The 45135-nt window shown below is 69.5% G+C and carries 42 protein-coding genes (1 of these 42 cut by a window edge); 20 read left to right on the top strand and 22 right to left on the bottom strand.

The window, feature by feature from the left end; all coding sequences use genetic code 11:
• The 3 genes from ABIE65_RS03785 to ABIE65_RS03795 all read right to left on the bottom strand — a co-directional run.
• Positions 1–252, bottom strand: partial view of a histidine phosphatase family protein gene (locus tag ABIE65_RS03785; protein ID WP_354075606.1) — the 5' portion only. It extends 345 nt beyond the left edge of the window; the window shows 252 of its 597 coding nt (coding positions 1–252); its start codon is at positions 250–252; its stop codon lies beyond the left edge, outside the window.
• A 29-nt stretch (positions 253–281) separates the two neighbouring features.
• Complete coding sequence (gene parA / locus ABIE65_RS03790; protein WP_354075607.1) at positions 282–911, bottom strand: ParA family partition ATPase; 630 nt, start codon at positions 909–911, stop codon at positions 282–284.
• A 69-nt stretch (positions 912–980) separates the two neighbouring features.
• Entirely contained in the window at positions 981–1685 is a 705-nt protein-coding gene (locus ABIE65_RS03795; protein ID WP_354075608.1) for an ArsR/SmtB family transcription factor, read from the bottom strand.
• 126 nt (positions 1686–1811) lie between these two features.
• Between ABIE65_RS03795 and ABIE65_RS03800 the strand changes: the two genes are divergently transcribed.
• The 6 genes from ABIE65_RS03800 (at position 1812) to ligD (ending at position 11771) form a co-directional block, all read left to right on the top strand.
• The gene (locus ABIE65_RS03800; RefSeq protein ID WP_354075610.1) at positions 1812–3095 is read left to right on the top strand and encodes an MFS transporter; all 1284 of its coding nucleotides are present in this window, start codon (positions 1812–1814) and stop codon (positions 3093–3095) included.
• Between the two features lie 64 nt (positions 3096–3159).
• Entirely contained in the window at positions 3160–3762 is a 603-nt protein-coding gene (locus tag ABIE65_RS03805; RefSeq protein ID WP_354075611.1) for a YfbR-like 5'-deoxynucleotidase, read from the top strand.
• Between the two features lie 286 nt (positions 3763–4048).
• Entirely contained in the window at positions 4049–7102 is a 3054-nt protein-coding gene (locus ABIE65_RS03810; RefSeq protein WP_354075612.1) for a calcium-binding protein, read from the top strand.
• Positions 7103–7232: 130 nt separating this feature from the next.
• Positions 7233–8120 carry an SDR family oxidoreductase gene (locus ABIE65_RS03815; protein ID WP_354075708.1) on the top strand — a complete coding sequence of 296 codons (888 nt, stop codon included), beginning with the start codon at positions 7233–7235 and terminating at the stop codon, positions 8118–8120.
• Positions 8121–8188: 68 nt separating this feature from the next.
• Positions 8189–9139: a non-homologous end joining protein Ku gene (gene ku, locus ABIE65_RS03820; protein ID WP_354075613.1), complete on the top strand. Its 951-nt coding sequence runs from the start codon at positions 8189–8191 to the stop codon at positions 9137–9139.
• 13 nt (positions 9140–9152) lie between these two features.
• Complete coding sequence (ligD, locus tag ABIE65_RS03825; RefSeq protein WP_354075614.1) at positions 9153–11771, top strand: DNA ligase D; 2619 nt, start codon at positions 9153–9155, stop codon at positions 11769–11771.
• A 58-nt stretch (positions 11772–11829) separates the two neighbouring features.
• Here ligD and ABIE65_RS03830 read toward each other — a convergent pair whose 3' ends face one another.
• Positions 11830–12087 (bottom strand): YMGG-like glycine zipper-containing protein, encoded by a 258-nt coding sequence (locus ABIE65_RS03830; RefSeq protein WP_354075615.1) that lies wholly within the window; start codon positions 12085–12087, stop codon positions 11830–11832.
• Between the two features lie 194 nt (positions 12088–12281).
• On the opposite strand from ABIE65_RS03830, the gene ABIE65_RS03835 reads away from it, so the two are divergent.
• Positions 12282–12599 (top strand): hypothetical protein, encoded by a 318-nt coding sequence (locus ABIE65_RS03835; RefSeq protein WP_354075616.1) that lies wholly within the window; start codon positions 12282–12284, stop codon positions 12597–12599.
• Between the two features lie 3 nt (positions 12600–12602).
• Here the strand turns inward: ABIE65_RS03835 and ABIE65_RS03840 are convergent, their stop codons facing one another.
• The 3 genes from ABIE65_RS03840 to ABIE65_RS03850 all read right to left on the bottom strand — a co-directional run bounded on the left by ABIE65_RS03840 (position 12603) and on the right by ABIE65_RS03850 (position 14227).
• On the bottom strand, positions 12603–13409 hold the full coding sequence (locus ABIE65_RS03840; protein ID WP_354075617.1) for a hypothetical protein: 807 nt from the start codon (positions 13407–13409) through the stop codon (positions 12603–12605).
• 89 nt (positions 13410–13498) lie between these two features.
• Positions 13499–13684: a hypothetical protein gene (locus tag ABIE65_RS03845; protein WP_354075619.1), complete on the bottom strand. Its 186-nt coding sequence runs from the start codon at positions 13682–13684 to the stop codon at positions 13499–13501.
• Positions 13685–13759: 75 nt separating this feature from the next.
• Positions 13760–14227: a DUF1178 family protein gene (locus ABIE65_RS03850; protein WP_354075620.1), complete on the bottom strand. Its 468-nt coding sequence runs from the start codon at positions 14225–14227 to the stop codon at positions 13760–13762.
• Positions 14228–14292: 65 nt separating this feature from the next.
• Here ABIE65_RS03850 and ABIE65_RS03855 point away from each other — a divergent pair, with 65 nt between their 5' ends.
• On the top strand, positions 14293–14877 hold the full coding sequence (locus ABIE65_RS03855; protein ID WP_354075621.1) for a class I SAM-dependent methyltransferase: 585 nt from the start codon (positions 14293–14295) through the stop codon (positions 14875–14877).
• Here ABIE65_RS03855 and ABIE65_RS03860 read toward each other — a convergent pair.
• Positions 14874–17345, bottom strand: a complete 2472-nt coding sequence (locus tag ABIE65_RS03860) for a GcvT family protein (RefSeq protein WP_354075623.1) — start codon at positions 17343–17345, stop codon at positions 14874–14876. The genes ABIE65_RS03855 and ABIE65_RS03860 overlap by 4 nt on opposite strands.
• A gap of 183 nt (positions 17346–17528) precedes the next feature.
• Between ABIE65_RS03860 and ABIE65_RS03865 the strand changes: the two genes are divergently transcribed.
• On the top strand, positions 17529–19271 hold the full coding sequence (locus ABIE65_RS03865; protein WP_354075624.1) for a gamma-glutamyltransferase family protein: 1743 nt from the start codon (positions 17529–17531) through the stop codon (positions 19269–19271).
• 11 nt (positions 19272–19282) lie between these two features.
• Here the strand turns inward: ABIE65_RS03865 and ABIE65_RS03870 are convergent, their stop codons facing one another.
• From ABIE65_RS03870 to ABIE65_RS03890, 5 genes are all read right to left on the bottom strand, one after another.
• Positions 19283–19654 carry a HepT-like ribonuclease domain-containing protein gene (locus ABIE65_RS03870; protein WP_354075625.1) on the bottom strand — a complete coding sequence of 124 codons (372 nt, stop codon included), beginning with the start codon at positions 19652–19654 and terminating at the stop codon, positions 19283–19285.
• Positions 19644–19952 carry a nucleotidyltransferase family protein gene (locus ABIE65_RS03875; protein ID WP_354075627.1) on the bottom strand — a complete coding sequence of 103 codons (309 nt, stop codon included), beginning with the start codon at positions 19950–19952 and terminating at the stop codon, positions 19644–19646. The genes ABIE65_RS03870 and ABIE65_RS03875 overlap by 11 nt, the downstream gene beginning before the upstream one ends.
• A gap of 90 nt (positions 19953–20042) precedes the next feature.
• Complete coding sequence (locus ABIE65_RS03880) at positions 20043–21215, bottom strand: iron-containing alcohol dehydrogenase (RefSeq protein WP_354075628.1); 1173 nt, start codon at positions 21213–21215, stop codon at positions 20043–20045.
• A 38-nt stretch (positions 21216–21253) separates the two neighbouring features.
• Positions 21254–22447, bottom strand: a complete 1194-nt coding sequence (locus ABIE65_RS03885) for an MFS transporter (protein ID WP_354075630.1) — start codon at positions 22445–22447, stop codon at positions 21254–21256.
• 116 nt (positions 22448–22563) lie between these two features.
• A complete protein-coding gene (locus tag ABIE65_RS03890) occupies positions 22564–22995 on the bottom strand; it encodes a CBS domain-containing protein (protein WP_354075632.1) in 432 nt (143 codons plus the stop codon).
• A 133-nt stretch (positions 22996–23128) separates the two neighbouring features.
• On the opposite strand from ABIE65_RS03890, the gene ABIE65_RS03895 reads away from it, so the two are divergent.
• Positions 23129–25741: a helicase-related protein gene (locus tag ABIE65_RS03895; RefSeq protein ID WP_354075634.1), complete on the top strand. Its 2613-nt coding sequence runs from the start codon at positions 23129–23131 to the stop codon at positions 25739–25741.
• 9 nt (positions 25742–25750) lie between these two features.
• Here the strand turns inward: ABIE65_RS03895 and ABIE65_RS03900 are convergent, their stop codons facing one another.
• The 5 genes from ABIE65_RS03900 to ABIE65_RS03920 form a co-directional block, all read right to left on the bottom strand.
• Positions 25751–27100: an ABC1 kinase family protein gene (locus ABIE65_RS03900; protein WP_354075636.1), complete on the bottom strand. Its 1350-nt coding sequence runs from the start codon at positions 27098–27100 to the stop codon at positions 25751–25753.
• Between the two features lie 67 nt (positions 27101–27167).
• On the bottom strand, positions 27168–28097 hold the full coding sequence (locus tag ABIE65_RS03905; protein WP_354075638.1) for a class I fructose-bisphosphate aldolase: 930 nt from the start codon (positions 28095–28097) through the stop codon (positions 27168–27170).
• A 112-nt stretch (positions 28098–28209) separates the two neighbouring features.
• Positions 28210–28809, bottom strand: a complete 600-nt coding sequence (gene thpR / locus ABIE65_RS03910) for an RNA 2',3'-cyclic phosphodiesterase (RefSeq protein WP_354075640.1) — start codon at positions 28807–28809, stop codon at positions 28210–28212.
• Positions 28810–28832: 23 nt separating this feature from the next.
• Entirely contained in the window at positions 28833–29963 is a 1131-nt protein-coding gene (locus ABIE65_RS03915; RefSeq protein ID WP_354075642.1) for an FIST signal transduction protein, read from the bottom strand.
• A 64-nt stretch (positions 29964–30027) separates the two neighbouring features.
• The gene (locus tag ABIE65_RS03920) at positions 30028–30756 is read right to left on the bottom strand and encodes an arylesterase (RefSeq protein ID WP_354075644.1); all 729 of its coding nucleotides are present in this window, start codon (positions 30754–30756) and stop codon (positions 30028–30030) included.
• Here ABIE65_RS03920 and ABIE65_RS03925 point away from each other — a divergent pair.
• The 4 genes from ABIE65_RS03925 to infC all read left to right on the top strand — a co-directional run bounded on the left by ABIE65_RS03925 (position 30755) and on the right by infC (position 36683).
• Complete coding sequence (locus tag ABIE65_RS03925; RefSeq protein ID WP_354075646.1) at positions 30755–31513, top strand: ABC transporter ATP-binding protein; 759 nt, start codon at positions 30755–30757, stop codon at positions 31511–31513. The genes ABIE65_RS03920 and ABIE65_RS03925 overlap by 2 nt on opposite strands.
• A gap of 6 nt (positions 31514–31519) precedes the next feature.
• The gene (locus tag ABIE65_RS03930) at positions 31520–34045 is read left to right on the top strand and encodes an ABC transporter permease (protein WP_354075648.1); all 2526 of its coding nucleotides are present in this window, start codon (positions 31520–31522) and stop codon (positions 34043–34045) included.
• Positions 34046–34132: 87 nt separating this feature from the next.
• Complete coding sequence (gene thrS, locus ABIE65_RS03935) at positions 34133–36082, top strand: threonine--tRNA ligase (RefSeq protein ID WP_354075650.1); 1950 nt, start codon at positions 34133–34135, stop codon at positions 36080–36082.
• A gap of 112 nt (positions 36083–36194) precedes the next feature.
• Positions 36195–36683 carry a translation initiation factor IF-3 gene (gene infC / locus ABIE65_RS03940; protein WP_354075652.1) on the top strand — a complete coding sequence of 163 codons (489 nt, stop codon included), beginning with the start codon at positions 36195–36197 and terminating at the stop codon, positions 36681–36683.
• Between the two features lie 109 nt (positions 36684–36792).
• Here the strand turns inward: infC and ABIE65_RS03945 are convergent, their stop codons facing one another.
• Positions 36793–37215: a BLUF domain-containing protein gene (locus tag ABIE65_RS03945; RefSeq protein WP_354075654.1), complete on the bottom strand. Its 423-nt coding sequence runs from the start codon at positions 37213–37215 to the stop codon at positions 36793–36795.
• 169 nt (positions 37216–37384) lie between these two features.
• Here ABIE65_RS03945 and ABIE65_RS03950 point away from each other — a divergent pair, with 169 nt between their 5' ends.
• From ABIE65_RS03950 to ABIE65_RS03975, 6 genes are all read left to right on the top strand, one after another.
• Positions 37385–38086 carry a ribonuclease activity regulator RraA gene (locus tag ABIE65_RS03950; RefSeq protein ID WP_354075656.1) on the top strand — a complete coding sequence of 234 codons (702 nt, stop codon included), beginning with the start codon at positions 37385–37387 and terminating at the stop codon, positions 38084–38086.
• Positions 38087–38216: 130 nt separating this feature from the next.
• Positions 38217–39272, top strand: a complete 1056-nt coding sequence (locus tag ABIE65_RS03955; protein ID WP_354075658.1) for a TRAP transporter substrate-binding protein — start codon at positions 38217–38219, stop codon at positions 39270–39272.
• Positions 39273–39301: 29 nt separating this feature from the next.
• Positions 39302–39835 carry a TRAP transporter small permease subunit gene (locus ABIE65_RS03960; protein WP_354075660.1) on the top strand — a complete coding sequence of 178 codons (534 nt, stop codon included), beginning with the start codon at positions 39302–39304 and terminating at the stop codon, positions 39833–39835.
• A complete protein-coding gene (locus ABIE65_RS03965; protein WP_354075662.1) occupies positions 39832–41205 on the top strand; it encodes a TRAP transporter large permease in 1374 nt (457 codons plus the stop codon). Before ABIE65_RS03960 ends, ABIE65_RS03965 begins: the two co-directional genes overlap by 4 nt.
• A 79-nt stretch (positions 41206–41284) precedes the next feature.
• Positions 41285–41995, top strand: coding sequence for an RraA family protein (locus tag ABIE65_RS03970; protein ID WP_354075664.1), 711 nt, complete (start codon positions 41285–41287; stop codon positions 41993–41995).
• A gap of 95 nt (positions 41996–42090) precedes the next feature.
• Positions 42091–42810: an RraA family protein gene (locus tag ABIE65_RS03975; protein WP_354075666.1), complete on the top strand. Its 720-nt coding sequence runs from the start codon at positions 42091–42093 to the stop codon at positions 42808–42810.
• On the opposite strand, the gene ABIE65_RS03980 is transcribed toward ABIE65_RS03975, so the two are convergent.
• The 3 genes from ABIE65_RS03980 to bufB are packed head-to-tail and all read right to left on the bottom strand — an operon-like array spanning position 42801 to position 44978.
• Entirely contained in the window at positions 42801–43307 is a 507-nt protein-coding gene (locus tag ABIE65_RS03980) for a DoxX family protein (RefSeq protein WP_354075668.1), read from the bottom strand. The two genes, ABIE65_RS03975 and ABIE65_RS03980, sit on opposite strands and share 10 nt — an antisense overlap.
• Positions 43304–44092, bottom strand: coding sequence for an HvfC/BufC family peptide modification chaperone (locus ABIE65_RS03985; protein WP_354075670.1), 789 nt, complete (start codon positions 44090–44092; stop codon positions 43304–43306). Before ABIE65_RS03985 ends, ABIE65_RS03980 begins: the two co-directional genes overlap by 4 nt.
• Positions 44076–44978 carry an MNIO family bufferin maturase gene (gene bufB, locus ABIE65_RS03990; protein WP_354075672.1) on the bottom strand — a complete coding sequence of 301 codons (903 nt, stop codon included), beginning with the start codon at positions 44976–44978 and terminating at the stop codon, positions 44076–44078. The genes ABIE65_RS03985 and bufB overlap by 17 nt, the downstream gene beginning before the upstream one ends.
• Between the last annotated feature and the right edge of the window lie 157 nt (positions 44979–45135).

The following is a 45135-nucleotide window of genomic DNA, read 5'->3' on the forward strand; positions in this document are numbered from 1 at the left end:
CTCGCCCGTCTCCTGAGCGCGCCGCATGTCGCTGCAGAAGATGTGGCGGAACGCCACCCCCTTCAGTTTCTCGCCGGCCGCCTCGGCCTGGGCGCGGCCGGTCTCGTTCAGCTCGATGTCCGGTCCCTGGATGATCCGGCTGAAATTGCCCGCCGTCTGCCCGTGGCGGCAGAACAGGAACCGGTCGATCTTCGGTTCGATCGGCGGGATGGCGGCGAGTGTAAAGGCTTCGCCTTCGGCTTCCGACGTCATGGGTGGTCCGTCCTCCTCGTCTCGTTGATCTAGAGTCGCGACAATATTTCTTCCGCCAATGCTGCGATCTCGCGGGCCGCGGCACCCCGCGGCTCGGTCTCGGCCGCCGCCCGCCCCTCCGCCAGTGCCGAGGCTAGCACCACCCTGTTGCCGATCCGCGTCGCCGCGATGGGCGCCCCCAGTTCGAAGATGCGGGCGTGCATCGTCTCGGTCAGCTTCGCGCGCGGCGGCACCCGGTTCATGACCAGCAGGGCCGCGGTCCCCTCGGCGGCAGCCAGTTCCAGAGTCTGTTTCGTGGCCCAGACGTCCATCGGACTGGGCTGCACGGGAACGACGACGATCCGCCCGGCGCGGATGGCGATCCGCGCCTCCGTCTCGTCGTGCGGTGGGCTGTCGATCAGCACGATGTCGTAGCGCTTGGCCAGCGCGTCCGCCTCGTTGCGGACCCGGTAGCCCGGCACGCTGCCGACCGACAGCACGTTGGCGAGGCCCTGCTCGGCGCGGATCTCGTTCCAGAGGGTGAGCGAGCGCTGTGGATCGATGTCGATGGCGGCCACGCTGCGGCCGGCCATGGACCACGCCACCGCCAGATTGGCGGCCAGCGTCGTCTTGCCCGATCCGCCCTTGCGCTGGGCGACGGTCACTATCCTGCCTGGCACATCGATCTCCCTTCGGCGGGCGCAGGATAGCGGTGCTGCAAGGTCGAAGCCACCGCACAACGCACCCGCTCAGCCCGCGCGCCGCGCCCCCTCCTCGGGTCCGAGGAACGCACGGAACGCGGCGAGGCCGTCGGGCGTGAAGGTGACGGCCCGGCTGTCGGGCTCACGCCGCGCCCAGCCGCGCGCGAGAATCGTCTGTGCCAGTGCAGCACCCAGGCTTCCCGCGAGGTGATGCCGCCGCTCGCTCCAGTCGAGACAGGCACGGCACACCGGCCGCGGCCTCGCCTCCAGAGCACCGATGTCGATGCCTTCCGCCGCGAACCGGGCGCGTCCCGCCGCCGTCACCCCCACCCCGTCCGCCGTCGCGGCGATCAGGCCCTGTGCCGCCAGCGCCTCGTAGAGCAGCGTCCCCATCTCGCCGGCGAGGTGGTCGTAGCAGATGCGGGCGCGCCGCAGCGCGGGGTCCTTTGGGCCGGGGCGGGTGCGAGTCCGGCCCAGGTTCGCCGCCAGCCCCATGATCGCCTCGACCGCCTCCGCCACCTCCGGCCCGGCGATCCGGAAATAGCGGTGCCGGCCCTGGATCTCGACGACCAGCAGCCGCGCCTCGACCAGCCGCGACAGATGGCTGCTCGCCGTCTGCGGCATCACGCCCGCCTCGCGCGCCAGTTCGCCCGCCGTCAGCGCCCGCCCCGCCATCAGCGCCGCCAGCATGTTCGCCCGCGCGGGGTCGCCCAGCAGCGTCGCCAGCGCCGCGATGTCCGGTCCTTCCTTCATGGCCGCCACCATAGCAGGTCGCCGACGGCGACGCTTCGGGGCGCATCGAAACGACCGGCCCGGCAGCTTCCATAGGGTCGACGCCACGCCGGCCGCTGGGGCCGATGCGAAGCGGGAGGCTCCTCGATGACCATGCGCGATCACCCTCTCCCCTTCTTCGGCTGGCGCGTCGTCGCCGCCGCCTTCGTCATGGCGACGTTCGGCTGGGGCGTCGGCTTCTACGGCCCGCCAATCTTCCTGCACGCGGTGCACGCCGAGCGGGGCTGGTCGCTGCCGACCGTCTCGGCCGCCGTCACCGTGCATTTCCTGGTCGGTGCCGCCGTGGTCGCAGGCCTGCCGGCACTCCATAAGCGCTTCGGGCTGTCCCGGGTGACCGCGGCCGGAGCGGTCGCGCTGGCCTCCGGCGTGCTCGGCTGGTCGCTCGCCCGGGAGCCCTGGCAGCTCTTCCTCGCGACCCTCTTCAGCGGCGGCGGCTGGGTGACGATGGGTGCCGCCGCGGTCAACGCGACCGTGGCACCCTGGTTCGTGGCCGACCGCCCGAAGGCGCTCTCCGCCGCCTACAACGGCGCCAGCGTCGGCGGCATCCTGTTCGCGCCGCTCTGGGTCGCGGGCATCGCGGCGCTGGGCTTCCAGCTCGCGGCGGCGCTGATCGGGATCGCCATGGTCGCGGTGATCGGCATCCTCGCCGCCCGCGTCTTCGCGATCCAGCCCGCCGACCTGGGGCAGTTTCCGGACGGCCGCCCCCCCGGCACCGAGGCCGCCAAGGCCGGCGCCGGCGCCCTACACCGGATCGCGGCGCCGCTCCCGCTGCGACCGTGGCGCGACAGGCGCTTCCTGACGCTCTCCGGCGGCATGGCATTCGGCCTCTTCGCCCAGATCGGGCTGCTCGCCCACCTGTTCTCGCTGATCGTGCCGGCCCTCGGCGTGCAGGGCGCCGGACTCGCCATGAGTCTCGCCACCGGTACGGCCATCGCCGGGCGCACGGCGTTCGGCTGGCTCATGCCGGCCGGGGCGGACCGCCGCCGCGTCGCCGCCGCGAGCTACCTCGTCCAGCTTGTCGGCTCCGTCCTGCTGCTCGTGGCGGGCATGCAGGACCCGATGATCGTCCTGGCCGGGATCGTCCTGTTCGGGTTCGGCATCGGCAACGCCACCTCGCTGCCGCCGCTGATCGCGCAGGTGGAATTCGCCAGGGACGACGTCGCCCGCGTGGTGGCACTGATCGTCGCCGTCGGCCAGGCCGGCTACGCCTTCGCACCGGCCGCCTTCGGGGCGCTGCGTGCGCTCTCCGAGCCGGCCGGCGGCGACACCGCCGTCTTCGCCGCGACCGCCGCGATCCAGGCGCTCGCCATCGCCGTCTTTCTCGCCGGCCGCCGCCGCAAGCCTGTCCGACTTTCCGCGCAAACGCCTTGAACCCGCCGCCGTCACGGACTCCAATGCCGCCCGAACACCACCCGACCCGAGACGCGGACCAGCCTTGGCCTCCAGCAGCACATCACCCGACAAGCCGCCGCGCGCCTGGCAGCGCATGCTTTCCGGCCGGCGGCTCGACATCCTCGACCCCTCGCCGCTCGACGTGGAGATCGAGGACGTGGCGCTCGGCCTGTCGCGCGTCGCGCGCTGGAACGGCCAGACGGTGGGCGACCACGCCTTCACCGTGGCGCAGCACTCCATCCTCGTGCTCGACCTGCTCGAGGCGGCGAACCGCGACGCGCCGCGCAAGCTGCGCCTGGCGACCCTGCTGCACGACGCCAGCGAATATGTGACCTCCGACCTGATCACCCCGTTCAAGGCGGCGCTGGGCCCCGGCTACAAGGGCGTGGAGCACGGGGTCGGACGGGCCGTCAATCTGCGCTTCGGCCTGCCGGGCGACCTGCCCGACGCCTGGGCGGCCGAGATCAAGCGCGCCGACAAGACCGCCGCCTTCCTGGAGGCCGTCGAGGTCGCGGGCTTCGCCCCCGCCGAGGCACGCAAGGTCCTCGCCTATCGCCGCCGCGCGCCCGACATGCGCCTGGAGGCGTGGCCGGCCGAGCGGGCGCGCGCCGCCTACCTGGACCGCTTCCGCACCCTTGCTCTCTGAGAGTGCATCACGACGCGCGACGCTGGCGGCCGAGCATATCGGCGGCGTCAGCGATTGGGTGAACCGCACATTCCCAGGCTCAGGCCGGCCACGACTGCGCCAGATATCGCCAGATATACTGTAGTTATACATATCCCGTTATGTTAAGCGGTGACGCTGGCTCTACGGGCCGCCGAAAATGCTGACGGTTTCTTGCACGATGCCCGGCCACGACGAGGCATTTATCATTCGTTAACATTCTTCAGCTACCCGTGGCGCCGAAAGGGGGGGGGATTAGTACCACCGGATGAAGGGGCGAACCGTGGCGGGAAAAAAAATCGAACTCACGGACAAGACGGATTACGCCAAAGGAACTGCAGACGCCGACGTATTCACCACCTGGATGAGCAAGCTGAGTTCGAAGGACAAGGTGGTTGCCGGCGAGGGTGTCGACACATTCAAGATCATCAACGGCAAATTCACCTTGAAGACGGCGGATCTGCCGCTATTCACCGGCATCGATGCGATTGATGTGACCGCGGGTTCGCAGTCCAAGCTGACGATTGATCAAAAGTTCGTCGACCAGTCCGACAAAGGAACGATCACGATCAAGCATGGGGGGATCGCGTTTCTCGACACCTCGGGTGTCGGCGACGCATCGGACGTGATCGTTCAGGGCGGCAACGGCGTCACCCTCGCCAACGGCGTGGACAACCTCGTCACCATCGGGAGCGGCGGCGGGAAGGTCTACGGGGGGTCCGGCGACGACGTCATCGTCGGGGGCAGCGGCGCGGATCTCCTCGTCGGTGGCGGCGGGGCGGACGTGCTGACCGGTGGCCGCGGCGGTGACACGATGCGCGGCGGCAGCGACGCCGATCTCTTCGTCGTTGAAGCCGGCGCGAAGTCACTGTTGATCGAGGACTTCAGCACCGACAGCGCCATCGAGAAGGTCGACCTGACGGCGCTCGGTCTCGGCGGTTTCAAGGACCTCAAGATCAAGAGTTACAGCGGCGGCACGAACGTCGACGCGGGCGGCGTCCAGATCCAACTCGCCGGCGTGGACAGCAAGGCGCTCGACGCGAGCGACTTCATCTTCTCGCAAGCGGACAAGAACACCAGCCATTTCCGGTTCGAGGCCGGTGCGTCCGCAGCCGAGATTCAGGCTTCCTTGCGTCATGCGCCCGCTGGGGCGGTGATCGAACTTGGCGCCGGCGAGTTTCACTTCGACAGTACCCTTTATATCGACCGGCCGGACATCGAACTCCGGGGCGCCGGCTCCTCGCAGACCAAGATCATCTTCGATCTGGCCGGCGGCAGCGAAAAGAACGGGATCGTCGTAGGCGACCAGGTTCATCTCAAGGCCTATAACGCCGTCGCCTTCACGGCGAATGCCAAAGCCGGTGCGACAGCGATCTCGGTAAAGGACGCGAGCAAGTTCAAGGCCGGAGACTTCGTCTACTACAGCCAAGCCAACGATCAGGAATTCTTTTCCAAGGAAGGGTATACGAAGGTCAGTTGGAAGGGGACCGATCCGTTGCGGGAAGGGCTCGCACAGGTCGAAAAGGTTTCCGGTAGCACGCTTACGCTCGACCGACCGCTGAACTTCGACCTGGCCTCCGGCAAGGCCACCGTGACGCCCTTCGACATGCTCGAAGGCATCAAGATTCACGGCTTGGAAATCGGGTTCGACCTCGGCGCTGCCGATCCCTACAACTTTTCGAACACGAAGATGCCGTTCGAAAGCGCAGGTGCGCTGAAGATCCAGAACACCTTCGGAGCGAGCGTCTCCGACATCAGCGTCGTCGACGCGCCGAGCAACGCCATCTGGTTCAGTCGCGCCCTCGACCTGAAGGCCGACCAGCTCCGCACCGAAGGCGCCCACAACAAAGGTGGCGAAGGCAACGGTTACGGCGTGATTCTCGACGAGGTCTCGGACAGCTCGATCAGCAACATAACCGCTCTGGAGATGCGGCACAGCGTGCTGTTCGGTGCCTGGAACTCGGAATTCGGCAATGACATCCATGTCAAGCTGACCGATCGCGACATCAATTTCCATGGCGGTCCCGACGCCGGGAACACAGTGGTCGTCGACAAGTCGATTGCCAACTACACCGACAAGAACTGGACGATCGTCAGCCAGGGCGGCGAGCTCATCCATCCGCCCACCGATCTTGACAAGAATGCAGTCTTCTTCCGTGAAGCCGTAGCCGGTGATCTGAACGACTGGATGCGCGGCCACGACGGTGGGTCACGGCTTTCCGGCGGCGACGGCAACGACACGATCACGGGTGGGAAGGGCCGCGACGTGATCGCCGGCGATGCCGGCGACGACAGGCTGGAAGGTGGCGCCGGGGCCGACCGTTTCGTGTTCGAAACCGGCGATGGCATGGACACGATCTACGGCTTCAACCGGGCCGAAGGCGACGTTCTCGAACTGCGCAACTTCGCCATCGACAATCTGGCGGATGCCGGCTTCAGGACGAGCGGATCCGATCTGATCCTCGATCTGGGCAGTTCGAATGGGATCGTTCTCAAAGGTATGGCGAAAACCGCCGTCAAGGACGTGCCGGTCGCGTTCACGACGGAGGGCGACACGGGGGTGACTCTAAAGTCGTCGATCAGCGCGAAGATCCTGATGGGGTCGCATGCCGACGACCTGTTCAACGTCTATATCAGCAATATCAACTCTTCTTCGAAGATCATTGGCGGCGACGGGACGGATACCATCAAGTTTCTGAGCGGCTCTTTCACCTTCGATAGCCGCAAGTTCGGCGGCATCGAAGGCATCGACGTCATCGACCTCTCTGGAACGTCCAAGCCCAAGCTTTTCATAGACACGAAGCTCGTCGACGCCTCCGACAGCGACCAGCTGTTGCTGCGCGTCGGTTCCAAGGGGATCGAGAGTCTCGAAACCGCCGACCTGCCCAGCAAGATGAAAGTGGTGATCGACGGATCGGGCCAGGTGAAGCTCGCGGCCGCTGGTGCCGAGGTCGAACTGTCCGACAGCGGCAAGCACTATGTGACCGGCAACAAGGGCAACGACTTCGTCCGATCCGGAAAAGGGAGCGATCGCATCGAACTCGGTGCCGGGAAGGATACGATCATCGCCGGTGGCGGCAACGACACCCTGGCCGGCGGTTCCGGTGCGGACAAGTTCGTCTTCGGGCCCGGCAGCGGAGACAATGTGATCAAGGACTGGAGTTCGGAGGACCTGCTGGTTTTCGAGGACTTCAAGGCTGGATCCACCGTGCATCAGAAGGTGGTTTCCGAAGGCCTCCTGCTGACGCTCCCCGACGATTCCTCCGTGCTGCTGTCCGGGATCAAGTCGAAGGTTGCGAGTTCCGACATCGACTGGGCGTAGTTCCGCTCCACCGGTACCCGACCGCGCCTCCCGCGGTCGGGTACCGCCTGCTGCGGAGACATCCCCGGCGGAGCCGCTATCGAACGCTCGGTGAGGAACCTGAGGCCGGTGCGGCCGCTTCCTCGTGCGCATGTCCCGTTGCACGGCGAGGCGAAGGGTGACCGACCGACCGCAGAGCGTTCCGCCACAGGAACAACCCCGTCAACCCGGCCGCGAGGCACCGATGACGCCGCGGCCGCAGGACGAGATGCGCGCGTACAAGTCCGGCGGCAGGCTCGCCCGCAGGCGCGCCCTCGTCACCGGCGGCGACAGCGGGATCGGCCGGGCCGTCGCCATCGGCTTCGCGAAGGAGGGCGCCGACGTCGCCGTGGCCTATCTGGACGAGCACGACGATGCCGCCCGCACCAAGCGGCTGGTCGAGGCGGAGGGCCAGCGCTGCATCCTGCTGCCCGGCGACCTCTCGGACGAAGCGTTCTGCTCCTCCATGGTCGCCGAGGCGGCACGCGACCTCGGCGGACTGGACATCCTCGTCAACAACATCGCGGTCCAGTATCCGCAGGACGACCTGTCGGCAATCTCCGGCGAACAGCTGCGCCGCACCTTCGCCGTGAACGTCTTCTCGATGTTCTACGTCACGCGCGCGGCACTGCTGCATCTCGACCGCGGCGACGCCATCGTGAACACCACCTCCGTCACCGCCTATCGCGGCAGCGGCCACCTGATCGACTATGCGTCGACCAAGGCCGCCATCGTCGGCTTCACCCGTTCCATGGCGGCGAACCTCGCCGACAAGGGCATCCGCGTGAATGCCGTGGCACCGGGGCCCGTCTGGACGCCGCTGATCCCGAGTTCCTTCGATGCCGGCCACGTCGGCGAATTCGGGCAGAGCGCCCCCCTCGGCCGCCCGGGGCAGCCGGACGAGATCGCGCCCAGCTACGTCTTCCTCGCAAGCGAGGACGCCGCCTACATGACCGGGCAGGTGCTCCACCCGAACGGCGGTACCATCATCGGCGGCTGAATGGCGACTGAATCGGGTGCCGTCGCCGTGCCGAAGGAACGCGAATCCGGATCGGACGTTAGAGGCGCATGGCTCCGCGCGCATATTGGACCGGGCATCTCCGGCTCTCCCTGGTGTCTCTGCCGGTCCGCCTCTATACGGCGACCAGCGGCGCCCATCGCATCGCCCTGCACCAGATTCACCGGGAGACCGGCGAGCGGGTGCGCCAGCAGCTGATCGTGCCGGATCACGGCCCGGTCGAGCGCAGCGACATCGCGAAGGGCTACGAGTACGAGCGCGGCCGCTACGTCATGCTCGAGCCGGAGGAAATCGAGGACCTGAAGGTCGAGTCGAAGAAGACGATCGAGGTCGTCCAGTTCGTCGACACCGACGAGATCGACCCGATCTACTACGAGAAGCCCTATTTCGTGACACCCGACGGCGACCTCGCCAACGAGGCTTTCGTCGTGGTGCGCGATGCGCTGCGCGCCGCCAGGAAGGTGGGTCTCGGTCAGATCGTCATCGCCGGCCGCGAGAACATTGCCGCCATCCGCCCCTGCGGGCGGGGACTGCTGATGGAGACGCTGCGCTACGCCGACGAGGTGCGCGATTCCGACCTGTACTTCCAGGACATCAAGGACCTGAAAGCCGACGAGGAACAGCTCGACCTCGCCAAGGAACTGATCCGTCGCAAGTCCTCGCCTTTCGACCCGGATCGTTTCGAAGACCATTACCAGGCGGCCTTGAAGGAACTGGTGAAGGCCAAGATCGAGAAGCGCCCGGCCGACGAACCGGAGGATGCCCCGCGCCGCACCGGCAATGTCGTCAACCTGATGGACGCCCTGAAGCGCAGCCTGAAGACCGACGACAAGGAGCCGGCGGAGAAACCGAAAGCGGCGGCCGGCGCGAAGAAGAAGGGCGAGGACGAGCCGACCAAGGCAAAGGCGACCGCGAAAAAGCCGGCGAAGACCGCGTCGTCGAAATCGGCGCCGAAGAAGACCGAGGCGAAACCCGCGCCGCGCAAGCGCAAGACCGCCTGAGGCGAGTCCGGCGATGGCACGCAAGCCGGCGGAATCGTCCGACCTCGCGGAATATCGCCGCAAGCGCGACTTCGAGAAGACCCGCGAACCGTCAGGCGCGAAGGCCGCGGCCGCCGCGGGAAACAGTTTCGTCGTCCAGAAGCACGCCGCCCGCCGCCTGCACTACGATTTCCGCCTCGAGCTGGACGGCGTGCTGAAGAGCTGGGCGGTGACCAAGGGACCCAGCCTCGATCCTGCCGACCGGCGCCTCGCGGTCCATACGGAGGACCATCCCCTCGACTACGGCACGTTCGAGGGCGTCATCCCGCAGGGCCAGTATGGCGGCGGCACGGTGATGCTCTGGGACCGCGGCACCTGGAAGCCCCTCGGCGATCCGCACAAGGACTATCAGGCGGGCAAGCTGAAGTTCGAGCTCCACGGGACGCGCATGAAGGGCGCCTGGATGCTGGTCCGGATGGGCGGCAAGGCGGGCCGGGAGAAGCGCGACAACTGGCTGCTGATCAAGGAGCGCGACGACGAGGCGAGACCCGGTGCGGGGGCGTCGCTGATCGACGAGGCCATGACCAGCGTCGCATCCGACCGGACAATGGAGGCGATCGCCGCCGACGTCGACCGCGTCTGGCATTCCGACCGCGCAGCCGACGACCAGCCGGACGCGGCGCCCCGCAAGGCGGCCGCCGAGATCGAGGGCGCCCGGCCGGCGAAGCTGCCGAAGGCGCCGAAGCCGCAGCTCGCCACCCTGGTCGACCGCGCGCCCGGCGGTGCCGGCTGGATCCACGAGATCAAGTTCGACGGCTACCGGGCGCTGGCGATCGTCCATGACGGCAAGGCCAAGATGCTCACCCGCTCCGGCCTCGACTGGACGCAAAAGTTCAAGCCGCTCGCCGCGGCGCTGGCTGCCCTCCCCGCAAAGGATGCCGTGATCGACGGCGAGGTGGTCGTCCTGGACGATCAGGGGGTCTCCAGCTTCCGCCTGCTCCAGGAGGCGCTGAGCGAGGGTGCCGCCGACCGCATGGGCTTCCAGGCCTTCGACCTGCTGCACCTCGACGGCCGCGACCTGACCCCGGTGCCCCTGGTCGAGCGGAAGGCCGCGCTTCGCAGCCTGTTCGCCGCCCTGCCCGAGGGCTCTCCCCTCGCCTACAGCGACCATTGGGACGGCAGCGGCGACCGCTTCTTCCAGCAGGCCTGCAGCATGGAACTGGAGGGCATCGTCTCGAAGCGCGCCGACGCGCCCTACCGGCCCGGCCGCGGCCGCGACTGGGTGAAGAGCAAATGCTCGTCCCGCCAGGAGATGGTGATCGGCGGCTTCACCCCCTCCGAGGCGCGTCCCGGCGCCGTGGCAAGCCTGCTCGTCGGCTATTGGGAGGGCGACCGGCTGGTCTATGCCGGGAAGGTCGGGACCGGGATGACCGACGCCCTCGCCACCGACCTGCGCAAGCGGCTGGAGAATCTCACCCGCAAGACGATGCCGTTCGCCGACGTGCCGAAGGTGGCGGCGAAGGGCGCGCGCTGGGCGGAGCCCAAGCTGGTCTGCGAGGTCGAGTTCCGCACCTGGACCGGCAGCGGCGTCATGCGCCACGCCTCGTTCCAGGGGCTGCGCGAGGACAAGGAGGCCAGGACCGTGGTGCGCGAACAGGCAGCTCCGACGCCTTCGTCGAGACCGGCGAAAGCGTCGACGAAGGCCCCTTCCAAGGCGAAAGCCGCCGACGGCCCGAAATCGGCCGGGGACGACGGGCCCGATCTGGAGCATCTCGGCGTGCGACTCACCAGTCCCGACAAGGTGCTCTACAAGGACACGGGCCTGACCAAGCGCGACCTCGCCGAATATTATCTCGCGGTCGCGGACTACATGCTGCCGCACGTCGCGGGCCGGCCGCTCAGCCTCGTGCGCTGCCCCGAGGGCAGCGACAGCGAATGCTTCTACCAGCGCCACCCCACCCGCGGACTTTCCGAGCACATCCATGCCGTGGAGGTGCGGGAGAAGGGCAAGACCGTGGAAAGCCTGGCGATCGAGGACGTGAAGGGTCTGGTCGCCCTGGTGCAGATGGGTGCGCTGGAGATCCACCCCTGGGGCTCGCGCATCGACGACCCCGAGAAGCCCGACCGGCTGATCCTCGACCTCGACCCCGATACCGAGATCCCGTTCAGCCGCGTGGTCGAGGCGGCGCACGCTATGCGCGGCTTCCTTCGGGACCTCGGCCTAGAGAGCTTCGTGAAGACGACGGGCGGCAAGGGCCTGCATCTCTACGTGCCGATCCAGCGCCGGCACGACTGGGCCGAGGCCAAGGCCTTCACCAAGGCGATCGCATCGGCCGTCAGCCGCGCCGCTCCCGACGAATACACCGACAACATGGCCAAGACGCGCCGCACCGGGCGCATCTACGTCGACTATCTGCGCAACGACCGGGGCGCCACCGCCGTCGCCGCCTGGTCCACCCGCTCCCGTCCCGGCGCCACCGTCTCGATGCCGCTCGACTGGTCCGAACTGACCGCCGACCTGGACCCGAAGCGGTTCGCCGTGGCGACGATCGGGGAGCGCCTAAAGGTCCTGAAGGCGGACCCCTGGCAGGAGATGGCGAACATCCGGCAATCCATCACCGCCAAGGCGAAGCGGGACATCGGCATGAAGTGATCCGGACGAAGAAAAGGCCCGCCGCCTTTCGGCGACGGGCCCGCTGTGCGCGCTTCGATCAATCCCAGACCGGCTTGCCCAGATCGACGTCGTCCTCGTCCGTCAGTGCGCCGGTTGCCGCGCCGGCGGCGCCGCCCAGCGCGGCGCCGGTCCCGACGCCCATGCCCGTCACGGCTCCGGTCGCCGCGCCGACACCCGCGCCGATACCGCCGCCGGAGAGGGCGCGATCGCCGGTCGAAGAACCGCAGGCAGCCAATCCGACGCCGAGTGCAGCCATAATAGCGATAGTACTGATCTTGTTCATCACGAAGTTCATGACGACGCTCCTTAAGTCGTTGGTACGCTGGCGGCGAACATGTATTCGGCGCGGTCCGCCATCCGGCGCGTCATGTGTTGGGTTTTCCAACAGTTGGTCCCAACGATGGTTCCCCGGCGCCGCCCGATAAAAATGCTGGCGCCGAAACCTTCGGGTTCCGAAATCTGTATCTTCAATCAGATCAGGCGCGTGCGATGCAGCAGCCGGAAAACGGCCGTTCCGACATTCAGAAGATCGAAGCGAAACTGCCGCAGCCGCTGGCCCGCTTCATGCGCAGGATGCGCCAGCCCGGGGCGCGCTGGATCCGCCTTCCGGTGGCGGTCCTCCTCATCGTCGGCGGCGTGCTCGGCTTCCTGCCGATCCTCGGCTTCTGGATGCTGCCGCTCGGCCTGCTCCTGCTGGCCGAGGACTATCCGCCGGCACAGCGGTGGATACGGTCGATGATGGTCGGCACGCGCCGGCTGTGGCTCCGCCAGAAACGGCGCTTCACCGGTGCGCGCGACTCGTCATAGGCGCTACGGCTCCAGCAGCAGGCGGCCGGCGTGCGGCGCCAGGCGCGCGTTCGAGTGGCCGATGTCCGGCACCGTCGCCAGCCGCCAGTCGAACGGCGCCCCCAGTGCCGCGGCCGTCTCGCGCGCATGGCGGAAATAGTAGCGTCCGCGCGCCAGCCGGTGCGGCCCCTGGCGCATCGCTTCGGGCGACTTCAGCAGCTGGCCGTGGTCTGGATCGTCGTCCCGCTCGCCGAGCAGGATGGTAAGCCGCCGCGCGAAGGCGGATCGCAGATCGGCCTCCACCGCCATGTCGCCCAGCCCGTAGGGAAACCGCTCGTCCGGCCACGGCATCGTGTAGCAGCCGGCATTGGCGGCGACGGCCGCGCCGATGCGCGCCTCAGGCATGAACGTGACCATCCGGTGCACGAACTGTCCCCCGGCCGAGTGGCCGTAGAGCAGGTAGGCGTCGGTTGCGAGGCCGAGGGAAGCCCGCGCTTCGTCGAACAGTCTCTCGATCGCATGATACGTCCAGACCGGCCGCGGCAGCGCGCGCCGCTCGGCGTCGCGCATGCCGCCCACCTCGAACTCCCGCGGCGTCGGATAGGACTCCCGCGAGAAGTGCGGCGCCAGCAGCAGGGCGCCCAGGGCGCGGGCGGTCTCGATCCACGCGTCGCGGTAGGTGCGGGCATTGCGCGCCACGCCGTGAACCACCACGAAGACCGGCGCATCCACCGAGAGGCCGGGCGGTCGATAGCTGAAAACGTCCAGCGGGATCGGCCCGCCACTGCGCTCGACGGCGATCGTGAAACGTCCGCTACCCTCCGGAATCAAAAACTGCTCTCCCACATCGCGGAAGAGCAGTCTAGGCGACGAGTGTACGGTCGGCTATCGCCGCCGCATCACGCGTGCGTGCGGTGCCGTCAGCGCTTCTCGTCGTCATCCTGCGGCGCCGCCGTGCCCGGCGACCAGGACGGGGGGTCACTGGCCGGAAACGACTCGTCGATCGTCTCGTCGATCTCGCTTTGCCGTTTCTTATCCTGCGACGCCCTATCCTGCGACGCCTTGTCCTGCGGCTTCGTCTTGTCGGCTGTACCCTGTCGAGCCATCGTGCTCTCCTTTCGAAGGCCTCGACAGATCAACGCGCGACGCGCTCGGTGCGTTCCAGAGCCGTCTGCCGCGGTTCAGCTGTCGTGCCGCGGCAGCCAGGGGATGCCGAACACCTCGACGCCTTCCTCGCGCAGGGTCTTGGCCTCCTCGCTCGAGGCCTCGCCGTAGATGTCGCGGCGCTCGACCTCGCCATAATGCATCTTCCGCGCCTCCTCGGCGAACCTGTCGCCGACATAGTCGCAGTTCGACTCCACATGGCGCCGCAGTTCCCGCAACGCCTCGACCAGTTCGCGCCGTTCGGCGATCTGCGGGTCGTTGGTGAGCTGCCCGCCGGCGGGCTTTCCCCCCCCGGGCGGCATTACCGCCGGTGCCGCAGGGGACTTGTTCAGCCGCGGCGCCATCAGCGCCTTCGCGACCGACGTCGTGCCGCAGTGGGGGCAGACCACGCGTTTCGCCTCGATCTGCTCGTCGGCGGCCCCGCTGTCGCGGAACCAGGCTTCGAACTCGTGGTCCTTCTTGCAGCAGAGCTTGTAAACGATCATTGCGCGCCGGGTGCCGGTAGTCGGAATGTCGATGTTACAGTGTTCCTACAGCGGCGGTGCACAAAGTGCCAGAGATCACGCAGCCTAAGCCGCACGCGGGCGCCGAATCGGGCTGGGTGCTGCGCTTCGCCGGCCTGGTTTCGCCCGGCGGGCCGGTGCTCGACCTCGCCTGCGGCGGCGGCCGACATACGCGTCTGTTCCTCGGCCTCGGCCATCCCGTCACGGCCGTCGACCGCGACCTCGCCGGCGTGGCGGACCTGACGGGCACGGGCGGGCTCGAGCCGGTGCGCGCCGACCTGGAGGACGGGAGTCCCTGGCCCCTTCCCGGGCGCCGTTTCGCCGCCGTCGTCGTGACCAACTATCTCCATCGCCCGCTGCTGCCGCAGCTGCCCGGCCTGCTGCAGCCCGGCGGCCTGCTGCTCTACGAGACGTTCGCGGTGGGCAACGCGGCCTACGGCCGGCCCGCCAACCCGGACTATCTCCTGCGCCCCGGCGAACTGCTCGACGTGCTGCGCCCGGCGCTCGACATCGTCGCCTACGAACACGGCCTCATCCGGCGCGCCACGCCCGCGGTCGTCCAGCGGATCTGCGCGGTGCGGCCACACCCGACCGATACGGAGATGCGGCCCCTGCCGCTCGCCGAAGCCTAGCCCCGGATCCGCTCGCCCTTCGGGTCGTACCAGGGGGCGAGCTGGACGCGGGCGGGGTGGCGGGACCAGGCGACCTCGACCGCCCACGTCCCCGCCTCCAGCCAGTCGCGCGATACGCCCTCCGGACAGGCGACGTAGCCCATGCCGAGCGACTGCCCAACGCGATGGCCCCACATGCCGGAGGTGGTGGCGCCGACCGGCACGCCGTCGCGCAGGATCGGCTCGTCGCGATAGAGCAGCGGTGCGGTGACGCCGGCGTCCTCCATCGCGATCTGCACGAGGCGGCGGCGCGGCGTCCCTTCCGCACGCCGCCGAAGCAGGGCGTCGCGGCCGACGAAGTGGCCGAGCGGCCCCTCGGGCTTCTCCCAGGCGACGGCGAAGCCGAGGCCCGCCTGGACCGGATCGTCCTCCTCGCCGATGTCGTGGCCCCAGTGGCGGTAGCCCTTCTCCAGCCGCAGCGCGTTCATCGCGTGATAGCCGGCGAAACCGAGGCCGAGCCCCTGCCCCGCATCGACCAGCGTCTCGAAGACGTGGGCGGCGAACTCGGCCGGCACGTAGAGCTCCCAGCCCAGCTCGCCGACATAGGTGAGGCGCGTGGCGCGCACCCTGGCATAGCCGATCTCCACCTCCCGGCTGGCGCCGAAGGGAAAGGCCGCGTTCGAGAAGTCGTCGGGCGACACGGTCGATAGGAGGTCGCGCGACCGCGGCCCCATGACGCCCAGCATCGGCAGGCCGGAAGTCACGTCCGTCACGGTGCAGTGCGCGCCGTCGGGGACGTGGCGCCGCAGCCAGGCGAGGTCGCGCACCTGTCCCACCGCAGTCGTCACGACGAGAAATTCCATCTCCGCCAGCCTCGTGACCGTCAGGTCCGCCTCGATGCCGCCGCGGGCGTTGAGCCATTGGGTGTAGACGGCGCGGCCCGGCGCCACGTCGATGCGGTTCGCCGAGACGCGCTCCAGCACGGCGAGCGCGTCGCGTCCCTGGACGAGATATTTCGCGAAAGACGACTGGTCGAACAGCGCGACGGCGTCGCGGGTGCGGCGGCATTCGGCGCCGCAGGCGTCGAACCAGTTCTGTCGGCCGTAGGAATAGACGTATTCGGGCGTCTCGCCGTCGCGGGCATACCAGTTCGGCCGCTCCCAGCCAGCCGTCTCGCCCATGCAGGCGCCGGCGGCGACCAGCCGGTCGTGGAACGGCGAGCGCCGCGCGCCGCGCGCCGTGGCGTACTGCCGGAACGGCCAGTGCATGTCGTAGAGCAGGCCCAGCGTCTCCGACACGCGCGCGCGCAGATAGCGCCGGTTCGACTGGAACGGCATCATCCGCCGGGCATCGACGTCGGCGAGTTCCATCGGCGGATGCCGGTCGCGGATCCATTCGGCCAGCACCTTGCCGACGCCGCCCGACGACTGGATGCCGATCGAGTTGAAGCCGCAGGCGAGGAACAGGTTCGGCAGTTCCGGCGCCTCGCCCAGCAGGTAGCGGTCGTCCGGCGTGAAGCTCTCCGGCCCGTTGAAGAAGGTGCGGATTCCGGCACTGGCCAGCAGCGGCAGGCGGTGCGTCGCCTGTTCCAGGATCGGCTCGAAGTGGCCGACATCCTCGGGCAGCGCGTCGAAGGCGAAGTCCGCCGGGATGCCGTCCATGCCCCACGGCTTGGCGACCGGCTCGAAGCAGCCGAGCAGGATCTTGCCGGCGTCCTCCTTGTAGTAGGTGCACTCGTCGGGCACGCGCAGCACCGGCAGGCCGGCGGGCAGGTCGGCGATCGCCCCGGTCACCACGTAGAAATGCTCGCAGGCGTGCAGCGGTACGTTCACGCCCACGGCCGATCCCAGTTCGCGCGACCACATGCCGGCGGCCAGCACCACCGTGTCGGCGCGCACCGGGCCCTCGGCCGTCATCACCCCCACGGCCCGGCCGTTCTCGACCAGGATGCGTTCGACGGCCACATTCTCGACGATGCGCGCACCGCGCATCCGCGCGCCCTTCGCCAGCGCCTGGGTGGTGTCGATCGGGTTCGTCTGGCCGTCCTTGGCGAGGAAGACGCCGCCCTTCACGTCACGCGTCTCCAGGATCGGGTAGCGCGCGGCGATGTCGGCCGGCCCGATCACCTCGACCTCCAGGCCGAAGTTTCGGGCCATCGAGGCGCCGCGCTTCAGCTCCTCCAGGCGCGCGTCGTTCAAGGCGACGGCGATCGAGCCGTTCTGCCGGAAGCCGGTCGCCTGCCCCGTCTCCGCCTCCAGCGTCGCGAACAGGTCGGACGTGTATTTCGCCAGTTCCGTCATGCGGCGCGTGGCGCGCAGCTGCCCGACGAGGCCCGCCGCGTGCCAGGTCGTCCCGCAGGTGAGCTGGCGCCGCTCCAGCAGCAGCACGTCGGTGATGCCGAGCTTCGTCAGGTGATAGGCGATCGAGCAGCCGGCGACGCCGCCGCCGACGATGACGACGGAAACCCGGTCGGGAAGCGGCTGGGACATGCGGCGGGACCTCGGGCGAGCGTGGGTGGGTCGATCGACGGGCGCATTGTGGCCGCTTCGGCCGGCCGCGTTAACAGCCGACGCTCTTGCACCGCAGCAAAGCGCGGCACATGCTCCCCGTTCCTGCGCCGGGGGCGGTCGGGGTCCCTGCCCGTTGGGGGGCGGGGGCGGAAGGAGAGCGGGATGACGATGATCGGACTGGGCGGGCCGGGCGCGCACCTGCGCGCGGCACAGGGACAGCGGCACATGATCGCGGCGGGGCACAGCGCGGCCACGCAGGCGGGCTTCGCCATCCTCGAGGCGGGCGGTAACGCCGTGGATGCCGGGGTCGCCGCCGGCATCGCGCTGGGCGTCGTCGTGCCGGACGTGGTGAACGTCGCGGGCGTCGCACCCATCATGATCCGCATGGCGGAGACCGGCGAAACGGTCACCATCGCCGGCCTCGGCGGCTGGCCGAAGGCGGCGAAGCCCGAGGTCTTCCTGCGCGACCATGACGGCCATATCCCCGACGGCCTGCTGCGCACCGTCATCCCGGCGGCACCCGAGGCGTGGATCACGGCGCTGGAGCGCTACGGCACCATGACCTTCGGCGAGGTCGCGTCGGGTGCCATCCGACTGGCGGCGGAGGGCTTCCCGACCAGTTCGCTGCTGGCGACCTTCATCGCCTCGCACGAAGCGGAATATCGCCGCTGGCCGTCGAACGCGGCGATCTTCCTGAAGGACGGACGCCCGCCGAAGCCTGGCGAGCGCTTCGTGCAGTCGGACCTCGCCGCCACCCTGCGCTACATGGCAGACCAGGAGCGGGCGAAGCGCGGCGACCGGGCCGCCGGCCTGCGGGCGGCGCGCGACGCCTTCTACCGCGGCGACATCGCCACCAAGATCGTGAAGTTCCACGCCGAGAACGGCGGTTGGCTGACCGCCGACGACCTCGCCTGCTTCCGCACGCCGGTCGAGCCGCCGGTGGTGACGACGGTCATGGGACTGGAGGTCTATACCTGCGGCGTCTGGTGCCAGGGGCCCCTTCTGTCCCAAGTGCTTCGCATCCTGGAGACGGACGATCTCGCCGCACTCGGCCACAACAGCCCGGCCTACATCCACCTGCTGACCGAGGCGGTGAAGCTGGCCTGCGCCGACCGCGAGCGCTGGTACGGCGACCCGCGCTTCGTCGACGTGCCGCTCGACGGGCTGCTCTCGTCCGCCTATGCCGCCCTGCGTCGCGGCCTGATCGATCCGGAGCGTGCCGCGCCCGACATGCCGAACCCCGGCGACCCGCGCACCATGCGGGCCGAGACGACGCCGTTCGGCACGGTCTCGCCCGCGAAGGACGGACCGGGGCCATCGCGCGACACCTCCTATGTCTGCGCCGTCGACCGCTGGGGCAACGTGTTCTCGGCGACACCCAGCGACGTCTCGAACGATACGCCGGTCATCCCGGGCACCGGCCTCTGCCCCTCCTCGCGCGGCTGCCAGTCCTTCGCCGTGCCCGGCCACCCCAGCGCCCCGGTGCCGGGCAAGCGGCCGCGCCTGACGCCGAACCCGGCCATGGTGCGCTTCGGCGAGGACGTCTTCATGCCGTTCGGCACGCCGGGCGGCGACGTGCAGGTCCAGGCGATGACCCAGGTTCTCCTGAACCTGTCGGTGTTCGGCATGGACCTGCAGGCCGCACTGGATGCGCCGCGCTTCGCCAGCTACAGCTTCCCCAGTTCGTTCGAGCCGCACGACCACCATCCCGGCCTGCTGAAGCTGGAACGGCTGCTGCCGGAGGCCACGGCGGAGGCGCTGACGGCGCTCGGCCACCGGGTGGAATGGTGGCCGGACCGGACATGGCTCGCCGGCGGCGTCTGCGCCGTCGTCGCCGACAACGCCTCCGGCCTCAAGCTCGGCGCCGCCGACCCACGCCGCCACGGCTCGGCACTGGGGGCCTGAGCGCTGGGGGCTTAGCGGCGGCAGTCGGGCGCCGGTGGCTCGGCTTCATCCGGCATCGACCGGTTGATCGCCGACAGGAGCGGCGGCAGGTTCTCGTGGACGACCGCCCAGACGCGCTCGTCGTCGATCTGTGCATAGCCGTGAACCAGCAGGTTGCGGAACGCCACCACACGGGGAAGATCCGGGATCGTCTCTGCGATCTCGGGCACATGGCGGGCGAGTTGCCCGAGCGCCTCGCCTACTATGCCAAGCTGCCGTTCGACCGCCGAGCGGAGCATGAGGTCGGCCAGATAGTCCTCCAGCGTCCTGCCGCTGACGAAGGTTCGGACGGCCTCCGCCGCCTCGCGGGCATCCCAGAGGTACTTGCGCGGATCACGCCGCATAGAGCAATTCGCGGCTGCGCGCGATGTCCGCCCTGAGATAGGGGTTGCGCACCGCCGTGGCCTCGACGAGGTCGACCGGCCTGCCGAACAGGTCTTCGAGCGCTTCCTTGAAGCCCATGAAGCTGTCCAGTGCGGCCCGGCCGGTTTCCCGTTCGAACTGCACCAGCAGGTCCACGTCGCTGGAGGACGGGTCGAAGTCCGCCCGGGCAGCTGAGCCGAAGACCTCCAGCCGCTTCACGCGAAAGCGCCGACAGAGCGCCGCCACCGCCTCCCGCTGCTCGCTGATCGTCGGGTGCATGCAGATGGCTCCAAGACCGTAATGCACAGCGGATTCATAGCAGATGCGCCCGCCGATGTCGGCCCTGCGAACCGCCGCAGCGGCAGAGCCTCAGGCCGCCATCTCCAGGATCTCCCGCACCTGGGCCGGGCTTTCGATCTTGCGCGGATTGGTGTGCGTCCAGCGGTCGTGCATCGCGTTCTTGGCGACCAGGTCGAACTGGTCCGGCCCGACGCCGACGGCCGACAGGCTGCGCGGCAGGCCCAGGCCGGCGATGAACTCGTGGACCACGTCGGCGGGACGCTCGCCGGAACGGCCGAGCGCTTCCGCCACCAGCTTCTGGCGCTCGGCGTTGACGCTCTCGTTCCAGCGCAACACGAAGGGCAGCATCACGCAGGAGGTGTAGCCGTGCGGCACGCCGCAGGTGCCGCCCAGGACGTGGCCGATGGCGTGGCTGGCACCCTTCGGCACGCCGGAGCCGACACCGGTCATCGACAGCCACGCGCCCAGCTGGCAGTCGAGCCGCGCCTGCAGGTCCGACGGGTCGGCCTTGACGCCCTTCAGCCCGCGGCCGAGCAGGCGCAGGCCGTGCAGATAGGCGCCGTCGCAGAAGGCGTCGGACTGGACCGAGCAGATGCCCTCGACGCAATGGTCGACGGCGCGGATGCCGGTCGAGAGCCACAGCCATTCCGGCGTGTGCACCGTCGGCGCCGGATCGAGGATCACCGCGCGCGGCATCAGCTGCGGATGTGCCCAGGACTGCTTCACCTTGGTGCGCGGGTCGGTGCAGCCGGCGGTCATGCCGAACTCGCCGCCGGAGAGCGTGGTCGGCACCGAGACCTGGCGGACCTTCGGCGCATCGAACACCGGGTTGTGCCGCGTCCCGTCGGCCTGGACGACGCCGCGGAAGGGCTCCAGCCCGTCCATGTCGCGGATGTCGTGCTGCAGGCAGATCTGGATGATCTTGGCCGCGTCCGTCACCGAGCCGCCGCCGAAGGTGAGGATAAGGTCGGCACCGGCGTCGCGCGCCACGGCCGCCGCTTCGATGACCGCGTCGCGCGGCGTGTGCGCCGGCATGCGGTCGAACTCCGCGGCGTAGCGGGCGCCCAGCGCGTCGCGGACCTTGGCGATCTCGTCGGTCTCGCGGTTCAGCGTGCCGCTGACCAGCAGGAAGACGCGCTCGGCGCCGATGCGCTCGGCCTCGGCCAGGACGGCCTCGGCGGCGGGGCGGCCGTAGACGACGCGCTCCATGCTGGGGAAGTTGAAGACGCCCGACTGGACCATGTGCCCGCTCCCTCGTTGTCGCTTCATCTCTTGTCGTTTCACGTGCGGCGCCCGGCCGTCATCAGCCAGAGCACCGTTCCGCCCGCCGCGGCGACCGCACCCATGGTCGCGAAGGCGACGCTCCAGCCGGTCAGGCCGTCGCGGCCGAACAGGTCGAGCACCATCCCGAACAGCACGGGTCCCACGAACCCGCCGACCGCACCGGCCAGGGCGAACAGCCCCATGGTGGCACCGCGCGTCGCCGCATCCGACGCCGCCACGGCGCCGCCGCTCAGCGGGCCGGAATCCGCCAGCAGCAGCATATTGTGCAGCACGACGGGGATCAGCAAAAGCAGCAGCGGCTGCCCCGCCGCCAGCGCCACGAGGACGGCAGCGGCACCCGACGCCCCCATGGCGACCGACGCCGTCCGCGCCATGCCGAAGCGCGCCCCCACCTCGCCCGCGATCATGCTGGCCGGGACGCCGATGAAGTTGAGACCGGTGACGATCAGCGCCAGCGTCCAGACCGAGCCGTCGTGCAGGCTCAGCCCGCCGGCGAAGGTCAGGAAGGCGACCGTCCAGCCGCGCACACCGATCAGTTCGACGCTGTGCGCCAGATAGCCGACGATACAGCCCATGGCGCGCCTGTTCCGCAGCACCGGGCCGTAGTTGAAGATCCGCCGCGGGCCGCTCGGAGCCTGCGGCGGCTTCGGCGGGATTGCCACCGCGAGCGCCGCCGCCGCCAAGTTCAGGACACCCGGCACGATGAACGCCCAGCGCCAGTCGAACACCTGCGACAGGCCGATCGCGATCAGGACCGACAGGCTGGAGCCGACGGCGAAACTGGACACGTAGAGCGAGGCGGCGCGCGCCTGGAACGGCCCGTCGATGCGGTCGCCGAGCGCCTTGAGGCCCGGGACATAGGTGGCGGCGAGGCCCAGCCCCTGCAGCGACCGGTAGGCGGCCGCACTCCAGAAGCCGTCGGCGAACAGGCCGAAGCCGATATAGCCGGCGGCGTTGGCCAGCGCCCCCCAGATCAGCAGCCGCCGCGCGTCCATCCGGTCGGTGATCGCCAGGAACGGCACGGCGATCATGTAGGCGAGGTTCGGCATGCCGTTCAGCCAGCCGGCCTCGGTGTTGGTCAGGTCCCATTCAACAATGAAGCGCGGCAGCAGGGCCGCGAACGCGTGCAGCCCCATCAGCGTGAACGCCAGAAAGGCGCACGCGAGCACGAGCAGACGGACAGGGGACATCGAAGTCAGGAAATGGCCTGGGCGGCGGAGGGTCGCGGCGGGATGGCCCGACAGGTTAGCGGTCGGCGCGGGCGGCGCCTATACCCTCCGACGTCACGAGCCGGATGTGGATCGCCCTACCGCCCGGCGATGTACTCCCGCATGGCCGAACTCTCCGACTCCAGGTCGTCGAGGCGGCGCTTGACCACGTCGCCGATACTGACGATGCCGGCGAGGCGGCCGTCTTCGATCACGGGCAGGTGGCGCACGCGGTGACGCGTCATTTCCGCCATCACCGCTGGGACGCCGTCCGCCATGCTGCAGGTGTGGATCGGCGCCGACATCGCCGCCGAAACCGGCATGGCGAGGGCCTTGGTCCCGCGCTCGGCGAGAACGCGCACGACGTCTCGTTCCGAGAGGATGCCGATCCCGGTCCTACCATCGAGGCTGACGACCAGGGCGCCGATGCGTTTGGCGGCCAGTGCGGCGACCGCCGTCTCGACGGTCGCATCGGGGGCGATCGTCGCGACGTCGCTGCCCTTGGAGCGGAGTATTGCGGCCACTGTCATGGCGACCTCCCCGAATGGTCCGGGCGAAAGACTACACGCGTTCCGCCGCAGGCCGTTAGAGATAAGCGCACTTGCATCCGGCCGGCCGAACCGCGACTTTCCGGTGATGTATGGGTCCCCTGCCCGATCACGGGTGACGGCCGTCCTCGGGCCGACCAATACCGGCAAGACCTACCTCGCCGTCGAGCGCATGCTGGGGCATCGCTCGGGCATGATCGGTTTCCCGCTGCGCCTGCTGGCGCGCGAGAATTACGACCGCATCGTCGCCGTGAAGGGTGCGGGCAAGGTCGCCCTCGTCACCGGCGAGGAGAAGATCGTCCCGCCGAACCCGTCCTGGTTCGTCTGCACCGTCGAATCCATGCCGCTCGACCGGCCGGTCGCCTTCCTGGCCGTGGACGAGATCCAGATGGCGGCCGACCCGGAGCGCGGGCACGTCTTCACCGAGCGGCTGCTGCATGCGCGCGGCCTCGAGGAGACGATGTTCCTCGGCGCGGACACCGCCCGGCCGCTGATCCGGGCATTGGTGCCGGGCGTGGAGTTCATCGCCCGGCCGCGCTTCTCCAGCCTCACCTACACCGGCCCGCAGAAGGTCACGCGCCTGCCGCCGCGTTCGGCCGTCGTCGCCTTCTCGGTGGCCGAGGTCTATCGCATTGCCGAACTGGTGCGGCGCCAGCGCGGCGGCACCGCCGTCGTCCTGGGGGCGCTCAGCCCGCGGGCGCGCAACGCCCAGGTCGCGATGTACCAGGAGGGCGAGGTCGACTATCTGGTCGCGACCGACGCGATCGGCATGGGCCTGAACATGGACGTGCGCCACGTCGCCTTCTCGGCCCTGCGCAAGTTCGACGGACGCAACCCCCGCCCCCTCACCTCCGGGGAGGTGGCGCAGATCGCCGGCCGCGCCGGCCGGCACATGAACGACGGCACCTTCGGCACGACGGCCGAGGTCCCTGGGATGGACCCCGAACTGGTGCAGTCGATCGAGGAACACAGTTTCGAACCCCTGCCCTCGCTGTTCTGGCGCAACGCCAGCCTGGATTTCTCCAGCCTGAAGGCACTCGCCAACAGCCTGGAGATCAGGCCGCCGCATCCCGGCCTGATCCGGGCCCGCGAGGGAGAGGACCAGGAGGTGCTGGCCACACTCTCCCGCGACGAGGAGATCGCCCGCGTCGCGACGACCCGCGACCGGATCGGCCTGCTCTGGGACGTCTGCCAAGTGCCGGACTTCCGCAAGACGCTCACCGACGGCCATGCCCGGCTGCTGGGCCAGATCTACAAGCATCTCGTTTCGCCCCAGGGGCGCCTGCCCGCCGATTTCGTCGCGGACCAGATCGAGCGGCTGGACCGGACCGAGGGCGACATTGACGCCCTGATGGCGCGCATCGCCGCGACACGCACCTGGACCTACGTCTCGCACCGCGCCGGCTGGCTGGAGAATCCGGCCGAGTGGCAGGAGCGCAGCCGCGCCATCGAGGACCGGCTGTCGGACGCGCTGCACGAGCGGCTGACGCACCGTTTCGTCGACAAGCGTGCCGCGACGCTGGTGCGGCGCCTGCGCGACGGCGGCGAACTTCTGGGCGCGGTAACATTGGCGGGGACGGTTCTGGTGGAAGGCGAACAGGTGGGCTGCATGACGGGTTTCCGTTTCGAACCGGAGGCGGTGGGCGTCGGCGAGGATGCCAAGCCGCTGATGGCGGCCGCACAGCGCGTGCTCCGCGGCGACATCGGCGCACGCGTCGCGCGGTTCGCGGCGGTGCCGGATGCCGAACTCGGCCTGGACCCGGAAGGCCGCATCCTCTGGCAGGGCGCGCCGGTGGCACGCCTGCTGCCGGGCACGTCGCCGCTCTCGCCGCGGGTCGAGACCCTGCCCGAGGAACTGCTCGAGGCGCACCACCGCGAACAGATCCGCACGCGCTGCGAGGCATGGCTGAACGAGACGCTGCGGCGGCGCATCGGCGCCCTCCTGCACCTGCGCGACACGGTCGAGGGCGATTCCTCGGTCGGCGGCGCGGTGCGCGGCCTCGCCTTCCAACTCGGCGAGTGGCTGGGCGTCGTCCCGCGCGCCGCGGTGCGCGACCAGGTCGCGGCGCTGACGCCGGAAGAGCGAAAGCGGCTGGCCGCACTCGGCCTGCGGATCGGCATCGACTCGGTCTGGCTGCAGCCGCTGCTCAACCGCCGCGCCGCCCGTACACGCCTGCTGCTGTGGGCGATAGCCGCGGGCCGCGCGGCCGATCCGGCCCTGCCCGCCCCGCCCCCGGACAAGGCCGGCTGGATGGCGGTCGAGGACGACACGCTGCCGCCGCAGGCCTGGGCCGCTCTCGGCATGCGACGGGTCGGCAGCATGGCCGTTCGGGTCGATCGGCTGGAGAGGCTCACCGCGATGCTGCGCGCCGCGGCACGTCAGGGACCGTTCGCCGCGACCGACGCGATGGCGGCGGCAATCGGCTGCCCGCTCGCCGCTCTCGAAGCGGCGTTGCCCGCCCTCGGCTACTCGGCGCGCACGCAGGAGGACGGCACCACCGTCCATGCGGCGGAGCGCACCGAGCGCAAGCGGCCGCCGCGGCGGCGCCGGAAGCCCCAAGAGACAGCGGCGGCTTCCACCGCACCTTCTGCCGAGACGCCCGCAGAAGAGCCCCCGGTGCGGGCCGCGAAGCCGAGGCCACCGCGGCCCGAACGGCCACACTCGGCGCGCCGCGACCCTGAAGACTCGCCCTTCGCCCGCCTGCGCGAACTCACCTTCCGCGAATAGGCGCCCGCCTCACGACGGCAGCGGCAGGCCCTCGGCCTTCAGGGCGGCCGACTGGCGCTTCTTCAGCGCCTGCGCGTCAAAGTCCTTCGTCAGGTCGTGGAACAGCTCGTGCCAGTTCATCTCGGCCTGGAGGTGCATGAAGACCGACCCCAGGCCGATCGCGGCGCGGTCCATCAGCACGAACTCACGCGGCGGCTTCACGCCGCCCATGCGGCGAAGCTCCGCGTGGACCTTGTGCGCCACGCCGGCGCCGTACTCGATGCCGAATTCGCCGTCGGCGATGCTGCGGGCGCGCTTGTCCAGGATCGGGCCGTAGAGATAGCCGGCCCACTGGTTGAGCACGGCGATCATCTCTTTCGAGAGGTTGCTGAAGCCCCAGCTCTCGTAGGCGTGCACCGCCAGCGCCTCGTCGCCCTCGTCGAGCGCCCGGTAGAGGTCGATGACGCCCTGGACGAAGGCCGGCGGAAAGACCCGGACGCAGCCGAAGTCGAGCAGGTTGACCGTGCCGTCCGGCCGGACGCTGTAGTTGCCGAGATGCGGGTCGCCGTGGATGACGCCGTAGCCGTAGAACGGCACGTACCAGGCGCGGAACATGTTGTAGGCGATCCGGTTGCGCTGCTCGAGCGGCGCGTCCACCGACTGCATCAACGGCGCACCGTCGAGCCAGCTCATGGTCAGGAGCCGGTCCGTCGAGAGGTCGTCGTGCGGCTCCGGCACGTGCACGCCGGGCTCGTCGGTCAGCATGCGGCCATAGAGGCGCATGTGCCTGGCCTCGCGCCGGTAGTCGAGCTCCTCGCGCAGCCGGTCGGCGATCTCGGTGTGGATGTTCTCGGTCTGGATGGCGCGGTCGTAGCGCTGGTAGAGCGAGAAGATCAGCCGCAGCTGGCCGAGATCGGCCTCCACCGCGGAGGCCATGTCGGGATATTGCAGCTTGCAGGCGACGGTCTCTCCGTCGAGCGTCTTCGCCTTGTGCACCTGCCCGAGGGAGGCCGCATGCGCCGCCTCGTGCGGAAACTCGCCGAAGCGCTGCAGCCAGTCCGGTCCCAGTTCGGCCGCCATGCGCCGGCGCACGAAGGGCCAGCCCATCGGCGGCGCGTCCGCCTGGAGCTGCTTCAGTTCGGCGGCATATTCGCGGGGAAGGACGTCGGGCAGCGTGGCGACGATCTGCGCCACCTTCATCAACGGGCCCTTCAGCCCGCCGAGGGCGACCGCCAGTTCGCTGGCGTTCCTGCCGCGGTCGCCTTCCCAGCCGAGACGCTGGCCGGCAAAGCGGGCGGCGATGCCGCCCATTGCCGTGCCGACCTTCGCATAACGCCGGACCCGTCCGGAGAAGCGGTTGGCTTCGGTGCCGTCCGCCATGCTCTCACCATCTGTTTCGGGAAGCGGGGCACCCGTCGGATGCCCCGCATCAGATGGTGTATCTGGGCTACTCCTGCCCTTTGTAAATCCGCACCAGGCGGTCGAGCATCGCCAGCGCTTCGTCGCGCGGGCGCTGGAAGGTGTTGCGGCCAATGATCGAGCCGTTGCCGCCGCCGTCGCGGATGGCGCGGGCGTCGTCGTAGACCGAGTCCTCGCCCTTCGCCGCACCGCCCGAGAACACCACCAGGCGCCGGCCGTTGAAGCAGGCCTGGACGACGTGCTTCACGCGCGCCGCCTGGGTCGAGACGTCGACCGGATGCTTGTCGTAGACCTTCTTGGCTTCGCCCTGTTCCATCTTGTCGGTGGAGAGCTTCACCTTGATGATGTGGGCGCCCATCAAAGCGGCCATGTGCGCCGCATAGGCCCCCACGTCGATCGCGGTCTCGCCATCCTTCGACAGGCTGCCGCCGCGCGGATAGGACCAGACGACCGTCGCGAGGCCGACGGACTTCGCCTCGACGATCAGCTCGCGCAACTCCTCCATCTGGTCGAATGCCATGTCGGAGCCGGGATAGATCGTGAAGCCGATCGCCGAGCAGCCGAGGCGCAGCGCGTCGTCGACGCTCGCCGTCACCGCCTGGTCCGGTGCTTCGCCGCCACGGGACAGCGAGTTCGAGCTGTTCATCTTCAGGATGAGCGGCACCTGCCCCGCGAAGGTGTCGGCCCCCGCCTCGATCATGCCGAGCACCGACGCATAGGCGTTCAGGCCGGCGTCGAGCGCCATCTGAAAGTGATAGTGCGGGTCGTAGCCGGCCGGGTTCGGCGCAAAGCTGCGGGCCGGGCCGTGCTCGAAACCCTGGTCGACCGGCAGGATGATCATCTTGCCGGTGCCGCCGAGCTTGCCGGCCATCAGGATGCGGGCGAGGTTCGCCTTGGTGCCGGGATTGTCGCTTTCGTAGCAGGCGAGGATGTCCCTCACCTTGCGGCTGATCTTCATCGGTGCGTGCCCTCGACTGACGTTAAGCCGGACAGATACGGTCTCGAAACGTTGCGGTTCCTAGCAAGCCGTGGCGGATCAGTCCACAACCACCCGCCGCTCTGCCTCCGTATCAGCGGCCTTCCGTCTGCCAGGGGTCCCAGAGCTCGCCCTCTTCCTCCGCGCCGGCACCGCCGGCCCGGTCGAAGTCGAACCCGGCCTCGGCCCGGTAGAGCGCACCGCCGCGGCCGAGAAAGCTGGAATAGAGGGTGAAGCTGGCGACCGGGAACGGCGCCTCGCGAAAGCCCGCATGCTCGGCCAGGAACGACTGGACGCGCGCCGGCGGCGCGTCCTTCAGCCGGGCGAGCGTGACGTGCGGCAGGTATCGCCGCCCCTCCGGCGCCAGGCCCACACGCTGGAGCGCCATGTCGACCGAAGTGTGAAGCCGCTGCAGCGGCGCGCTCGGCGCGACGCCGGCCCAGATCATCCGCGGCCGCCGCCCCGTCTCGAAATGCCCGACGCCTTCGAGCGCCACGTCGAACGGCTCGGCCCGCACCCCGGCCAGCGCCTCGATCACGTCCTCGACGGTCGCGCCGTCGACCTCGCCGATGAAGCGTAGCGTCAGGTGCAGGTTCTCCTCAGCCACCCAGCGCGCACCGGGGACCCCGGCGGCCAGGGAGGCCAGCCGCTGCCGCGCGGTCTCCGGCAGGTCGATGGCGACGAACAGACGCATGGTCGGACCAAAACTGCGCAGGCTCAGACGAACAGCGCCAGCACCCCGGTATACCCGTAGAGCCGGTTGCGGGAGATTTCGCCGTTGGCGAAGAAACCGGCCAGCGGGAAGTCGCCGAGTTCCTCCGAAACGATGCCGAGTTCGCGCGAGCCCGCACCGAACATGTTCGGGCCGCGCGCCAGGCAGGACACGTAGATGCCGCCCTTCGGCGGCCCCTCCAGGCGCGAGCGCACGTCGCGCAGCATCCGGCGCAGGTCGCGCTCGGCACTGTCCGGGTCGCGTCGGCAGAAGATGACGCGCGCACCGGGATCGACGGCGGCGCCGATCGCGATCGCCCCCGCCTCCGGATCGGCCCCCATCAGGTTGCGTACCAGATAGTCGCCGCCGTCGCTGCCCGGCACCGGCAGGGCGACGTGGATGGTGGCGATGCTGCGCTTCAGCCCGCCGGCGTCGGAGACGCCCAGATCCTCCTTCAGCGCATCGAGGGCGAGGTCGCCGTCGAGCGTATGGATCACGTTGCGCTCCGACCGCGTGACCGTGCGCGCCGGGCCGATCGGCGAGCAGCCCTGGCTGAGGCCGGCCGCCATCGGCAGGTCGGCCGCGAAGAGCACGCCCGACAGGCCGCGCTGGGCCACCGTGGTCGCCACCTGCGGCATCTGGCCGCGCGACGAGGTCAGCCCGCCGATCAGGTAGGCGCCGGTCCGATCGGCGGTGTCGCCGAGCAGTTCGACCAGCTCGGTGTTGCGCGGGTCGGCGTGGACGAGGCCGAGCGCCGGCTTGTGCTTCACGATCCACTGCGCGAGGTCGGCGGCGATCTCGTCGTCCTCGCCGCGCCGCTGCGGCAGCAGGCGGAAGCCGTCGGGCGGCAGGGCCGCGACCATGACCGAGGCGGCCGGCTCGTCGAAATATTCCCGGCCGGCGGCACAGATGCCGAGGCCGACCGTCCCGACCCAGTCGGCGATGCCCGTCTCCTGCCGCAGCAGGTCGAGGATGCGCTGCATGTCGTTGGCCAGGGCGTCGGTGACGTAGACGAATCCCAGATTGGCGTCGGCCGGCAGGCGGCCGAGATCGTCCAGACAGCGCCGGATCACGGGCTGCCATGCGGTTCCGGCGGCATGGCCGGCACGGAAGGTGACGCTGGCATCGCTGGTCATCGCTCGATCCTCTCGTCTGCGCCGGGGCGCCGGCACGGATCCGGACGCTCCCCTGGGCCGGCAGTCATCCTGCCGCGCCGTTCAGCAGCGACACGACGTGCGGCATCAGCCGTTCGACCATGATCTCGACCCCCTTGGCATTGGGATGAATGCCGTCGGCCTGATTGAGTGCCGGGTCGCGTGCCACGCCGTCCAGGAAGAACGGATAGAGCGGCACGTCGTGCTTCTCGGCGAGCCGCTTGTAGATGTCGGAGAAGGCACGGCCATAGTCGGCGCCCAGGTTGGGCGGGGCGTACATCCCCGTCAGGAGCACCTCGACCCCGGCCTGCTCCAGCTTCGTCAGCATGGCGTCCAGGTTGTTGTAGGCCTGCTCCGGCGGCAGGCCGCGCAGCGCGTCGTTGGCGCCCAGCGAGACCACCGCATGCGTCGGCTTCTCGGCCAGCAGCCAGTCGATCCGGGCGAGGCCGCCCGCGGTCGTGTCGCCCGATACGCCGCCGTCGATCACGTCCGGCGACAGGCCGCGCGTGCGCAGCCCGTCGCGCAGCTGCGCCACGAACCCTTCGGCCGGCGGCAGGCCGTATCCGGCCGTCAGGCTGTCGCCGAGCAGCAGCAGCTTCGGCGCCGTCGGCGCAGCCGACGCGACTTGGCTCCAGGCCAGGAGCGCGGCGAACGGCAGCAGCAGGGCGAGATTGAAAAGACCCCGCACCGGTCCATATGCCCGCCCCATGCGAACGAGCGACGAGAGCGGCGCCGACACGGCGCGAAACGCGGGTTCTGCCTCGAATACGGGCATGCGGGGGACGACCTCCGGCGGCTTTGCGGGAACGCGGTCGGCGACGCAGCCCACCCCCCTGATCGACCTCGCCGACGTCCATTTGACATTGGAGAGCGGTGCCGGGCAGGTCAATATCCTGCGCGGCGTCGACCTTCGGGTCGAGGCGGGCGAGCGGGTGGCGGTCGTCGGTCCATCGGGTTCCGGCAAGTCGACAATGATGATGGTCGTGGCCGGCCTGGAGCGGGCGACATCGGGCCGCGTCGGGGTCGCCGGGCGCGAGCTCACCGGCATGTCCGAGGATGCTCTGGCCCGCTTCCGGCGCGACACCGTCGGCATCGTCTTCCAGTCCTTCCACCTCGTGCCGACGATGACGGCGATCGAGAACGTCGCCATCCCGCTCGAACTCGCCGGCCGGCGCGACGCCTTCGACCGGGCGCGCGCGCAGCTTGAAGCCGTCGGACTCGGCCACCGCGTGAAGCACTACCCGGGACAGCTTTCGGGCGGCGAACAGCAGCGCGTGGCGCTGGCCCGGGCCTTCGCGCCGGAACCCGCACTGCTCCTCGCCGACGAACCGACCGGCAACCTCGACGGCCGGACCGGCGAGGCGGTGGTGGAACTGCTGTTCGACCTCTCGGCCCGGCGCGGCACGACCCTGCTGCTGATCACCCACGACGACGGGCTGGCGGGGCGCTGCGACCGCATCGTGCGCATCGGCGACGGCCGCGTTCTCGTCGAGACGCCCGCGCTTCCGGAAACCGCTGCCGCGGGCGGCTGACGCCCCATGAACGGCCTTTCCGAGTTCGCCGCGGCCCTCCGCTTCGCCCGCCGCGAACTGCGCGGCGGCCTGTCCGGCTTCCGCATCTTCGTCGCCTGCCTGGCACTCGGCGTCGCCGCCATTGCCGGCGTCAACTCGCTGTCCCAGGCGGTCGAGACGGCGCTGCGCAGCGACGCGCGCGAACTCGCCGGCGGCGACATCGTCGTGCGCACCACCTACAGCCCGGCGACCGACGACCAGCAGGCGTGGTTCGAAGCCGCCGGCAGTGTCGCGCAGTCGATCGAGATGCGCGCGATGGCCGTCACGCCGGAGCGCCAGACGCTGGTCGAGATGAAGGCGGTCGACGCCGCCTATCCGATCTACGGCGCCGTCGACCTCGAACCGGCCCAGGACCTGGACGCGGCCCTGGCCGAGCGGGACGGACGGTGGGGGGCCGCCGGCGACCCGATCCTCCTGCAGCAGCTCGGCCTGGCGATCGGCGACACGATCCGCATCGGCGACCTGCGCTACGAGCTGCGTGCGACGGTGACGCGCGAGCCGGATCGCGTCACCAGCCTGTTCAGCTTCGGCCCGCGCCTGATGGTGGCCGCCGCCAGCCTGCCCGCGACCGGCCTGATCCAGCCGGGCAGCCTCGTGCAGTGGCACTACCACCTGCGCCTGCCGCCGGGGGGCGACGCACAGGCGTTCGAACGGGCGACCGCGGAACGCTATCCGGAGGCGGCGTGGCGCGTCCGGCGGCACGACGAGGCCGCACCCGGCCTGCGCCGCATGCTCGACCGGCTGACGCTGTTCCTGACCCTGGTCGGCGTGACCGCCCTGATGGTCGGCGGCATCGGCGTGGCGAACGCGGTGCGCAGCTATCTGGGCGGCAAGACGGCGACCATCGCGACGCTGAAATGCATCGGGGCGCCGGGCCGCGTCGTGTTCCTCACCTATTTCGCCCAGGTCATGGCCCTGGCCCTGGTCGGCATCGTCGCAGGCATCATCCTCGGCGCGCTGATGCCGATCGCCGCTTCCGGCATCCTGGCGCGACTGCTGCCGGTGGCACCGGAGGCCGGTATCTATCCCGGCGCGCTCGCCCTGGCGGCGCTGTTCGGCCTGCTCACCGCGATCGTGTTCTCGCTGTTGCCGTTGGCGCGCGCCCAGGCGCTTCCCCCGGCCACCCTGTTCCGCGACCTCGTGGCGCAGGCGGGCGGCTGGCCGCGCTGGCCGGCGCTGCTGGCGACGGGCGCCGCCGCCCTGCTGCTCGGCGGCCTGGTGATCGGCACCGCCCCGGATGCGCGCTTCGCCGCCTGGTTCGTCGGCGGGGCCGTGAGCTCCCTCCTGCTCTTCCTCGCTACGGCGATGCTGGTGGTCCGGGCGACCGCGGCGGCCCCCCGCTCACGCATCCAGGCCATCCGCCTCGCCGTTTCCAACCTGTCGCGCCCGGGGGCGGCGACCACCAGCGTGATCCTGTCCCTGGGCTTCGGCGTGACCGTGCTGGCGGCGGTGGCACTGATCCAGAGCAACCTCTCCGGCGAGGTCCGCCAACGCCTCCCCACCAGCGCGCCCAGCTATTTCTTCATCGACATCCAGCCGGCCCAGTCCGACGCGTTCGTCGAGGTGGCGCGCGGCGTCCCCGGCGTCTCCGACATCGAGCGGATGCCACATCTGCGCGGGCGGATCACGCGGCTGAACGGCGTGCCCGTCGACCAGGCGGAGATCGCGCCGGAATCCCGCTGGGCGGTCCAGAACGAGCGCGGCCTGACCTATTCCACCACGCCGCCGGACGGCACGCGCATCGTCGCGGGCGAATGGTGGCCCGCCGACTATAGCGGCCCTCTCGCGGTCTCGCTCGATGCCGGCCTGGCCCGCGGCTTCGGCCTGACGGTCGGCGACACGATGTCCTTCAACATCCTCGGGCGCGAACTGGAGGCGCGGATCGCGAACCTGCGCGAGATCGAGTGGACCGACGTGCAGCTGCAGTTCGCGGTGATCTTCGCGCCGGGCCTGCTGGAAAGCGCGCCGCATACGCTGATCGCGACGGTCCGCACCACGCCGGAGGCCGAGGGCCCGCTGGTGCGCGCGGTCACCGACAACTTCGCCAACGTCTCGGCGATCCGCGTGCGCGACGCCCTGGAAGCGGTCGGCAACGTCCTCGACCAGATCGGCGTCGCCGTGCGGTCGACGGCCGGCATCACGCTCCTGGCCGGCGGGCTGGTGCTGGCGGGCGCCGTCGCGGCGGGACAGCGGCGCCGGATCTACGAGGCGGTCGTGCTGAAGGTACTCGGCGCGACGCGCGGCGACATCCTGCGCGCCTGGGCGGCCGAGTTCCTGCTGCTGGGTGTCGTCACCGGTGCGATCGGCGCGGCACTGGGCGCCCTCACCGCCTGGGTCGTCGTCACCGAGGTGATGGGGCTCCCCTGGAGCTTCGCCCCCTCCGCGCTCGCCGGCAGCGTCCTCGGCTGCATCGCGATGACGCTGGTCCTCGGCTTCGTCGGCGTCTGGCGGGCCCTCGGGCAGAAGGCCGCCCCGCTGCTGCGCAACCCCTGACGTCGGTACCGGCGGCGACTGCGCTTGGATTCGAGTGCCCCGACCGCTAAATGTGCGGTCCACTCAACCGCAGTCGAGCGTGCAGTTATGCAAGCCCCGGACTCCCAGGCCGAAATCGCCCTCACCCTGCCCGACGGAAGCGTGCGCCGCTTCCCGGCGGGGACTACGGGCACGACGGTCGCGGAGTCGATCGGCAAGCGGTTGGCGCGCGACGCCGTGGCCGTGCGCATCGACGGCGACCTGCGCGACCTGTACCTGCCTATCGAGCGTGACGCCGCCATCGCCATCGTGACCCGCGAGAGCGAGGACGGGCTCGGCCTCGTCCGCCACGACGCGGCGCACGTCATGGCGGAGGCGGTGCAGGACCTCTATCCCGGCACCCAGGTCACCATCGGCCCGGTCATCGACAACGGCTTCTACTACGACTTCGCCCGCGACGAGCCGTTCACGCCCGACGACCTGGAGAAGATCGAGGCGCGGATGCACGAGATCGTCGACCGCGACAAGCCGCTGGTCCGCGAGGTCTGGTCGCGCGACGATGCGATCCGCCATTTCGCCGACGCCGGCGAGAAGTACAAGGTCGAGCTGATCGAAACCCTGCCGCCGGGCGAGGACATCTCGATCTATCGCCAGGGCGACTGGCTCGACCTCTGCCGCGGCCCGCACAGCCCCTCGGTCGGCCGCGTCGGCCACGCCTTCAAGCTGATGAAGCTGGCCGGAGCCTACTGGCGCGGCGATTCGCGCAACGCCATGCTGCAGCGGATCTACGGCACGGCCTGGCTGAACGAGAAGGACCTGAAGGCGCATCTCGAACGGCTCGCCGAGGCCGAGCGGCGCGACCATCGCCGCATCGGCCGCGAGATGAACCTCTTCCACGTGCAGGAGGAGTCGCCCGGCGCCGTCTTCTGGCACCCGAAGGGCTGGAACCTGTTCCGGACGATCGAGCGCTACATGCGCGACCGGCTGGAGAACGGCGGCTATGTGGAGATCAAGACGCCGCAGCTGATGGACCGCTCGCTCTGGGAAGCCTCGGGCCACTGGGACAAGTTCCGCGAGCACATGTTCACCAGCCAGACCGAGGACGAGCGGATCTTCGCGCTGAAGCCGATGAACTGCCCCGGCCACGTCCAGATCTTCAAGCAGGGCCTGAAGAGCTATCGCGACCTGCCGCTGCGGCTGGCCGAGTTCGGCGCGTGCCATCGCAACGAACCGTCCGGTGCGCTGCACGGCATCATGCGGGTGCGCGCCTTCACCCAGGACGACGCCCACATCTTCTGCACCGAGGACCAGATCACGGCGGAGACGGAGACCTTCTGCGCCCTGCTGCAGTCGGTCTATCGCGACTTCGGCTTCGAGGAACTCACCGTCAAGTTCTCCGACCGCCCCGAGGTCCGCGCCGGCACCGACGAGACCTGGGACAAGGCCGAGGGTGCCTTGAAGGACGCCGTCGAGGCGGCCGGCCTGCCCTATACGCTGAACCCCGGCGAAGGCGCCTTCTATGGGCCGAAGCTGGAATTCGTGCTGCGCGACGCGATCGGCCGCGACTGGCAGTGCGGCACCCTGCAGGTCGATTTCGTCCTGCCGGACCGGCTCGGCGCCACCTATGTCGGCGAGGACGGCGAAAAGCACCGGCCGGTCATGCTGCACCGCGCGATCCTGGGATCGTTCGAGCGGTTCATCGGCGTGCTGATCGAGAACTATGCCGGCCGTTTCCCGCTCTGGCTGGCGCCGACCCAGGTGGTGGTCGCGACCATCACCCAGGAGGCCGACGCGTATGCCGAGGAGGTCGTGAAGGCGCTGAGGGCCGCCGGCCTGCGCGTCGAGGCCGATCTGCGCAACGAAAAGATCGGCTACAAGCTGCGCGAGCACATCGTGGCGAAGACGCCGATCGCCATCGTGCTCGGCAAGCGCGAGGCCGAACAGGGCATGGTGGTGGTGCGCCGCCTGCCCGGTCAGGTGCAGGAAACACTTGCGCTCGCGCAAGCCGTGGATACCTTAAAGAAGGAGGCGTCCGCCCCCGCCACAGAATCGCCCTGATGCTGTGCCGGGAAAAGCGCTCCCGGACGGCCGGAAGCGCGGACGCAAACGACGGAGGTTGTAAATAGCACGCGGACCATTCAACACGCCGCCGACCAAGGACGGGCCGCGCGTGAACGAGGAGATCGATGCGCGCAACGTGCGTCTCGTCGGCGTAGACGGAGAGCAGATCGGCGTCGTGAGCCGATTGGACGCCCTACGTGCGGCTGCGGATGCCGGGCTCGACCTCGTCGAGGTCGCGGCGAACGCCGATCCGCCGGTCTGCAAGATCCTCGATTTCGGTCGCTTCAAATATGAAGCGCAGAAAAAAAAGAACGAGGCTCGGAAGAAGCAGAAGGTCATCGAGGTCAAAGAGATCAAGATGCGCCCCGGCATCGACAGCCACGACTACGACATCAAGATGCGCAACGTCCGCCGCTTCCTCGAGGAAGGCGACAAGGTGAAGCTCACTTTGCGCTTCCGCGGTCGCGAGATGGTGCATCAGGATCTCGGCGTGAACCTGCTGGAGCGGGTGCGCGAGGAGTTGGGCGAACTCGCCAAGGTGGAGTCGTTCCCGCGCCTCGAAGGCCGCCAGATGGTCATGGTCATGGCCCCGCGGTAATCGCGTCTCAGCGTCGTCGCGAGGCGACGCGACCGAGGAATATCGTTCGAGAAAGGACGGGGCCGGCGTTCGGCCCCGTTTTTCGTTGCGGGCGGCAGGCTGCCGCCTGTCAGCCGCGGCTGCGCTGGCGGAAGCCCTCGATCAGCCGGTGAGCGACGCTCCCCGCCGTCGCGGAACCCGCGATGAAGACCGGCCTGCGCAGATTGAGGAAGTGCTCCGCCAGCTCGGCCGGCGGCGCCCCGTCGCAGCGCCGGAAGCCCATGGACCAGTCGGGAAACTGACGTGCGGCGATCGGGTAGCGGGCGATGACGACGAAGTCGCGGTGGCGCCTGTCGTCGGCGATGCGCGACATCAGGGGGTCGAGCGAGTCGGCTTCGCCCTCCAGCGCCTGGATGAAGCTTCCGTCCATGTGCACGAGCATGCCGGTGACGCCTATGCGCGCATTCTTCCGCCGGCTGGAGACGAGGATCTCGTCGAGTTCCGCTGCGGACAGACGGCTCGCGGCGTTGCTGATGTAGATGATCGAGATCACGCTCCGCCCCCACCCCAATCTGGCCCGATTCCGCTACCATATCTGTTGCCGAAGTCTATCACGGCGGCGCTGAGGGCGACGCGCCCCGGGGGCGCGCCGCCTGCGATGCGGGCTTGACCTCGACGCGGGCACGACCGCAGCTTGAGCGCACCACACCATGGAGTGCCCGATGAGTCTCGACCCGAAGATCGTGGAAACCCTGTCGGCGGTCTCGACCGCGACGATCACCACGCTGCTGCTGAAGAAGGGGCTGCGCAACGTCTGGATGCGCGGCACGCGCCCGTTGCAGCCCGGCCAGCCGCGGCTCGTCGGCCGCGCCTTCACCCTGCGCTTCGTCCCGGCGCGCGAGGATCTGGCGACCCCGGAATCCTGGTCCTCGCCGAAGTCGACGCGCGCCGCCATCGAGGCGATGCCGGAAGGCTGCATCGCCGTCGCCGACGCCATGGGGGTCACCGACGCGGGGATCTTCGGCGACATCCTCTGCGCGCGCATGGTGAAGCGCGGCGTCTCGGCGCTGATCACCGACGGCGTCGTGCGCGACCTCGCCGGCGTGCGCGGCACGGGCCTGCCGGTCTGGTGCCAGGGCGGCGCGGCACCGCCGTCGGTCGCCGGCCTGACCTTCGTGAATTGGCAGGAGCCGATCGCCTGCGGCGGCGTCGCGGTCTTCCCGGACGACGTCATCGTCGTCGACGACGACGGGGCCGTGCTGATCCCGGCCGCGCTGCTCGACGAAGTCGTCGCGGCGGCGCCCGAGCAGGAGAACCTGGAAAACTGGATCATGGGCGAGGTCGACAAGGGCGCGGCACTGCCCGGCCTCTATCCGCCGAACGCCGAGAACAAGGCCCGCTACGAAGCATCCAAGAAGAGGTGACCGCCATGCGGCCGCCCGGACAGAAATCGCCGCGGCGGCCGCATCGAAATCATTGTGCTTCGTCTTCCTCCCCTTCAAGATCGCGGTAACCGGCCGTCAATGAGCCGGATGAATCTTGGGGAGGTAAGAGATGGGATATCGTAAGGGCTTTCTGCGCCTGCTCGCGGGCGCTGCATGCGCCGTCGCACTGTCGGTCGGGGCCGGCGGCGCGGCGGACGCCAAGACCAGGATGAAGCTGCAGACGGCGTTCAACCCGACGCTGTCGGTCATCGGCGAAGCCAGCAAGAACCTCTCGGACAATATCGGCAAGATCTCCAACGGCGAGATCGAGGTCCGCTACTACGAGGCGGGCAAGCTGGTGCCGACCTTCGAGATGTTCGACGCGGTGAAGTCGGGCAACCTCGACGCCTCCTACGGCTGGCCCGGCTACATCATGGGCAAGATCCCCGCCCTGACCATGTTCGCCGCGGTGCCCTTCGGGCCGACCGTCCCCGAATTCATGGCCTGGATGCAGGAAGGCGACGGCGGCAAGCTCTTCCAGGAGGTCTACGAGAAGCACGGCATCCACGCGATGCTCTGCGGCATGATCGGCCCCGAAGCCTCGGGCTGGTTCCGCAACGAGATCAAGTCGGTCCAGGACCTGAACGGCCTGAAGATCCGCTATGCCGGCCTCGCCGGCGAGGTGATGCGCAAGCTCGGCGCCTCGGTCACCCTGCTGGCCGCGGGCGAGATCTTCCCGAACCTCGAAAAGGGTGTCATCGACGGAACCGAATTCTCGATGCCGTCGATCGACAAGGCGCTCGGCTTCCAGAAGATCGCCAAGAACTACTACTTCCCGGGCTGGCACCAGCCGGCGTCGACCGCCGAGCTGATCATCAACAAGAAGTTCTGGGACGCCCTGCCCAAGCACAACCAGTACCAGATCGAGGTCGCCTGCAAGGCGAACATCGCCTGGGAGACGGCGCGCGGCGACGGCGAGCAGGCGAAGGCGCTGGACGACCTGCGGGCCGAGGGCGTGAACCTGCGGATGTGGCCCGACGACGTCATGAAGGCCTTCCGCGAGAAGACCGACGAGGTGATGGCCGAGCAGGCGGCCGCCGACGCGGACTTCAAGCGCGTCTACGAGAACCAGAAGGCCTACATCGCGAAGGTGCGGGGCTGGAACGACATGGGGATTCCCAAGTAACGGCCGGCTGATCGGAGCGGTACCCACCGATGAATCCGTCCGTACTGGACCGCTTCACCCGGGGCGTTGACGCGTTCAACACCCGGGTGGGGAAGGCGGCTTCCTGGATCTATCCGTTGCTGATGATCGTCATCGTCTTCAACGTGACCCTTCGCTACGTCTTCGGGATCGGCTCGATCGAGCTGGAAGAGGTGCAGTGGCACCTCTACTCCGCGGCGTTCCTCCTGGCGTTCGCCTACACCTATGTCGACGACGCGCACGTGCGCGTCGACGTCGTCTATGCCGGGCTTTCGGAGCGGAAGAAGGCCTGGATCGACCTCTTCGGCTGCCTGTTCCTGCTACTGCCTTTCGCCGGCTTCCTGCTCTACTTCTCGGTCCCGTATTTCTTCGAATCGTGGGCGCTGGGCGAGCGCTCCGACATGCCGAGCGGCCTGCCCGCGCGGTACGTCATCAAGGGAATCCTGTGCATCGGCCTGCTGCTGCTGTGCCTGCAGGGCGTGTCGGTTGCGATCCAGAAGGCCCTGTTCCTTGCCGGCTACCGGCGGCCGGAGGTACGGCGATGACCGAGTTCGACACGAACCTTCTCTTCGTCGTGCTGATGTTCGCGACGTTCATCGCCCTGCTCTTCACGGGCTATCCGCTGGCCTTCGTCCTCGGCGGCGTGGCGGTGATCTTCGCGGTAACCGGCGAGATCCTGAACACCTATTTCGACGTCTGGGTCGACGCGGATCTCGGCTATCTGCATTTCGCGGTGAACCGGATCTTCGGCGTGATGAGCAGTTACGGGCTGGTACCCGTACCGATGTTCATCTTCATGGGACTCATGCTCGACAAGAGCGGCATCGCCAACGAACTCCTCCGCTCGCTGCAGATGCTGATGCGCAGCGTACCGGGCGGACTCGCACTGGCGGTGACGATCATCGGCACCGTGCTGGCCGCCTCCACCGGCATCATCGGCGCCTCGGTCGTCCTGCTCACGACGCTCGCCCTGCCGACCATGCTGAAGGACCGGTACCAGCCGGAGCTGGCCGTCGGGACCATCGCGGCCTCGGGCTGCCTCGGCATCCTGATCCCGCCGTCGATCATGCTGATCCTGATGGCCGACCAGATGAACCTGTCGGTCGGCGACCTGTTCATGGGCGCGGTCTTCCCCGGACTCATCCTGTCCGGTCTCTATTTCCTCTACATCGCCACGATCGCCTTCCTGAAGCCCAGCCTGGCACCGCCGCTCGCACTCGCGCCGGGCGAGGAAGAGGTCGCCACCAGCGAGATGCTGATCGCCGTGGCGAGAGCGATGATCGCACCGAGCCTCCTCATCCTGGCCGTGCTCGGATCGATCTTCTTCGGCATCGCCTCGCCGACCGAGGCGGCCGGCGTGGGTGCGATGGGCGCCACCCTGCTGGCGCTCGTCAACCGCAAGCTCGACCTGCCGACGCTGAAGGAGGTGATGTACAGCAGCGCGAAGACGACCTCCTTCATCTTCGCGGCCTTCGCCGGCGCCACCACCTTCGCCGTCGTGCTCCGCGGCGTCGGCGGCGACCAGGTGATCGAGGAAGGCCTGCTCTCGCTGCCCTTCGGGCCGGCGGGCGTACTCGCGGTCATGCTCCTCGTCGTCTTCCTGCTCGGCTTCATCCTCGACTGGGTGGAAATCACGCTGATCGTGCTGCCGCTGTTCGCCCCCGTGGTGCCGCAGCTCGGCTTCGATCCGGTGTGGTTCACCATCCTGGTGGCGGTCTGCCTGCAGACCTCGTTCCTGACGCCGCCGGTCGGCTTCGCCCTCTTCTACCTGAAGTCGGTGGCACCGCCGCAGATCACGGTGATGCATCTCTATCGCGGGATCGTGCCCTTCGTGATCCTTCAGGTCGTCGGGCTGCTGCTGGTGGTCGTCTTCCCGCATCTCGCGACCTGGCTTCCGAGCATCGCCTATCGCTAGACGGTCCTGTAGTCTCTCGTCACGTCAACCACCGCCGGTGCGGGCAACCGCACCGGCTCTTGCCGTCCGGAGGAAACCAATGACTGACGCGCCCTTGAACGAAGCGGAACTCGCCGCCCTGCGCGCCCTCGACACGCCGACCGTCTGCAATGCGCTCGAGATCGTGGCGCCGGAGCGCCGCGGCTACGGCTATACCGTCGACCCGCTGGTCTGCCCCTTCCCCGACCTGCCGCCGATCGTGGGATATGCGCGCACCGCGACGATGCGCTCGATGCGCCCCTCGGGCTTGGGCGACATCCCGGCGCGCGACGTGCGTATCGGCTACTACGAATATGCCAGCAAGGGCTCGGTGCCGAAGATCACCGTCATCCAGGACCTGGACGGCCAGCGCGCCGGCTACGGCGCCTTCTGGGGCGAGGTGAACTCCAACATCCACAAGGCGCTGGGCTCGCTGGGCGTCGTGACCGACGGCTGCATCCGCGACCTGGACGCGATCCCGGAAGGCTTCCAGATGATCGCCGGCAGCATCAAGCCGAGCCATGCCTACGTCCACATCGTCGATTATGGCTGCCAGGTGAACGTCGCCGGCATGACCGTCATGCACGACGACCTGATCCACGCCGACCGGCACGGCGCCGTCGTCATCCCGAAGGCGGTCGCCCGCAAGGTCGCCGAGGCCGCGGCGCAGATCGCCGCCAAGGAGAAGGTCATCCTCGACGTCTGCAAGGGCCCGGACTTCTCCTTCGACAAGCTGAAGGCCGCGATGATCGGCCCGCAGGACGTCCACTAGGACGATCCGCCCGGCGTCTTCGCGGGGGCGGCACCTTCGCCGGGGCGAGGCGTTCATCGGGCAGGACGTCCACGCGGCAAAGGAGCCACCCGCGCATGACCCCACGCCTGCCGCCCGACAATGCGCGCGGCAGCGTCGGCATCTCCCGGCGTGACATCGAGGCGCTGATGCGCCTCTCGACGCCGCGGGTGTGCGACGCGCTGGAGCATGCGGCACCGGAACGGCGGGCGGCCGGCCACACCACCCGGCCGCTCGACTGCGCCCGCCCGGCACTGGCGCCCGTGGCCGGCCGGGCGCGTACCGCCCTCGTCTCCACCGCCGCCCCCTGCCCCGGCGCCGTCGCGCGCCATGCGGCGTGGCTGGAACATCTCGCGTCCAAGCCCAGGCCTGCCATCCTCGTCTGGCAGGACATCGACGGCCCCGACGCGATCGGTGCCTGTTGGGACGCCGCCGCAGCCGCCGCCTACAAGGCCCTCGGCTGTCTCGGCCTCCTCACCGACGGCGCCGTCCGTGGCGGCCACGCGTCGCCGTCCGACCTGCAGGTACTGCATCGCGGCCACCGGCCCGCAAGAGGCTGGCTGCACATCGTCGCCTTCGGCTGCGAGGTATCCGTGGCGGGCATGACCGTTCGCGACGGCGACATCGTCCATGTCGACCGGCACGGTGCGGTGGTGGTCCCGGAAGACGCGCTGCACGACCTGCCGGAGGTCGCGCGCGGCCTGCGTGCGCGTGACGCCGGACTGCTCGCCGCCTGCGCCGCGCCGGGCGCCGACATCGAGAGCCTGCGCCCGCTGCTGACCCGCCGCTACGGCTGAAAGCGGTAGGCCGGCCCGGCCGCCGGTCCGCCGCGCATCAGGCGGACGATCAGATGGTCGAGCGATATCCGGCCCGGCCCATAGGCCATGACCGCCAGGGCCATTGCCGCCCAGGGCAGGTGAAAGTTGGCCCAGCCGTCGGGGATGGTCAGCTGGATGATCGCCGTCATCGCCAGCAGCCCCAACCCGGCGAAGCGCGTGGCCAGGCCGAGGACGAGCAGGACGGGCAGGACGATCTCGGCGACGCCCGACAGCCACGCCATCAGGATCGGCGCCGGATAGGCGATCTCCGCGCCGAACAGGTGCAGCCGGAATTCCGAGGTGAACAGGAAGACCGCGCCGCCGGAGAGTTCCAGGAAGCCGTCCCATTTGGTCAGGCCAGAACGCCAGAAGGGCACCGCGAGCGCGAATCGCAGCGCCAGTTGGACCACCGACGGCGGAAACCGCCCGAGCAGCGCCGCCGCGCTCCCGACGAGTGTGTGCAGGTTCGTGGTCATGCGGACGGCTCCGAGAGTGTTGCGGCGCTGACGCCGACGACGGCACCGGCCTGGAACAGGCCGACGAGATTGCGACCGAAATCGAAGGCCGGCGCCGCGGCGACGCCGGCTTCGGCGGCCTCGCCCAGCGGCGCCCCCGCCAGCACCGCGGCGGCGAAGGCCCCTCCGCCCGGCGGCAGGCGATGGACCAGAACATCGGCGTCGGGCCGCACGACCATGCCTTCCTCGGCCACCCATTCGTCCGGCGGCACGACGGGACCGCACGTCTGGTGCGCCGCCCAGATCCCCACCACCGGGTGCGGCGAAGCCACCAGCCCCACGGACGGATGCAACGTCAGCCGCAGGTCCGAGAGGTCGGCGGGAGGCAGTGCGGCAATCGCCGCCACGCCGACCGGCACCGCCTCCGCGGCGTGGTAGGCCCGGCTCCAGGCGATTTCCAGCCGTGCCACGTCCGGCAGGTAGGGCAGATCGGCGGCGGGCTCGAGCGCCTCGATGAACGCCGGCAGCCCATCGCCGAAGAGGAAGAGGAGCGGCGATCGCGGCGGATGCGCCCGCGCATAGGCGCCCGCCATCGCCGCGAAGAAATCCTCGCCCACCAGCCGCGCCACGACGGGAAAGCGGGCACGCAGCGCTTCGATCAGTGAGACGGCGACGTTGTTCCGGTAGACCGCGAACCGGCGCGCGTCCGGCAGGTCGCGAGCGCCGAGGACATTGCCCGGTACCGGCATCGCCGGATCGGCCAGCGCGGCGGCGAACGCCGCCTGCGTCTCAGCCAGCGGCGGCATGGCGCACCTCCACGGCGGCGGGCGCCAACTGCCGCAGGACCGCATCCGCCTGCGCCGCCTCGCCCAGAAGCACCGGCCACGACGGCACGTCATTGTCCCACTCGATCAGCGTCGGCAGCGGGCCGCAGCGGCGGACCACGTCGGCATAGAGCGCCCAGACATCGCCGGTCACGGGAGACCCGTGCGCGTCGATCAGCAAAGGGCCGCCGTCGCCGTCCACGGTGACCGCGTGTCCCGCGAGGTGGATCTGGCCGACGGCGGCGAGCGGAAAGGCCTCGAGATAGGAGCCGGCATCGAAATCGTGGTTGGCGGCCGACACCGCGACGTTGTTGACGTCGAGCAGCAGGCCGCAGCCGGTCCGCCGGACCATCTGGGCCAGGAAGTCGACCTCCGCCATCTCGCTCTCGGCGAAGCGGACATAGGTCGAGGGATTCTCGATCAGGACGCGGCGGCCGATCGCCGCCTGCAGCGCATCGACATGCTCGCAGACCCGCGCCAGCGTCTCGGCCGTGTAGGGCAGCGGCAGCAGGTCGTTGATGAAGCCCGTGTCGTGCGTCGACCAGGCGAGATGCTCCGACACCAGCCCCGGCTCGTAGCGGCGCACGAGGTCGCGGAAGCGTGCGAGATGGTCGTCGTCCAGCGGCCTGGCGGCGCCGATCGACATCGCCACCCCGTGGAGGGACAGCGGGTAGCGCGCGCGGATCGCCTCCAGCCAGCGGTGCGGCGGGCCGCCGGCGCCCATGTAGTTCTCGGCATGGACCTCGAAGAAGCCGAGATCCGGCACCGAGTCGAGAATGTCGCGATAATGCTGCGGCTTCAGGCCGATACCGGCGCGTGCCGGTACCGGCCCGTCGACGCGCGTGTCGGACAATCCTGCCGATGTCATCGCCATGCCTCCGGAGCCTCTGGACGGTACGAGGCGCCGGGGGGCGGGGCGGGGGGGGGGGGGGGCGCCGGGCGGGGGGGGGGGGGGGGGGCCACTAATGGCGGGGGCGGCGCGGCGCCGGGGCCCGGCCCCCGGCGGGCCCCCCGCCCCCCCCCCC

The sequence above is a fragment of the Constrictibacter sp. MBR-5 genome, assembly GCF_040549485.1.
In the GTDB taxonomy this organism is placed as follows: domain Bacteria; phylum Pseudomonadota; class Alphaproteobacteria; order JAJUGE01; family JAJUGE01; genus Constrictibacter.

Coding starts and splice junctions, on each gene's coding strand:
- ABIE65_RS03795 (WP_354075608.1), bottom strand. CDS start 1,685: ATGAAGGAAGGACCGGACATCGCGGCGCTGGCGACGCTGCTGGGCGAC.
- ABIE65_RS03800 (WP_354075610.1), top strand. CDS start 1,812: ATGACCATGCGCGATCACCCTCTCCCCTTCTTCGGCTGGCGCGTCGTC.
- ABIE65_RS03810 (WP_354075612.1), top strand. CDS start 4,049: ATGAAGGGGCGAACCGTGGCGGGAAAAAAAATCGAACTCACGGACAAG.
- ABIE65_RS03815 (WP_354075708.1), top strand. CDS start 7,233: ATGTCCCGTTGCACGGCGAGGCGAAGGGTGACCGACCGACCGCAGAGC.
- ku (WP_354075613.1), top strand. CDS start 8,189: ATGGCTCCGCGCGCATATTGGACCGGGCATCTCCGGCTCTCCCTGGTG.
- ligD (WP_354075614.1), top strand. CDS start 9,153: ATGGCACGCAAGCCGGCGGAATCGTCCGACCTCGCGGAATATCGCCGC.
- ABIE65_RS03830 (WP_354075615.1), bottom strand. CDS start 12,087: ATGAACTTCGTGATGAACAAGATCAGTACTATCGCTATTATGGCTGCA.
- ABIE65_RS03835 (WP_354075616.1), top strand. CDS start 12,282: ATGCAGCAGCCGGAAAACGGCCGTTCCGACATTCAGAAGATCGAAGCG.
- ABIE65_RS03845 (WP_354075619.1), bottom strand. CDS start 13,684: ATGGCTCGACAGGGTACAGCCGACAAGACGAAGCCGCAGGACAAGGCG.
- ABIE65_RS03850 (WP_354075620.1), bottom strand. CDS start 14,227: ATGATCGTTTACAAGCTCTGCTGCAAGAAGGACCACGAGTTCGAAGCC.
- ABIE65_RS03860 (WP_354075623.1), bottom strand. CDS start 17,345: ATGTCCCAGCCGCTTCCCGACCGGGTTTCCGTCGTCATCGTCGGCGGC.
- ABIE65_RS03865 (WP_354075624.1), top strand. CDS start 17,529: ATGACGATGATCGGACTGGGCGGGCCGGGCGCGCACCTGCGCGCGGCA.
- ABIE65_RS03870 (WP_354075625.1), bottom strand. CDS start 19,654: ATGCGGCGTGATCCGCGCAAGTACCTCTGGGATGCCCGCGAGGCGGCG.
- ABIE65_RS03875 (WP_354075627.1), bottom strand. CDS start 19,952: ATGCACCCGACGATCAGCGAGCAGCGGGAGGCGGTGGCGGCGCTCTGT.
- ABIE65_RS03880 (WP_354075628.1), bottom strand. CDS start 21,215: ATGGTCCAGTCGGGCGTCTTCAACTTCCCCAGCATGGAGCGCGTCGTC.
- ABIE65_RS03885 (WP_354075630.1), bottom strand. CDS start 22,447: ATGTCCCCTGTCCGTCTGCTCGTGCTCGCGTGCGCCTTTCTGGCGTTC.
- ABIE65_RS03890 (WP_354075632.1), bottom strand. CDS start 22,995: ATGACAGTGGCCGCAATACTCCGCTCCAAGGGCAGCGACGTCGCGACG.
- ABIE65_RS03900 (WP_354075636.1), bottom strand. CDS start 27,100: ATGGCGGACGGCACCGAAGCCAACCGCTTCTCCGGACGGGTCCGGCGT.
- ABIE65_RS03905 (WP_354075638.1), bottom strand. CDS start 28,097: ATGAAGATCAGCCGCAAGGTGAGGGACATCCTCGCCTGCTACGAAAGC.
- thpR (WP_354075640.1), bottom strand. CDS start 28,809: ATGCGTCTGTTCGTCGCCATCGACCTGCCGGAGACCGCGCGGCAGCGG.
- ABIE65_RS03915 (WP_354075642.1), bottom strand. CDS start 29,963: ATGACCAGCGATGCCAGCGTCACCTTCCGTGCCGGCCATGCCGCCGGA.
- ABIE65_RS03925 (WP_354075646.1), top strand. CDS start 30,755: ATGCGGGGGACGACCTCCGGCGGCTTTGCGGGAACGCGGTCGGCGACG.
- ABIE65_RS03920 (WP_354075644.1), bottom strand. CDS start 30,756: ATGCCCGTATTCGAGGCAGAACCCGCGTTTCGCGCCGTGTCGGCGCCG.
- ABIE65_RS03930 (WP_354075648.1), top strand. CDS start 31,520: ATGAACGGCCTTTCCGAGTTCGCCGCGGCCCTCCGCTTCGCCCGCCGC.
- thrS (WP_354075650.1), top strand. CDS start 34,133: ATGCAAGCCCCGGACTCCCAGGCCGAAATCGCCCTCACCCTGCCCGAC.
- ABIE65_RS03950 (WP_354075656.1), top strand. CDS start 37,385: ATGAGTCTCGACCCGAAGATCGTGGAAACCCTGTCGGCGGTCTCGACC.
- ABIE65_RS03955 (WP_354075658.1), top strand. CDS start 38,217: ATGGGATATCGTAAGGGCTTTCTGCGCCTGCTCGCGGGCGCTGCATGC.
- ABIE65_RS03960 (WP_354075660.1), top strand. CDS start 39,302: ATGAATCCGTCCGTACTGGACCGCTTCACCCGGGGCGTTGACGCGTTC.
- ABIE65_RS03965 (WP_354075662.1), top strand. CDS start 39,832: ATGACCGAGTTCGACACGAACCTTCTCTTCGTCGTGCTGATGTTCGCG.
- ABIE65_RS03970 (WP_354075664.1), top strand. CDS start 41,285: ATGACTGACGCGCCCTTGAACGAAGCGGAACTCGCCGCCCTGCGCGCC.
- ABIE65_RS03975 (WP_354075666.1), top strand. CDS start 42,091: ATGACCCCACGCCTGCCGCCCGACAATGCGCGCGGCAGCGTCGGCATC.
- ABIE65_RS03980 (WP_354075668.1), bottom strand. CDS start 43,307: ATGACCACGAACCTGCACACACTCGTCGGGAGCGCGGCGGCGCTGCTC.
- ABIE65_RS03985 (WP_354075670.1), bottom strand. CDS start 44,092: ATGCCGCCGCTGGCTGAGACGCAGGCGGCGTTCGCCGCCGCGCTGGCC.
- bufB (WP_354075672.1), bottom strand. CDS start 44,978: ATGACATCGGCAGGATTGTCCGACACGCGCGTCGACGGGCCGGTACCG.